This is a genomic window from Sphingobacterium sp. UBA5670, from assembly GCF_002420705.1.
Taxonomy (GTDB): domain Bacteria; phylum Bacteroidota; class Bacteroidia; order Sphingobacteriales; family Sphingobacteriaceae; genus Sphingobacterium.
Window position 1 is genome coordinate 1 of sequence record NZ_DIIM01000018.1, and the last position, 57,671, is coordinate 57,671.

Annotated in this window: 46 protein-coding genes and 5 tRNA genes (1 of these 51 running past the window's edge); 14 read left to right on the forward strand and 37 right to left on the reverse strand. The window is 38.9% G+C overall.

The features are described 5' to 3' along the window. Positions 1 to 599 precede the first annotated feature (599 nt). The 20 genes from rpoC to B3C94_RS14445 form a co-directional block, all read right to left on the reverse strand. Positions 600 to 4,877 carry a DNA-directed RNA polymerase subunit beta' gene (gene rpoC / locus B3C94_RS14355; RefSeq protein ID WP_293904825.1) on the reverse strand — a complete coding sequence of 1,426 codons (4,278 nt, stop codon included), beginning with the start codon at positions 4,875 to 4,877 and terminating at the stop codon, positions 600 to 602. Positions 4,878 to 4,948: 71 nt separating this feature from the next. Next, complete coding sequence (gene rpoB / locus B3C94_RS14360; RefSeq protein ID WP_293904827.1) at positions 4,949 to 8,758, reverse strand: DNA-directed RNA polymerase subunit beta; 3,810 nt, start codon at positions 8,756 to 8,758, stop codon at positions 4,949 to 4,951. Between the two features lie 168 nt (positions 8,759 to 8,926). After that, entirely contained in the window at positions 8,927 to 9,304 is a 378-nt protein-coding gene (gene rplL, locus B3C94_RS14365; RefSeq protein ID WP_002992785.1) for a 50S ribosomal protein L7/L12, read from the reverse strand. Positions 9,305 to 9,382: 78 nt separating this feature from the next. Then, complete coding sequence (gene rplJ / locus B3C94_RS14370) at positions 9,383 to 9,901, reverse strand: 50S ribosomal protein L10 (RefSeq protein ID WP_046672239.1); 519 nt, start codon at positions 9,899 to 9,901, stop codon at positions 9,383 to 9,385. Between the two features lie 2 nt (positions 9,902 to 9,903). Further along, complete coding sequence (gene rplA / locus B3C94_RS14375) at positions 9,904 to 10,602, reverse strand: 50S ribosomal protein L1 (protein WP_046672240.1); 699 nt, start codon at positions 10,600 to 10,602, stop codon at positions 9,904 to 9,906. 22 nt (positions 10,603 to 10,624) lie between these two features. After that, positions 10,625 to 11,068: a 50S ribosomal protein L11 gene (gene rplK / locus B3C94_RS14380; RefSeq protein ID WP_070566323.1), complete on the reverse strand. Its 444-nt coding sequence runs from the start codon at positions 11,066 to 11,068 to the stop codon at positions 10,625 to 10,627. Positions 11,069 to 11,423: 355 nt separating this feature from the next. Next, positions 11,424 to 12,350, reverse strand: coding sequence for a hypothetical protein (locus tag B3C94_RS14385; protein ID WP_293904831.1), 927 nt, complete (start codon positions 12,348 to 12,350; stop codon positions 11,424 to 11,426). A gap of 1,372 nt (positions 12,351 to 13,722) precedes the next feature. Beyond that, positions 13,723 to 14,019: a type II CAAX prenyl endopeptidase Rce1 family protein gene (locus B3C94_RS23545; protein ID WP_414712680.1), complete on the reverse strand. Its 297-nt coding sequence runs from the start codon at positions 14,017 to 14,019 to the stop codon at positions 13,723 to 13,725. A 953-nt stretch (positions 14,020 to 14,972) separates the two neighbouring features. After that, the gene (locus tag B3C94_RS14390) at positions 14,973 to 15,470 is read right to left on the reverse strand and encodes a DUF3267 domain-containing protein (RefSeq protein WP_293904833.1); all 498 of its coding nucleotides are present in this window, start codon (positions 15,468 to 15,470) and stop codon (positions 14,973 to 14,975) included. A 175-nt stretch (positions 15,471 to 15,645) separates the two neighbouring features. Further along, a complete protein-coding gene (locus B3C94_RS14395; protein ID WP_293904835.1) occupies positions 15,646 to 16,110 on the reverse strand; it encodes a hypothetical protein in 465 nt (154 codons plus the stop codon). Positions 16,111 to 16,319: 209 nt separating this feature from the next. After that, a complete protein-coding gene (locus B3C94_RS14400) occupies positions 16,320 to 16,913 on the reverse strand; it encodes a CPBP family intramembrane glutamic endopeptidase (RefSeq protein WP_293904837.1) in 594 nt (197 codons plus the stop codon). Between the two features lie 278 nt (positions 16,914 to 17,191). Beyond that, positions 17,192 to 17,329 carry a hypothetical protein gene (locus B3C94_RS14405; RefSeq protein ID WP_293904839.1) on the reverse strand — a complete coding sequence of 46 codons (138 nt, stop codon included), beginning with the start codon at positions 17,327 to 17,329 and terminating at the stop codon, positions 17,192 to 17,194. Positions 17,330 to 17,531: 202 nt separating this feature from the next. Next, entirely contained in the window at positions 17,532 to 18,200 is a 669-nt protein-coding gene (locus tag B3C94_RS14410; RefSeq protein WP_293904840.1) for a type II CAAX prenyl endopeptidase Rce1 family protein, read from the reverse strand. A gap of 136 nt (positions 18,201 to 18,336) precedes the next feature. Then, entirely contained in the window at positions 18,337 to 19,569 is a 1,233-nt protein-coding gene (locus tag B3C94_RS14415) for an IS256 family transposase (protein WP_293904842.1), read from the reverse strand. A gap of 66 nt (positions 19,570 to 19,635) precedes the next feature. After that, positions 19,636 to 19,785, reverse strand: coding sequence for a hypothetical protein (locus tag B3C94_RS14420; RefSeq protein WP_293904844.1), 150 nt, complete (start codon positions 19,783 to 19,785; stop codon positions 19,636 to 19,638). 4 nt (positions 19,786 to 19,789) lie between these two features. After that, positions 19,790 to 19,954 (reverse strand): hypothetical protein, encoded by a 165-nt coding sequence (locus tag B3C94_RS14425; protein WP_265712923.1) that lies wholly within the window; start codon positions 19,952 to 19,954, stop codon positions 19,790 to 19,792. A gap of 91 nt (positions 19,955 to 20,045) precedes the next feature. Beyond that, the gene (locus tag B3C94_RS14430) at positions 20,046 to 20,363 is read right to left on the reverse strand and encodes a hypothetical protein (protein WP_293904848.1); all 318 of its coding nucleotides are present in this window, start codon (positions 20,361 to 20,363) and stop codon (positions 20,046 to 20,048) included. Positions 20,364 to 20,370: 7 nt separating this feature from the next. Then, the gene (locus tag B3C94_RS14435) at positions 20,371 to 21,717 is read right to left on the reverse strand and encodes a TolC family protein (protein WP_293904850.1); all 1,347 of its coding nucleotides are present in this window, start codon (positions 21,715 to 21,717) and stop codon (positions 20,371 to 20,373) included. Between the two features lie 16 nt (positions 21,718 to 21,733). Further along, the gene (locus B3C94_RS14440; protein ID WP_293904852.1) at positions 21,734 to 23,896 is read right to left on the reverse strand and encodes a peptidase domain-containing ABC transporter; all 2,163 of its coding nucleotides are present in this window, start codon (positions 23,894 to 23,896) and stop codon (positions 21,734 to 21,736) included. 37 nt (positions 23,897 to 23,933) lie between these two features. Continuing rightward, positions 23,934 to 25,034 carry an HlyD family secretion protein gene (locus B3C94_RS14445; protein ID WP_293904854.1) on the reverse strand — a complete coding sequence of 367 codons (1,101 nt, stop codon included), beginning with the start codon at positions 25,032 to 25,034 and terminating at the stop codon, positions 23,934 to 23,936. Between the two features lie 112 nt (positions 25,035 to 25,146). Here B3C94_RS14445 and B3C94_RS14450 point away from each other — a divergent pair, with 112 nt between their 5' ends. After that, a complete protein-coding gene (locus tag B3C94_RS14450; RefSeq protein WP_293904856.1) occupies positions 25,147 to 25,797 on the forward strand; it encodes a rhomboid family intramembrane serine protease in 651 nt (216 codons plus the stop codon). A 2-nt stretch (positions 25,798 to 25,799) separates the two neighbouring features. Here the strand turns inward: B3C94_RS14450 and B3C94_RS14455 are convergent, their stop codons facing one another. Next, positions 25,800 to 25,940 (reverse strand): hypothetical protein, encoded by a 141-nt coding sequence (locus B3C94_RS14455; protein ID WP_293904858.1) that lies wholly within the window; start codon positions 25,938 to 25,940, stop codon positions 25,800 to 25,802. 160 nt (positions 25,941 to 26,100) lie between these two features. Between B3C94_RS14455 and B3C94_RS14460 the strand changes: the two genes are divergently transcribed. After that, on the forward strand, positions 26,101 to 26,421 hold the full coding sequence (locus tag B3C94_RS14460) for a helix-turn-helix domain-containing protein (RefSeq protein WP_293904860.1): 321 nt from the start codon (positions 26,101 to 26,103) through the stop codon (positions 26,419 to 26,421). Positions 26,422 to 26,441: 20 nt separating this feature from the next. On the opposite strand, the gene B3C94_RS14465 is transcribed toward B3C94_RS14460, so the two are convergent. The 9 genes from B3C94_RS14465 to B3C94_RS14505 all read right to left on the reverse strand — a co-directional run bounded on the left by B3C94_RS14465 (position 26,442) and on the right by B3C94_RS14505 (position 30,837). After that, a complete protein-coding gene (locus tag B3C94_RS14465; protein ID WP_293904862.1) occupies positions 26,442 to 28,022 on the reverse strand; it encodes a S41 family peptidase in 1,581 nt (526 codons plus the stop codon). 70 nt (positions 28,023 to 28,092) lie between these two features. Next, a complete protein-coding gene (nusG, locus tag B3C94_RS14470; protein ID WP_046672242.1) occupies positions 28,093 to 28,638 on the reverse strand; it encodes a transcription termination/antitermination protein NusG in 546 nt (181 codons plus the stop codon). Between the two features lie 20 nt (positions 28,639 to 28,658). Then, positions 28,659 to 28,853, reverse strand: coding sequence for a preprotein translocase subunit SecE (gene secE / locus B3C94_RS14475; protein WP_028072657.1), 195 nt, complete (start codon positions 28,851 to 28,853; stop codon positions 28,659 to 28,661). Positions 28,854 to 28,876: 23 nt separating this feature from the next. After that, a tRNA-Trp gene (locus B3C94_RS14480) sits at positions 28,877 to 28,947 on the reverse strand. A gap of 163 nt (positions 28,948 to 29,110) precedes the next feature. Beyond that, entirely contained in the window at positions 29,111 to 30,295 is a 1,185-nt protein-coding gene (gene tuf / locus B3C94_RS14485; protein ID WP_075991174.1) for an elongation factor Tu, read from the reverse strand. 72 nt (positions 30,296 to 30,367) lie between these two features. Then, positions 30,368 to 30,439: transfer RNA gene (locus tag B3C94_RS14490), tRNA-Thr, on the reverse strand. Positions 30,440 to 30,534: 95 nt separating this feature from the next. Further along, positions 30,535 to 30,607: transfer RNA gene (locus tag B3C94_RS14495), tRNA-Gly, on the reverse strand. A gap of 50 nt (positions 30,608 to 30,657) precedes the next feature. Continuing rightward, a tRNA-Tyr gene (locus B3C94_RS14500) sits at positions 30,658 to 30,738 on the reverse strand. A gap of 26 nt (positions 30,739 to 30,764) precedes the next feature. Continuing rightward, positions 30,765 to 30,837: transfer RNA gene (locus B3C94_RS14505), tRNA-Thr, on the reverse strand. 326 nt (positions 30,838 to 31,163) lie between these two features. Here B3C94_RS14505 and B3C94_RS14510 point away from each other — a divergent pair. Beyond that, on the forward strand, positions 31,164 to 32,327 hold the full coding sequence (locus tag B3C94_RS14510; protein ID WP_293904865.1) for a BamA/TamA family outer membrane protein: 1,164 nt from the start codon (positions 31,164 to 31,166) through the stop codon (positions 32,325 to 32,327). Positions 32,328 to 32,523: 196 nt separating this feature from the next. Here B3C94_RS14510 and B3C94_RS14515 read toward each other — a convergent pair whose 3' ends face one another. The 4 genes from B3C94_RS14515 to B3C94_RS14530 all read right to left on the reverse strand — a co-directional run bounded on the left by B3C94_RS14515 (position 32,524) and on the right by B3C94_RS14530 (position 37,266). Beyond that, positions 32,524 to 33,051: a hypothetical protein gene (locus tag B3C94_RS14515; RefSeq protein ID WP_293904867.1), complete on the reverse strand. Its 528-nt coding sequence runs from the start codon at positions 33,049 to 33,051 to the stop codon at positions 32,524 to 32,526. Positions 33,052 to 33,166: 115 nt separating this feature from the next. After that, a complete protein-coding gene (locus B3C94_RS14520) occupies positions 33,167 to 34,486 on the reverse strand; it encodes a sensor histidine kinase (protein WP_293904869.1) in 1,320 nt (439 codons plus the stop codon). A gap of 3 nt (positions 34,487 to 34,489) precedes the next feature. Then, on the reverse strand, positions 34,490 to 35,851 hold the full coding sequence (locus B3C94_RS14525) for a sigma-54-dependent transcriptional regulator (protein ID WP_293904871.1): 1,362 nt from the start codon (positions 35,849 to 35,851) through the stop codon (positions 34,490 to 34,492). A gap of 32 nt (positions 35,852 to 35,883) precedes the next feature. Further along, positions 35,884 to 37,266, reverse strand: coding sequence for a TolC family protein (locus B3C94_RS14530; protein ID WP_293904873.1), 1,383 nt, complete (start codon positions 37,264 to 37,266; stop codon positions 35,884 to 35,886). A gap of 446 nt (positions 37,267 to 37,712) precedes the next feature. Between B3C94_RS14530 and B3C94_RS14535 the strand changes: the two genes are divergently transcribed. Both B3C94_RS14535 and B3C94_RS14540 read left to right on the forward strand, forming a co-directional pair. Then, entirely contained in the window at positions 37,713 to 37,838 is a 126-nt protein-coding gene (locus B3C94_RS14535) for a DUF2683 family protein (RefSeq protein ID WP_293904875.1), read from the forward strand. Positions 37,839 to 37,842: 4 nt separating this feature from the next. Beyond that, the gene (locus B3C94_RS14540; protein WP_293904877.1) at positions 37,843 to 38,031 is read left to right on the forward strand and encodes a hypothetical protein; all 189 of its coding nucleotides are present in this window, start codon (positions 37,843 to 37,845) and stop codon (positions 38,029 to 38,031) included. 288 nt (positions 38,032 to 38,319) lie between these two features. On the opposite strand, the gene B3C94_RS14545 is transcribed toward B3C94_RS14540, so the two are convergent. From B3C94_RS14545 to B3C94_RS14555, 3 genes are all read right to left on the reverse strand, one after another. Continuing rightward, positions 38,320 to 38,469, reverse strand: coding sequence for a hypothetical protein (locus tag B3C94_RS14545; protein ID WP_293904879.1), 150 nt, complete (start codon positions 38,467 to 38,469; stop codon positions 38,320 to 38,322). Between the two features lie 21 nt (positions 38,470 to 38,490). Then, on the reverse strand, positions 38,491 to 38,679 hold the full coding sequence (locus B3C94_RS14550; RefSeq protein ID WP_293904881.1) for a class IIb bacteriocin, lactobin A/cerein 7B family: 189 nt from the start codon (positions 38,677 to 38,679) through the stop codon (positions 38,491 to 38,493). Between the two features lie 85 nt (positions 38,680 to 38,764). Further along, positions 38,765 to 39,085, reverse strand: a complete 321-nt coding sequence (locus tag B3C94_RS14555; protein WP_293904883.1) for an HTH domain-containing protein — start codon at positions 39,083 to 39,085, stop codon at positions 38,765 to 38,767. Between the two features lie 246 nt (positions 39,086 to 39,331). Here B3C94_RS14555 and B3C94_RS14560 point away from each other — a divergent pair, with 246 nt between their 5' ends. The 9 genes from B3C94_RS14560 to B3C94_RS14600 all read left to right on the forward strand — a co-directional run. Beyond that, the gene (locus tag B3C94_RS14560) at positions 39,332 to 40,585 is read left to right on the forward strand and encodes an efflux RND transporter periplasmic adaptor subunit (RefSeq protein ID WP_293904885.1); all 1,254 of its coding nucleotides are present in this window, start codon (positions 39,332 to 39,334) and stop codon (positions 40,583 to 40,585) included. Between the two features lie 63 nt (positions 40,586 to 40,648). Continuing rightward, on the forward strand, positions 40,649 to 43,015 hold the full coding sequence (locus tag B3C94_RS14565; protein ID WP_293904887.1) for an ABC transporter permease: 2,367 nt from the start codon (positions 40,649 to 40,651) through the stop codon (positions 43,013 to 43,015). Between the two features lie 95 nt (positions 43,016 to 43,110). Beyond that, positions 43,111 to 43,788 (forward strand): ABC transporter ATP-binding protein, encoded by a 678-nt coding sequence (locus B3C94_RS14570; RefSeq protein ID WP_046672289.1) that lies wholly within the window; start codon positions 43,111 to 43,113, stop codon positions 43,786 to 43,788. A gap of 44 nt (positions 43,789 to 43,832) precedes the next feature. Further along, positions 43,833 to 46,238, forward strand: coding sequence for an ABC transporter permease (locus B3C94_RS14575; RefSeq protein WP_293904889.1), 2,406 nt, complete (start codon positions 43,833 to 43,835; stop codon positions 46,236 to 46,238). Between the two features lie 48 nt (positions 46,239 to 46,286). Further along, on the forward strand, positions 46,287 to 48,662 hold the full coding sequence (locus tag B3C94_RS14580) for an ABC transporter permease (protein ID WP_293904891.1): 2,376 nt from the start codon (positions 46,287 to 46,289) through the stop codon (positions 48,660 to 48,662). Positions 48,663 to 48,722: 60 nt separating this feature from the next. Continuing rightward, a complete protein-coding gene (locus B3C94_RS14585) occupies positions 48,723 to 51,143 on the forward strand; it encodes an ABC transporter permease (protein ID WP_293904892.1) in 2,421 nt (806 codons plus the stop codon). A gap of 69 nt (positions 51,144 to 51,212) precedes the next feature. Then, entirely contained in the window at positions 51,213 to 53,615 is a 2,403-nt protein-coding gene (locus B3C94_RS14590; protein WP_293904894.1) for an ABC transporter permease, read from the forward strand. Positions 53,616 to 53,663: 48 nt separating this feature from the next. Further along, positions 53,664 to 56,072: an ABC transporter permease gene (locus tag B3C94_RS14595; protein ID WP_293904896.1), complete on the forward strand. Its 2,409-nt coding sequence runs from the start codon at positions 53,664 to 53,666 to the stop codon at positions 56,070 to 56,072. Between the two features lie 61 nt (positions 56,073 to 56,133). Then, positions 56,134 to 57,671 carry the 5' portion of an ABC transporter permease gene (locus B3C94_RS14600; protein ID WP_293904898.1) on the forward strand. 844 nt of this gene lie beyond the right edge of the window, so only the first 1,538 of its 2,382 coding nucleotides appear in the window; its start codon is at positions 56,134 to 56,136; its stop codon lies off the right edge, out of view.

Below are 57,671 nucleotides of genomic sequence, written 5' to 3' on the forward strand. Positions count from 1 at the left end.
TTTTTTTCTTTTCTCTTTTTTCGATTTCCGCGTTTAAAATAAACTCAGCGGGATTTTAAATCCTGTCAAGCTCTCTCAAACCCTTCTTTTTTCATGATTTCATCTTTCGAAGTAACCGTTCCTCCCTTGCGGAGTGGTGCAAAGATAGGGAGTTTAAATACAAACTTCCAAGCCTTTTGTTAAACATTTTTTAATATTTACGTTAACTTACTGTAAAATTGGGAGATTATTTCAAGAAAAGACTATTAAAGATAGCTAGATAAGAGTACTTAAAACACAAATCAGAATCAATAAATACTGCCATTTCTCATCCGTTAGAGAATAAGAATAGGAGAACTATCCTTTCGATATAATGCATAACAGACACGCTGGCGTTCATAACGACATCAAAATTTACCCAATATCCATTTCCGATCCTCACAGATTACCAGAAAATATATAGTTAGTCTAGTGTTGTCCAAAAACAACATATTCATAATTTCACAGACAGCAGCAGCAATGAAAGCGGGCTGAAGGTTCTTTTTGACCAATGACATCAGCCAATAAAAAAAGGTCCAAGCATACACTTGGACCTTCTATATGAAATAATCAATTAACGATTAATCTTCTTCTTTCGAAGCCAACAATTGATCGTACTCCTCGCGAGAACCCACGATTAAATTGCTGTATTGACGGATACCTGTACCAGAAGGGATCAAGTGACCAACGATTACGTTTTCTTTCAAACCTAATAAGTTATCACGTTTACCTGCGATAGCAGCCTCGTTCAATACTTTTGTAGTCTCTTGGAAAGAGGCTGCAGAGATGAACGATTTCGTACCCAATGAAGCTCTGGTAATACCTTGCAACAATGGACTTGAAGTCGCCGGAATTGCTTCACGAACTTCAACAAGTTTTAAGTCACGTCGCTTCAGACTAGAGTTTTCTTCTCTTAACTTACGTAAAGAAACAATTTGTCCCGGACGTAAACTATTGGAGTCTCCTGCATCAACAACAACTTTCTTGTCAAACAAGGAATCATTTTCTTCCATGAAATCCCATTTGTTAACTGCTTCTTTTTCTAAGAAACGAGTATCTCCTGGATCTTCAATATTAACTTTTTGCATCATTTGGTGAACGATCGTCTCGAAATGTTTATCGTTGATCTTCACACCTTGCAGACGGTATACCTCTTGGATACCATTCACAATGTAATGTTGCACCGCTGATGGACCTTTGATCGACAAGATATCCGCAGGAGAGATCGAACCATCTGATAATGGCATACCTGCTTTCACAAAGTCATTATCCTGAACAAGGATATGTTTAGAAAGAGGTACCAAGTATTTCTTGATTTGACCATCACGAGACTCGATAGACATCTCACGGTTACCGCGTTTCACGCCACCCAATGTTACCACACCGTCGATTTCTGTTACAACAGCTGGGTTAGAAGGGTTACGTGCTTCGAATAACTCCGTTACACGTGGTAGACCACCTGTGATATCTCGCGTTTTACCAGTAGAACGAGGGATTTTAACCAGAATACCACCTTCTTTTACTGTCACACCGTTAGCAACAGCAACGTGTGCTCCAACTGGAATGTTGTACGTACGAATTACCTCGCCCGATTTATCTAAAATCTTAATAGATGGGTTTTTCGTCTTATCACGCGTTTCAATAATTACCTTCTCTTTGTGACCAGTTTGCTCATCTGACTCCTCACGGAAGGTTACACCTTCGATGATCGCATCAAATTCAACTTTACCGGCAAATTCAGAAATAATTACTGCATTATATGGATCCCATTCAACCAATTTATCACCTTTCGATACGTTGCTGCCATCTTCAACGAACAACTGCGAACCGTAAGGGATATTTTGTTGGAATACAATTTTATTATGTGCATCGATAATCTTAACCTCACCAGAACGTCCTAAGACAACCTGATGTGTGCCATTATCGTTTGTTTGCGAAACTGTACGTACGTTTTCAAATTCGATTTTACCATCGTATTTCGAAATGATACTTGAATCAGCAGCAATGTTCGATGCCGTACCACCCACGTGGAATGTACGAAGTGTCAACTGTGTACCTGGCTCACCAATTGATTGAGCAGCGATAACACCCACAGCCTCACCCAGCTGAACACGTTTACCTGACGCCAAGTTGCGTCCGTAACAACATGCACAAACACCACGCTTAGACTCACAAGTTAATACCGTACGAATCTCAATTCCTTCGATACCTGCTTTTTCAATAGTTTCAGCAATTTCTTCCGTGATATCTTCGTTTGCAGAAACGATCAATTCCTCTGTATCTGGGTGGAATACATCATGCAATGGTGTACGACCTAAAATACGATCGAATAATGGTTCAACAACATCATCATTATCTTTCAATGCTGTCGTATAAATACCACGTAAACCACCACAATCTTGTTCCACAACAATCATATCTTGCGCTACGTCATGTAAACGACGAGTCAAGTAACCCGCATCCGCCGTTTTCAATGCCGTATCGGCAAGACCTTTACGCGCACCGTGGGTAGAGATAAAGTACTCCAATACCGACAAACCTTCTTTAAAGTTTGACAAGATCGGGTTTTCGATAATCTCACCACCAGAAGTACCTGATTTTTGAGGTTTCGCCATCAAACCACGCATACCACATAACTGACGGATCTGCTCTTTCGAACCACGGGCTCCAGAATCCAACATCATGTAAACTGAGTTGAAACCTTGATTATCATTCGAAAGAATATCCATAACGTGCGCCGTCAATCTGTTATTGATACGCGTCCAGATATCGATGATTTGGTTGTAACGTTCGTTGTTTGTAATGAAACCCATGTTATAGTTATTCATTACTTCTTCAACCTCGTTAGTTGCTTGTTGAATCAATTCAGCTTTCGCAGCAGGAATGTTCAAATCTTCCAAGTTGAAAGAAAGACCACCTTTGAAGGCCGTTTGATATCCCAATTCTTTCATATCATCCAAGAACTGTGCTGCACGGGCCATACCCGTAGTCTTCACAATTTCACCAATGATATTACGCAAAGATTTTTTCGTAAGCAATTCATTGACAAATCCCATTTCGTCAGGAACAACTTGGTTGAAGATCACACGACCTACAGTTGTTTCTAATAAGGTATCAACGATGCTACCATCTTTTTGTCTAACTTTTGTTTTTACTTTAATCCAAGCGTGAAGGTCAATTTGCTTCTCATTTAAAGCGATTATAACCTCTTCAGCCGAATAGAAAGTCATATCTTGACCTCTTACGATGTGATCGCCAGCAGTTCTACGGCCTTTAGTAATATAGTAAAGACCCAATACCATGTCTTGAGATGGTACTGTGATTGGAGAACCATTCGCAGGGTTTAAGATATTGTGCGCGCCTAACATTAAGATTTGGGCTTCCAAAACTGCAGCATTACCAAGCGGTAAGTGGACTGCCATCTGGTCACCGTCAAAATCGGCGTTGAACGCTGTACACACTAATGGGTGTAATTGAATAGCTTTACCTTCTACTAATGTAGGTTGGAAAGCCTGAATACCCAAACGGTGAAGCGTAGGTGCACGGTTTAACAATACAGGGTGACCTTTCAATACATTTTCAAGGATATCCCATACCACAGGATCTTTACGATCAACGATTTTCTTAGCTGATTTTACAGTTTTTACAATACCACGCTCGATCATCTTACGGATGATAAACGGTTTGTAAAGTTCTGCAGCCATATCTTTAGGAAGACCACACTCGTGTAATTTCAAGTGAGGACCTACAACAATTACCGAACGAGCCGAATAATCCACACGCTTACCTAACAAGTTTTGACGGAAACGACCTTGTTTACCTTTCAAAATATCAGATAAAGACTTCAATGCACGGTTACCTTCTGTCTTAACAGCGTTCACTTTACGTGAGTTGTCAAACAAAGAGTCTACCGCTTCTTGAAGCATACGTTTTTCGTTACGTAAGATTACTTCAGGAGCCTTGATTTCGATCAAACGTTTTAGACGGTTGTTACGGATAATCACACGACGGTATAAGTCATTCAAATCCGAAGTCGCAAAACGACCACCATCCAAAGGCACTAAAGGACGTAATTCAGGTGGAATGATTGGAACGATTTTCACAATCATCCATTCTGGACGATTCTCGATATTTTCACGTGAACTACGGAAAGCTTCAACCACATGAAGACGTTTTAAGGCCTCATTTTTACGTTGTTGCGATGTCTCATTAGCAGCTTGGTGACGTAAATCGTATGACAATTGATCCAAATCAATACGTTTCAACAAATCTTCCAACGCCTCAGCACCCATTTTAGCAACGAATTTTTGAGGGTCATTATCGTCTAAATATTGATTTTCTTTTGGTAGAGTATCTAAAATATCTAAATATTCTTCTTCAGTCAAGAAGTCCATGAAGTTGATACCATCTTCTTCTTTAATACCAGCTTGGATAACCACATAACGTTCGTAGTAAATGATCATATCCAATTTCTTGGTAGGAAGTCCCAATAAATAACCAATTTTATTAGGAAGAGAACGGAAATACCAAATGTGCGCGACAGGAACCACCAAGTTGATATGTCCCATACGCTCACGACGTACCTTTTTCTCTGTTACTTCAACACCACAACGGTCACATACAATACCTTTATAACGGATACGTTTGTATTTACCACAGTGACATTCATAATCCTTTACAGGACCAAAAATGCGCTCACAGAATAAACCGTCACGTTCTGGTTTGTAGGTACGATAGTTAATCGTTTCCGGTTTTGTAACTTCACCACTTGAGCGTTCCAAAATAGTTTCTGGAGAAGCCAAGCTGATCGTAATCGAAGTGAAGTTGCTTTTAATTTTATTATCTTTTTTGTAAGACATACTTATTCAAAAGTTAAAGCTTTATAAAGAAGCTTTGAAGGACTGAGCCCTTCAAAGCCCTATTTGCTTAATTAATCCAATGTGATATCTAGACCCAATCCACGTAGCTCGTGTACCAATACGTTGAACGATTCTGGTACCGATGGTGTCGGAAGATTGTTACCTTTTACGATTGCTTCGTAAGTTTTGGCACGACCAACCACGTCATCGGATTTCACAGTCAAGATTTCTTGAAGGATGTTAGACGCACCGAATGCTTCCAATGCCCAAACCTCCATCTCACCGAAACGTTGACCACCGAATTGCGCTTTACCACCCAGAGGTTGTTGTGTGATCAATGAGTACGGACCGATTGAACGTGCGTGCATTTTATCATCAACCATGTGACCTAATTTCAACATGTAGATAACACCCACTGTCGTTGGTTGATCGAAACGGTCACCTGTCAATCCGTTGTACAAATAAGTACGTCCAGATTTTGGTAGGCCAGCTTTCGCAACCCAATCCTGTACCTGATCCATTTCAGCACCATCAAAGATAGGTGTAGCAAATTTCACACCTAACTTTTGACCAGCCCAACCCAATACGGTTTCGTAGATCTGTCCCAAGTTCATCCTTGAAGGTACCCCTAGTGGGTTCAACACGATATCAACTGGCGTACCATCTTCTAAGAATGGCATATCCTCATCACGTACGATACGTGCAACGATACCTTTGTTACCGTGACGACCGGCCATCTTATCCCCTACTTTCAACTTACGTTTCTTAGCAACATAAACTTTAGCCATCTGTACAATTCCGGATGGAAGTTCATCACCGACAGACACTGCAAATTTATCACGTTTGAACGAACCCAACTCTTCATTAATTTTAATATTATAATTATGAAGGGCCATTTTGATCAACTCGTTTTTATCTTCGTCAGTTGTCCATCCCATTGGGTTGATGTTGTTGTAATCTAATTCAGCTAGGATTTTTTGTGTGAACTTAGCTCCCTTAGCAACCAACAACTCTTTATATACATTGTATACCCCTTGGCTTGTTTTACCATTCACTACTGTGAATAACTTTTCAACCAAACGATCTTTCAATGATTTAACAGCTCTATCATGAGCAACCTCAAGTTTTTCTAAAGTTTTGCGTTCAACTTCTTTAGACATTTTCTTCGCACGCGAGAACAACTTCGTATCGATAACAACACCTTTCAATGAAGGCGGAGTTTTCAATGAAGCATCTTTCACGTCACCAGCTTTGTCACCGAAGATTGCACGTAACAATTTCTCTTCTGGAGAAGGATCAGACTCACCTTTAGGTGTGATTTTACCAATTAATATATCACCGCCACCAACTTCAGCACCGATACGGATAATACCATTTTCATCCAAGTCTTTTGTCGCTTCTTCAGATACGTTAGGAATATCAGCTGTTAACTCTTCCTCACCACGTTTCGTATCACGAACTTCAAGTTCGAATTCCTCAATATGAAGAGAAGTAAACCAGTCTTCTTTCGCTACACGCTCAGAGATTACGATCGCATCCTCAAAGTTATATCCTTGCCAAGGCATGAACGCTACTTTCAAGTTACGACCTAATGCTAATTCACCATTTTCAGTCGCATAACCTTCACATAATACTTGTCCTGGTTCAACTCGTTGACCTTTCTTAATGATAGGCTTCAAGTTCATACATGTATTTTGGTTGGTTTTCTTGAATTTGATCAATTTATATGTTTTAACATCATCATCAAATGATACAAGACGATCATCGTCGTTTCTGTCGTAACGGATTTTGATTTCATCAGCATCTACATATTCTACTACACCATGACCTTCCGCATTGATCAATGTACGTGAATCTTTCGCTACACGACCTTCAAGACCAGTACCTACAATAGGAGCTTGTGGACGCAATACAGGCACAGCCTGACGTTGCATGTTCGATCCCATCAATGCACGGTTGGCATCATCGTGTTCCAAGAAAGGAATTAATGAAGCCGCAATAGATGTAATTTGGTTTGGAGCAACGTCCATATAATCAAGCATATTAGGCTCGATAATTGGGAAGTCACCCTCATATCTGGCTTTCACTTTCGCATCTTCGAAATTACCTTTGTCATCATACAAAGCATTCGCTTGTGCGATTGTTTTACCATCTTCATCCTCAGCAGATAAATATACGACCGGCTCGTCAACCACAACAACCCCATCTTTTACCTTACGGTAAGGAGTCTCGATAAATCCTAAGTGGTTAATTTTCGCATGTACAGCCAAGGAAGAGATCAAACCGATGTTTGGACCCTCAGGAGTTTCAATTGTACAAAGACGACCGTAGTGTGTATAGTGAACGTCACGAACCTCGAAACCTGCACGCTCACGAGAAAGACCACCTGGACCTAAAGCTGACAAACGACGCTTGTGCGTAATTTCAGCAAGAGGGTTAGTTTGGTCCATGAACTGAGACAACTGGTTTGTACCAAAGAACGAATTGATTACTGACGAAAGTGTACGCGCATTAATCAAATCTGTTGGTGTAAACACCTCATTGTCGCGAATGTTCATACGCTCACGGATTGTACGGGCCATACGAGATAGACCTACACCAAATTGAGCATATAATTGCTCGCCTACAGTACGTACACGACGGTTTGACAAGTGGTCAATATCATCCACCTCTGCTTTAGAGTTGATCAAATTGATCAAATACTTCACAATAGCAATGATATCCTCGCGGGTCAAGACTTTCGTATCGTCCGGAGTATCCAACTTCAACTTACGGTTGATACGGTAACGACCTACATCGCCCAAATCATAACGTTTGTCAGAGAAGAATAAACGATCGATGATACCACGAGCAGTTTCCTCATCTGGTGGTTCAGCGTTACGTAATTGACGATAAATATGTTCTACCGCTTCTTTCTCCGAGTTGGACGTATCTTTTTGTAAAGTGTTATATATAATAGAATAGTCTGCATTGTTCGACTCATCGTCTTTCGCTAAGATAATAGACTTAACGCCAGCTTCGATGATCAAATCGATGTGATCTTCTTCTAGAACAGTTTCACGCTCAAGGATAATTTCGTTACGGTCGATAGATACTACTTCACCAGTATCCTCATCCACGAAATCTTCTACCCATTTTTTCAATACCCTAGCCGCAAGACGACGACCAACATATTTTTTAAGACCAGATTTACTAACTTTTACTTCATCCGCTAAATCGAACAATTCCAAGATATCTTTATCCGAATCGTAACCGATAGCACGCAATAAGGTAGTAACTGGGAATTTCTTTTTACGGTCGATATATGCATACATGACGTTGTTTACGTCAGTTGCAAACTCGATCCAAGATCCTTTGAAAGGAATTACCCTTGCAGAATAAAGTTTAGTACCATTTGTGTGTCTACTTTGACCAAAGAAAACGCCTGGTGAACGGTGTAATTGCGATACGATGACACGCTCTGCACCATTTACCACGAAAGTACCTTTAGGAGTCATATAAGGGATAGTCCCTAAATATACATCCTGAACAATAGTTTCGAAATCTTCGTGTTCTTCATCATTACAAGATAACTTTAACTTAGCCTTTAAAGGAACGCTATAAGTCAAGCCTCGCTCGATACACTCTTGGATATCATAACGTGGTGGATCAATGAAATAATCCAAAAACTCTAGCACAAAAATGTTTCTTGAATCAGAAATAGGGAAGTTTTCCGAGAATACCTTGAACAGCCCTTCCTGATGGCGGTTGTCAGAAGTAGTTTCTAATTGAAAAAACTCCTTGAAAGATTCCAATTGCACATCTAAGAAATCTGGATATTCCAATACTTTCTTACTTGTTGCAAAGTTTATTCTTTCTTGTTGAATATTATTGTTTGCCAAGGGAATATGAATTTTAGTTTTAAAAAAACTGCGCTTACATTTATGCTGTAAACCACGTGTCCACTGTGCCCAGCATATACACAGCATAGTGGCGTATTGATATAAATAGGAATAGACTCTGACGAAAAATCGTCAGAGTCTAAACCTTTTCGGGCTAATTAGTTGAGATTATTTAATCTCAACAACAGCACCAGCTTCTTCTAATTGTTTTTTCAAAGCTTCTGCTTCGTCTTTAGATACACCAGCTTTTAATTCTTTAGGTGCTCCGTCAACTAAATCTTTAGCTTCTTTCAAGCCTAATCCAGCTAAATCTTTAACCAATTTAACTACAGCTAATTTTTGACCACCAGCTTCTTTCAAGATAACGTCAAATGAAGTTTTCTCTTCAGCAGCAGCAGCACCACCTTCAGCTGGAGCAGCAGCTACAGCAACAGCAGCAGCAGCAGGCTCGATGCCATACTCGTCTTTTAAGATATCAGCTAATTCTTTAACTTCTTTTACTGTTAAGTTAACTAACTGTTCAGCAAGTTGTTTTAAATCTGCCATTTTATTTTGAATTTTTGAATGTACTTTATAAAAATTGTTAATTAAATTGTAACGAATGTTTCTGTTCGAGAGGATTCGTTAACCTCTTTCTTCTAAAGCTTTTACTAAACCTGCAACAGTATTTCCTCCTGATTGAAGAGCTGAAATAACATTTTTCGCAGGAGATTCCAAGGCTGCGATAACGTCCGCAATAAGTTCGTTTTTAGATTTAAGATTAACTAATGCAGTTAATTGATTATCTCCAACGAATGCAGTTGCTTCAATGAAAGCCGCTTTTAACAACGGTTTTTCACCTGATTTACGCAATTCTTTGATTAATTTCGCAGGTGCATTAGCGACTTCTGAAAACATCATTGTAGACGCTCCTTTAAGCGTTCCAAAGATTTCTTCTTCATCAACACCAGCTTCGATTAATGCTTTCTTGATTAAAGTGTTTTTTACAGCTTTAATCTCGATGCCTTGTTCAAAACATTTACGACGAATGTTATTCACTTTTTCAACTGACAACTCAGCAGTATCGGTAATGTAGAAGTTACCGTAAGATTTAATCTGTTCGGCCAAAGCTAGAACAATTTCTTGTTTTTCTTCTTTTCTCATGATTAAATACCTGCTACTGATTTAGTCTCAATATGAATACCAGGACTCATAGTTGAGGAAATGTGAATACTTTTAAAGTAAGTTCCTTTAGCTGCAGATGGTTTCAAACGAGCTAGAGTTTGTAATACCTCTAGTGCGTTATCATATATCTTATCTGCATCGAACGACGCTTTACCAATAGAAGTATGGATGATACCGGTTTTGTCAACTTTGAAATCGATCTTACCACCTTTTACATCTGTTACAGCTTTACCAACTTCTGTTGTAACTGTACCAGTTTTAGGGTTAGGCATCAAGTTTCTTGGACCTAAAATACGACCCAATTTACCAACTTTAGCCATAACACTAGGCATAGTAATAATGATATCAACGTCAGTCCAACCACCTTCAATTTTGCTGATGTAATCATCTAAACCTACGTAGTCTGCACCCGCCGCTTTAGCTTCTTCTTCCTTATCAGGAGTACATAAAACTAAAACACGAACAGTTTTACCAGTACCGTGAGGTAATGTTGCAATACCACGAACCATTTGATTTGCTTTACGAGGATCTACGCCCAAACGAACGTCGATATCCACAGAAGCATCAAATTTGGTCAATGAGATTTCTTTAACTAAAGCCGAAGCTTCTTTCAAAGAGTATGCTTTACCAGCTTCAATTTTGGATAGTGCCGCTTTTTGATTTTTTGTTAATCTAGCCACTTTTCTTAAATTGATTTCTTAATTAATTGTTCCAAGGAGCATTACCTGATACAGTAATACCCATACTACGTGCTGTACCAGCCACCATTTTCATAGCAGCCTCTACAGTAAATGCATTTAAATCAGGCATTTTATCTTTAGCGATTGTCTCAACTTGTTCCCAAGTGATAGCCGCAACTTTTTTACGGTTAGGCTCGCCAGATCCACTTTTTAATTTAGCAGCGTCTTTCAACTGAACTGCTACCGGTGGAGTCTTGATGATAAAATCGAATGATTTATCAGCGTAAACTGTAATGACAACAGGCAATACTTGACCTGGTTTGTCTTGCGTACGAGCGTTAAACTGCTTACAGAAATCCATGATATTCACACCTTTAGCACCTAATGCAGGTCCTACTGGAGGTGAAGGATTCGCAGCTCCGCCCTTAACTTGTAATTTTACTAACGCACTGACTTCTTTTGCCATTTTGTTTTGAATTTAATTTTGTTAAATGTCTGTTAGTAAGTTGGAAGCAAATAACGTAACATTCATCGGCCAGGACGTAACACCCCAACCGAGGTGCAAAGTTAATAAGAAGATTTGAATCCTGCAAGTATCTAACTTTTAATTTTTCAGGAATTTATACTTTTTTTAAAAAGCTGGCATCCATTCGTTTATTTTTCAAATATATTACCGACCGTCCTACTCACCCCGAGCATAAAAGCCATCAAAATTATTTACCAATACAATAAAAAAAACGAAAGTAACCAGAGCATATAGCATGTATTTCATCGGGTTCGGATTCAAATTTCTCCTAATTCAACGGTAAGAACCGAGAAAGCTACTCTCTAATTTTTAAAATTTTCCCCAATTGATCTTTAATTCCTTTAGGCAAAGCGGGGATTCCGTACCTATTGAGATCATTCCAATAAGTGCTCCGATAATCACTGCTTCCTTTCAGAAATATACTTTTTGCAAATTGCTTTTTGTATTCCGTAAATTGATCTGTGGAGATATACTCCTTTTCAAGCACATAAAATTCATCATATGACTCTATCGGAGTATATTCAGCTTGGCTCTTTTTCTTAACGCTAGCGACAGCTGACCTCACGACACTGACTAAATGATCCATTGTTAAATTATCCAAATTTACATTCGCATACGTTTCTATCGTTACGCCACTATGCTGCCGCCCCTGTATTTTAAATATCCTCTGGTCTATTACAGTCCCCGGCGCTACCCGATTAAGATACACCTGCCCTTTTCCCTCGTTTGAAACTTGTACAAAACCCATGTTTGTACTCCCTTGTTTTATAAATCGTCGACCATTATCCACCTCCAACCGAAATCCTTTCGGCAACTGATAGGCGATCGAAGTGTTTTTAAGATTGATCACGCTTGGATTATAGGAAAAAAAAATTCCCATCTTGTCAGCGAGGTCTTGTGTAGCAACTTTATTTTCAAAAATCCGGTACTCCTTCAAAATAAACCGGACTTTTTCTTTCTTATTCTTTAGTGGAATATAATACGCTATTATGCCATCGACAAAATACCCCATCTTACTATTAAGTAAAGCAAGGTTCCGAAAATACCCTTTTAAGACAACATAGTCAGCCTTGGTCCGATCGCCTATCGCTACTTCATCAATCTTAATTGATCGGGGAACCATTTTGATCTTGCCCATCGTCTTTACTTCCGAAAAAGGCACCATCAAACTACTATAGGCAACATGCTGAAAAGTTAAATTAGACGTACTTTCCTGTTTCAATGAATCCAATACAACTTCTCCCGCTATATTTGTTGCACCAAGTAAGCTACCGTTATCCGCATACAGATTGAAACCACTTATAGGTTCCTGTGTTAGACTATCAATGACTTTAATTGTGCATTCGTCAAAAAAGAAATCATCGTTAATATCCAGATAATATATCCTATTCTTATTTCATTTCAGTCCTTTTATTTTACCGTTTGTCAATTAAGTAGGGATTAACATTATCTGACAGTCTTCTATAATCCCGTTTATTTATTTCTGGTCCTATTATACCCCTCATTGAATGCTTCAATTAAGGCACTACTATTCATGATGGTGTAAACGATGAAAGCGAGCACCGCCACTATTGCTACAAATTTTAAAAGTTTCTTAATTTCCATAATTATTTAGATCTAATTCCTGTCCCAAAAATAGACATTATGATATAGTTGCACCACAACCTGTGGTTATCTAGCGACAAATTACCGCTAGGTATCAATTAATCAATTGAAGTTTTCACCAAGTTGTTTTGCTAAGCCGTCACTAAATCTGAGCCTTGCATAGTAGACCGACAAACAAACAGATCAGAATAAATGTAAATTTTAGTTTCATATATGTTAACATTTCCTTAATCCCACCTCTTTAAAAACAGCGATATTGATCACGCCGTGTAGTGCAACTCATTATTTTTATGCCTATAATTTCATGAGAACAGCTATAAAGCATAGATAAAACCATGTTTTAACCTTAGAAAAACTATTAAATACTCCAAAACTACCTGAGGAAGCACGTATATTGGATAGAGAAACCAAATATTCATATTAATAGGCGCAAAGTTTGTAATATGTACAAGCCCAAATGAAATAGCACTTATTGACCCCACGACTCTAATGGAGATAAATTTGCCAAGATACTGTTCCGTATGCTTATCTCTTAGAACACGAAAAATGACTAGACAGATAACTATAAAAGATAAGATGATCGCTAAAGCCTTCAAGTTTACGTTAAATAAATCCTTGAGGCCAAAAATCATATAGGTTAAAATTGCAGAAAAAGATATTGCAATATGCCTTGGGTCAAAAGACAGCCAAAGGCGAAACATTGTTTCTTCAACGATTGGAACAAAAAAAGCTGCTAAAAACACTATACAGAAGCTATTATTAGTCAACACCCTAATAGACTTTAGTACATCATGATTTAATAGGCTCGGGATCTTATAATAATTGACGACTAGAAATGTATCAATAGATCTAATAATCATCGTAAGCACAAGTCCAATTCCGATAAATAGAAGATACGAATACCCAATGGCCTTTATTTTATCCTTTATTAACATACCTTAAAATAAATACAACTCGTATAATCGGCTACCACTGTTTAAAAACAAACATTAGGTGTAGTTACTTAAAAAGGACACAACATTTACTAAGGCGTGTAATGCAATTATCAATAAAATTTTGTTCCATCTACCTTGCGATCTCAATGCCATATAATAATAGGCAAATACAAATCCTGAAATAATAGTTGCCAGGAAATACCAAATATTATAACAACGAAATAAGCCCAAAATAATAGCAGCAATCAAGACACTCATCGAAGCCGAAATCCTCAGCTTGAGTAGCAGCTCTAGAACTAGAACTTGGACGAATAGCGTTTCCAAAATTGGTGCTATCACTACCAATGACACAAAAGCAAATCCCAGTCCCTGCTGCTGATATTTTTAAATATCAGCAAACCCCAGTGACAGGCAACCAAAAATATAATATGCAACCCAATTTATTATTCCTTCGATCAAAAAAAATATAAATAGGAAGTATAAATTTCTACTCCTCGGTATTTCTATTATTTTAAAAATATCTCTCATTTTATACAACGAATTTCCTCTCCGTATTTTTCTTGATATCATCTGGCAATGTCTAAAATCTACCTAGTCGATGACCATCATACGATCCTCTTTTATCAAAAAGTGCCTATTAACCCCATATAATTGCAAAGATTCCCAGATATCACAACAATAAAGCAGCTCTACCCCTCAATCAAATTCAGAACAATTATTATCCAATTTGCATTTCTACCGCATTGTAGAGCTTTTTGCTTGTGCTTGGCGATTAAAGTGACAAGAAATAAAGAACTTAACGATCTAATGAGATATATAATACACAAATCTACCAAGTATATTACCAAATAATACACCAATAAATGTTATCAAAAGTAAAATACTTAAAATAAACTCAACTTTCTTTTCACCATTTATAGCTTTCTTCATACTCTTTCTTTAGGTAAGCTTCCTAAATATAGAAAATATTTACTTTAGGAAGACCTTATTCACAATCTTTTATTTTTGCAGTAAGTACCCCAACAATTAGACTTGCAATCACCCTTCTATCCTATATTAGCGGGGGATACTTATCCAACTAAAATAAATTAAAACGTCTTCTATTACAATAGTTAAGCTGGAGGCAGTAGAAGGAAGTCAAAAACTAGTTATATTGGTATTGAGATTTGTCACTCAGATCAAATATCATTTTGTAATCACAAATCAATTAAATTACGTAACCTTTTTCAAAATAAAGCATCCCCCCTCTGTAGGATGATCAAGTACCAGGTTATCTTTATTCTCTTTATAAATTAAATTTAAAATCATGAAATCACCTGCCGCCCCTCCTGAGAAAAAATTGAAAAGAGTAAAAGCGGTAAATTTCCACTAAAAATAGCATAAATACCAGGTAGAAGTCCTAAGAGTATAAAAGGCATGATTACCCCAAGTATATAAGCTCTAACAGGTAAGGGTTCCTTACAATGGGCATAAGGTGTAAGCATCTTCCATACTACACCAAACTTGATGGATTTGAAGCCATTTTTTGCAAAAATTGCAAAAACAACACCATGTATCAATTCATGAACTGCTGCGCCAGCTACAATAGCAATCCCATATATCCATCGCACATTAGAATCCTTATCATGAATATTATTTTTCATCACAGTGATCGCCTCATCCAAATCCCACAATAAATAGAAGGGCACTCCATATAAAACGATGAAAACAGCGAAAAACAACAAACCAATCACGTTAGCTTTAGAAATACTAATCAATCTCGGTTCTACGACAAACCCTGGATAATCTATTATTTCATTCATAATTTATTCTTTTATAATTGTAGATTTTCGAGCTTTGATAGACTATCTTCTGATTATTATTTAGATTAAGGTCGAATTTTGGTAGCCTTACCTTTGGGCCACTAAGGAGAGCATTTTCTCGCGCTTGCTTTCTGATAAATTCATGTAAACAAAGGTAGGGGCTGTAGAAAATTATTTAAATATGTACTTGGTAGGGCGGATACTCTAAAATAATTCCTTTAAAAATTATTTCTTCGCATATTGGAGCCAACAATATTGCACCTATGCCAATTCCTATATTCTCCAAAGGATTGGAAATATTATGACGCTGTCCCATGTGATATGTCAAATATTTCGATATCGGCATATTAATACCCAATTGAAATAACAATAGAAAACATAATAATAAGAACCATATTTTTGCAGCAAGTCTAACCGGTGTGTTCCAAAATTGGTTAAAGGAGACTTGTTGCTTGTTTTTCTTAAAATAAACTAAGGATACTACTAAAAACAGAACTAAAAACAGGAGGTTATTATAAATATCGCCTGAAATATTCAGATTCAAAGCCTCCATAAATGCAATTATAGGTACCACAGCCATAAAGCCAATAAATAACAAGAGAATAGCTTGGATAATATTTTTAGGATACTGTTTCTTCATGATTTATGTGAAAAATCTGCTAGAAATATAATAATCAATTTACGACTTCTCACTAACAACATAATTTCAATATCTTAATTAAAAGCCCAATCCAATGGAATAATTCTTATATCCACAAGCTTTTAATAATTTCAATATCATGTTACTCTCCGCTTTATTACTTATTTTGGGCCATATATAAAATGCTAATATTAATAGAGAACCGAAACCTAATAATGCACGTGTGCATTTCTTTCATATCTGGAAACTGTAAATAAAATAACGCCAAACAAGATACTCCTAATCAGAAGACTTGCAAACCCTCCTTCTATCCCATAACTTCCTCCCAACCAATACTCATTGGTTGGCAAAATAAGACTATATAAACCACTTTTTGTTGTTCCACTCATTGGAAGTGAAAATAACCATTGGATATAATTCCAACCAAAGTGTAATCCAACGGGATAATATATAGATTTTGTATGAATATAAGCATATGCATAAATTATACCACCTAGAAAATGGGAAACAAATGCTGTAATCGTAAAATGAGAATTTCCTATATGACATGCAGCAAATAACGCAGCGGAAATTATCACTGATTTTTTCTTATTAAAAAATCTACTCAACCCGCGAATCAAATAATACCGAAAGATAATCTCTTCAAAAAAAGCTGTACAGATACATATTAGAAAGATATTAAATTGATCAGACATGGTAATAGTATTGGAGGCTATATCCAAGCCAAGCAATAGAAAAAATTCGATCAAAATAATACTTGATTGTAAAGTACCAAGGATTAAAAGTTCTATTTTCTGTCTCAATAAATCAAAATTAGGAACAACCTAAGCATTAAGTAACTTTGCAACTCCATTATCAATTTAAATCATCTTCCAAACGAACTCCATGTATTAATGGGCTTCATCCGGATAATGCATGTAGTCTTTGGCAAGTGATAGAAACTTTTTATACATGAAAAGCTATCCTAATACTAGTTCCTTCAACCAACTTCATCAATGGGTTATATTGTAAGCGAATTCACCAATAGCATAGCCAGCTCCATAAAAACAAAAATTCCAAACTCTAGGGATTTAATAATTGTTTAATATGCCGCATTAAAACCATCAATAATGCCTCTAAAAAAATCACCAAAAAAGTTATCAGTATTTAAAAGGAGATAACTGCAAACTATTACAAAGGCCACTAAAAACCCAAATTTCAACCATTTTTTCTTTTCCATATTTCTATTTTATCCTTTAAAATATAGCCTTACAATATCTCTTTAGTATCTTAATTTCTCTTCTTATAGAAGTGGGTTAAAAGTAAGAATGATACTATGAAAAACTATCCATAATTTCTTACCCGATTGATCATAAACAATGAACATTATTATCGAAAAGAAAATTTAGATTACAAATCCTCTATCTTATAAATCATTTTCACTAAATCTTCATAAGAACAGCGATAAAATTTACCAACACATGCAGTCCCACTGCATATATAAAACCATGCTTTAGTCGAAGATATACTGTCAAATACCCAAGTACAATCTGAGGAAGAACATAAATGGGATAAATAAACCAAATATTTGCATTAATAGGAGCAAAATTGGTAATATGTATAAGTCCAAAAGCAATCGCACTTATAGAACCTAAGAATTTAATAGAAATAAATCTAGTAAGATATCCTTCTATATCCTTACCTTTCAAAAACCGATAAATTACTAAGCCAATCATGATAAAAGATAAAATGATAGCTAGAGTCATTAAGTTTGCCTTAAACAAATCCTTAATCCCTAAAAGGAAATATGTTAAAATAGCTGAAAAGGATATGGCTATATGTCGTGCATCTAATGATAACCAAAGCCGAAACATTGTTTCTTCAACAATTGGGACAAAAAATGCGGCTAAAAGTACAATAAGGAAGCTGTTATTATTGGTAAGTGCCCTAACAGATTTTAGTACGTCGTGATGTAACAAACTTGGTAATTTATAATAATCGACCACTAGGAAAGTATCTACAGATCTAATAATCATCATAAGTATAAATCCAATACAGATAAATAGAAGATACAAGTATCCAATAGACTTTATTTTATCTTTTGTTAACATTCTTTGAAATAAGACATATAAACGAGGAGTCTCGCAATAAAAACATCCTCGCTTAAAAAATTATACAAAAAGTAGGTAGATACCTATTATTGCGGGAGTGTAAACTGAACTGTGTCATTGGATAATTAACCAAAATCTAAAAGCCTCTATCAAGTTTGAGCCTATCCCCAAATTTAATGTAAAGTTGGGATATGGTCAATCCCCAGTTATGCACTGGCATTGTCCACTTTTTAGAGATGTCCTTTATTATCAGAAACATCAGCTTCATAAGAGCCTGCTCAGAACTGAATGCACCTTTAGACTTCGTTATTTTACGGATCTGTCGGTGCATTCCTTCAATAGGATTAGTAGTATAGATAGTCTTACGCACCTGCTCATCATACTCAAAAAAAGTAGAGAGGTTGATCCAGTTATCGAGCCATGACTTAGCGGCTATGGGATATTTCTTGCCCCATTTCTCTTCAAAGACCAGTAGTTTTTCATATCCCATTTCTTCGTTTACAGCTTTATAAACGGGCTTTAAATCTTCAATAACAGCCTTTTTGTCCTTTTCTGTAACGTAGCGCATGCTTGATCTAATCTGATGGACAATGCATAACTGAACTTTTGTTTTTGGAAAAATAGCTTCTATAGCTTCAGGAAAGCCCTTCAGTCCATCAATACAGGCTATCAGGATGTCCTCTACACCGCGTTGCTTTAGATCGGTGAGTACGGATAGCCAGAATTTTGCTCCTTCATTTTCCGAACTATAAAGCCCTATCAGGTCTTTGCGACCATCCATTCCTATGCCCAGGATATTATAAATGGCCCGGGACTCAACCGTACCGTTCTGACGGACTTTATAATGCATGCAGTCTAGGAAAACAAAGGGATAGACGGCTTCTAGCGGACGACTTCGCCACTCGTTAACAGCGGGCATGACGCTTTCTGTAATACGGGATATTTCAGTTGCAGAAATCTCCATAGCATACATCTCGCGGATAAAATCACTTATTGCACGTGTGCTCATACCTTTGGCATACATGCTCAACACGTGTCCCTCAAGCTGTTCGGTGATGATTAATTGTCTCTTAGGTACTACTTTAGGGTCGAACGTTCCCGATCTATCCCGGCCTGTCTCCAGCTCAAAAGTTCCGGTATTGAGACCGCGGACTGTCTTTTTTGTCTTGCCATTTCGACGGTTGCTATTGCCCGAAGCTTTCTCTTCGTTCAAGTGGTTTTCCAGTTCTCCATCCATCATTGATTCCAACAGATGCTTCATTAACGGCGCTAAGACGCCATCATTGGGAGACAAACTTTTACCTTCGTAAAGACCTTGCATGGCTTCTGCCTTGAAGCGTTCAAAGTCGAATGGGTCTTTTTCTTTCATGACCGTGTCGTTTGAATAATTGAATATAAATAATCTTATTGAATTATTCCATTGACACAGTTCATGTTACAGTCTCATTATTGCTAAACCTCTCCTCAATCCATCCCCTATATCCTTTCCAGCTTGGTAGGCTTCAGGATATCTAACACCACCTTCAAGATCAACTAATTCTAAGTTAGTTAATTCTTCTATATTTAAATCATTAATATTTTTCATAATCTTAACCTAAAAGTCCATCAATAAGACCGCTAAAAAAATCCCCCCAAAAGTAGGCTGTATTTGGAGATATCATACCATCACTTTGATTCCACCCTCCATCAATTACTTCCATTTCTTTCGCATCCATTTCCTGAACACCGAAACCTTTTAAATCTAATGTATTCATTTTTTTGATTTATAAAAAATTAGTTCCTACTCTATTATCAGCCTTTTCAGATTCCTGCTTTCGTTGATCAACACAACTAAATTACATTTGCTTACTCCACAAAAACAGTAGTGAATAAAATAGTTGAAAAAAATTTTTCACCGCCCGAGATATAGCGGAGCTTATCATCACCCAGCGCTTCCATCTTCAACGAAATCGAAATCATAAACTCATAGGTATAATAATACGTATAGTCCTGACGAGAATACTCAATCGGTGCACCTCGCCCCCTGAGCTCATCCATCATCGCATACAATCGGGAAACGGATATCCCCAATCGCTTAGATAATTCAATAGGTGTCCCCGTCCTTCTCTGCCGGATCAACTTGTCCAACAAATTAATCCGATCTATATATTGGAATAGCTTCATAATGATTTTAATTTATCGATCCATAAATCTGATAGCGCAGCATGAGCTGATTGAACACCACATTATATTTGCTGCGGATCGTTTCCGACTCCGCCTTGATCAAATTACTTTTACTGGTATTGACATCATAGATGGACGCTTTGCCCGCTTCAAAACTGCGTAAAGTGTAATCCAGAGATTGCGCTGTTGCCGTGTTCGCTTCTACCGCAATACCATATTGCTTTCTGTTCTCCTCCAGTTCAAACAATAGCTTGTCTAGGATCTGCCGTTGAGCAAGCCTTTCATTGTTGGCCGACAGTTGGATATTTTGCTTGTTAAATTCGATCTGCTTCAACTGCCGTTTTGTTTTCCCTTTGTTAAATATGGGTACCGAAATTGTTACGGCGAGCTGCTGGGCAAAATTATCTTTGCTCTGCGCAAAAAAAGGCCGTGTATTCTCTGCTTTAAATGCATTGAAATAGGTACTTCCTAAACCAGCAGATCCCTTTACCGTCGGAAATAGCGCTGCTTTAACCAGTTTGGACTCGACTTCAAGTCCATCCTCCTGACTTCGAAGCTTAGCAAATACCGGATTATGTAAATACGCTTCCTCCCACAGGCTGGATGGATCGGAAAAAGCATGCTCTTGCAGGAGATCATTCTCTGCTATTGGGACAGCCAGGCTTAAGTTATTATAGTCCGGGTAGTTCATCAGCTGGGCTAACTTAAGCAAGGACTGTCGTCGATCTTTGTGATACTGTTGGTATTGCTGTTTCTCCCGTGCCAGATTGGCCTTTGCTTCGGCAACTACCGACACAGCGGTTGCCCCCACCTCCGTGCTTTTCTCGGCTTTATCCAATAACTGCTGTGAAAACTGCATGGCCGAATCCTGGGACACCAACAGTGCCTGAGCCAGCAAGGTCTGCAGATAGGCTTCCATCAGCTGAACGGTAAGATTCCTTTTCAATATCTCTTTTTCGATACGTTCCTGTTCCACCTCGGAAGCGGCTTTCTTGGCTTGGTTTCGAAAATAGTTATATTGGTATAGGGTCAGTTCTGCATTGATTCCCATGTTGCTATTCAGATTATCATTACGCCGGATCGTACCAAATACATCCTGCGATGATCCAAAAGTCGTATAACCATTTGCATAGCCGTTCACACTTGGCAAGCGTTCCCGCAATGCCATTTGCTGATCCAGCACTTTTATCTCAGCCTTGATATCCTGCTGTTTGATCGGTAGATTATGAACCAGGGCATAATCGATACAATCCTGTAAAGTCCAGGCTCGCTGCGCCAGTACATTCGTAGATAACAGTACCGCTAAAAAAATAAAACAGCACTTTATCCTGCTTCTTTGATAATTGTTCATCATTGAATAAAAACAACAGTTAGTTTAACACGATCGATTGCTTTTTCCACATATCCCTATAAGCAGACTCTTGGGTTAATAATTCCTCATGTTCGCCCTGTTCGATAAGTACACCATCTTTAAGCACCATAATGGTATCGGCCTCGGCAATGGTACTCAGCCGATGTGCAATCACAATCATCGTCTTACCAGAATCTTTGAAGCGGCGAAACGCCTGCTGAATCACCTGTTCTGTTGAAGTATCCAAAGCTGAAGTCGCTTCGTCTAAAATCAAAATATCTGGATTGCGGTATAATGCTCGTGCTATGGCAATGCGCTGCCGCTGTCCACCGGATAGCATGGATCCATTTTCACCCAGTTGAGTTTCAAAACCGGCTGGCAACTTTTCAATAAAAGACATCATGTCCAATTCATTGACCACCCGCAAGAGACGCTGAAAATTAGGGATATCCTCACCAACAGCAATATTGCTGACAACATTACCCGAAAAAAGATCGATCTGTTGGGGCACGATGGCAATGCGTTCCCGAAGGGAGCTCTTCGAAATATAGTTCAGATCGTATTGCCCAATAGAAATCTTCCCCTCCTGTAATGGATACAGCTGTTGAATAAGCGCTCCCAGCGTAGTCTTACCGCTTCCACTCTCTCCGATCACAGCCGTCATCTTGCCCTGCTGTATCCGGCAGCTAAAATTTCGGAATACCTCTACCCGTGATCCGTAAGAAAAACGAACATTATCAAAGACGATATCCCCAACCAGATCCGAATTAAGCTGTAATTTTTCTTCTGATTCTTCGCGCTCCAGATCCATAATTTCAAACAGGCGATCTGCTGCAATCAATGCATTCTGCAGTGTCTTGTTCATGCCGATCAATTGTGTCACCGGCCCGGTAAAATAGCCGATCAATGCGTAAAATGAGAGTAGTTCTCCCGGTGTGATCGTACGTTCAATCACATAATATGAACCAGCCCATAAGAGGATAATAGTAAATAACCGCGACAACAATTCACCAGAGGTACTGGAAAACAAGCCATTCATCACCGAAGCATAAATGGTTTTCAATAAATGCGAAAACCGATCGTCTGTACCACTATTAAAATAAGTTTCAATGCCAAACTGCTTGATAGTCTTGACCGAATTGAGCGATTCGACCAAATGAGATTCCAGTTCGGCCCCTTCTTCCATCATCCGGCGCTCTACTTTTTTGTTCAGTTTATTCGAAAGCCAATAGACCCCTAGATAAAAAGGGATAACGAGCAGCATGATCAAGGCCAGCTTCCAAAAATAGGTAAACATAAGCGCGAAGGAAAAGACCACGATCAACACATTGACGACAGCTTGTATCGCCACATCATTGATAAAAGCACGAATTTTGACTGCATCGTTAACCCGCGATATAATCTCGCCCACTTTCATTGTATCAAAGAAACGTTGCGGAAGGCTCAGCAAGTGTTTATAGTAACCTAAAATCAGATATTTATCGATCCTTTGCCCCGTCTGCAAGACCATAACACTTTTCAATGTACCAATAAGTAACTGCAACACCAGAATAACCAACATGCCAATAGAGAGCAGGTTCAGTAAGCGCACATTGCCATCGACAAGTACATAATCGGTAATTTTCTCGATGTAAAACGATGTTGAAAGCCCCAGCAGCGTATACACGGCAGCGCCCACCAGTGCCTGAACGATCACCGAGCGATGCGGCCGAATCAGATTCCAGAATCGCTTGAAAACAGCCGTCTTCTCATTTTTCTGCTCAAAGTATTCATTGGGCTCCATTAAGATCAGTACCCCGGTCCAGATCTTCTGAAAGGCCTCAAATGTGTATTTTTCCACTTTTCCCAGTCCGGGATCCATCACCGTAATTTTATCTTTTTCAACCTGATAGATCACCACATAATGCTGGAGCTGCTCTTTAAGCACCACATGAGCAATTGCCGGAAGCGGGATCTGCGGAATAGCATCCATTGCGCCCTTGACACCTTTGGCATTAAAACCCATCTGTTGCAGTCCTTGCACCATCCCCAACACATTGGTACCACGTGTATCGGTATGACAAAATTGTCTGATCTTGGCGATGGGAATATGTGTGCCATAATAGCCTGCAATAGAAGCCAGACAAGCCGCTCCACAGTCACGGATATCGTGCTGTTTGATGCAAACAGGTGATTTTTTCATTCGTACAAATTATTATTGTCAGATAATAGAGAAGTTCTTATAATACGCTCGTTTTAGCGCCAAGGTTTGGATTGAACAGGTCATCAGCCCGATCAAACAGGAGCTGCCATAAGGTACGGTCCAAGAGATAAAATCGGGCATTGAATGTATTCCCCTTTCCTACAAAGACCTTATTGCCATTGGGTAAGCTCAGGAAATTTTGATCCATGCGGCACCTGACCCTAAAAAAAGATCCCTGCTGCTGATCCGTCACCAAATTGTAGTCGATATCATGCACTGTACCTGACAGAAATCCCCATTGGTTATAATTATACGTATCCATCTGAAACTTGACCGATTGATCCTTTTTGATATAACCAATGGATTTGGCAGGCACCATACATTCAGCGATAAGTTGATCCTCTGGTGAGATTTCCAGAATATCCTGTCCCTGCACGAGCTGTCCTCCTTTTTGATATCCTTTAAAATTAACCACTGTTCCCGTTATAGGCGCCCGAACAATATAGTTTTGACCATCAATTAAGATTGACTTCTTCTCGGATGACAATGATTGAGCCTTCTGTTGCAGTTCGACCAATTTGGCACTCCATTGCGCCATCTGCTGCTTGCGTATTGTCAAAAACTGATTTTCAAGTTGTTCAAGAGAATACTGTGTCTTATCAAGTTCAGCTTGGGACACTACACCTTGGCTATACAGTTGGTTATTACGATCTAGTTCACGGCGGGCTAAGGTAAGCTGAGACTGTATTTCCGACATCCGCTGTTCCATCGACAAATATTCCAGTTGATATTGTCCACCCTGCAGGCTTTTTGCCTTATCATCAAGAATAAGTTTTAGATCAGCAATTTGTCTTGCATAGTCAGCCGTTAAATCCTTGTTTAGAGACAATTTATTTTTCAGATCTTCAGAAACAACGATCAGTAAAGTATCCCCCTGTTTTACTTGCTGATTGTTGCCCACAATACGGTTGTCAATAATACGGCCACTGACCAAGGATAGCATCTTTGTATTCTCCATTGTAGGCCTAACAATTCCCTGTGCAGAAATCGAGATCGGCACTTTGATAAACGGTAATAATATCAGCCCTATCACTATAGCCACTATCAGCAGTAAGTATATGATATTTGTTCTTTTCATCTTGGTTTTTAATCAATACCCAAAAATGTAAATTGCATTTTAGATCCACCACAACCTGAGGTTGTATTTTAAAATTTATTAATTAACTTACAGAGCAAATTAATAGTGGTTAATGAAATTTTTTGATATTTTTCCAACATTCGCCGAAGCCCCCTATTCCTATATTGTCGTACCGATTATATTCGTATGCAGCATCATTGGATTTTGTAACAAATCGTTTTTCCACGCGCTGATCCTGCACCCATACGAAATAGCAAAAGGTAAGCGTATTCATACCTTACTTACCTCTGCGTTAATTCATCGCAACTGGATTCACCTATTGTTTAATTGTATTGTAATTTTTGGATTAGGGTATGATATGTTTGGTAATCTCCATCAAGAGTATGGTACTACAGTGGCATATATAGGTACAATATCTATTTTTTTTCTTTTAATCATTCTCCCCAATATCATTCAGACATTTTTCAAAAAGAACGATTTTACATTTACTGCCGTTGGCGCATCGGGCCTCTCATTTGGACTATTCGGTTTTTCAGCGTTATTTTTTCCTTTACAAAAAACAAGTAGCCATCTCTTTTCTTTTGTACAAAACACTTCTCAAAGATGGATAGTAGGACTGGGGATACTTATACTATTGACTTTTGTAGGAAAATTAAAGAAAACAAATAAACAGTTACACCTAGTGGCATATCTAATAGGTTCTATCGTTGCATTAATGGTTAGACATACCTCAATAATAGAAATGTACCAAGCACTCTTTTAGGGTTATGAAGTTAACAGATCCCATATTGATTCAAGCCAGCTTCCCCTCTTCTCATCTTTCCTTTCCGATCCACCTCCTCCGATTTCAACTTTTTCATTTTCTTCAAGTTCTCTTACATTAATTTCTTTTAATTTTTTTTCCATGATATCTCAATATTTTTTTATCAAAATTCATGGAAAAGAGGCTTAGCCACCACAACCTAGGGTTATAGACTATAACTAGAAGTTTTAACATCGAAATACTTTACAACTTCAAGTTATATTTATTAAATTAGGCTTTTCGATAATTTGGGTATTTAAAAGAATGGCAAAAGAAGAAATCGGAACAATTATTAGACAAAAAAGAGAAAGTCTTAAGATATCGCAAGAAGCCGTTGCATTCGTTTTAGAGATATCACAGGCTGCCTATTCAAAAATCGAACGCAATGAGACGAAGTTAAAGGTAGAGCAGGTTTACAAGATTGCCGAATATTTTGGTATTACGATCTATGAGCTTTTACCACCAGCACTGGCCAGTGACATAACAGGAGAGAATATATTTGGCTTAGTCTATCACTATAGCAAACTTGTTGTAAAGAAAATAATTGCCTTATTTCAAGGGAAACAATCTAAAAGTAAAGCCTAATCCCCCACTTACACTTCGCCTTACCTTTTAATAGACTTCAACACCTTATCCAATACCGGATCTTTGCCCTGGATAGCATCATCAACACTGCGTACGACAGGAACATCCGGCATGACACCGCGCCCCGCTTCGTTCACTTGATAATAAGGCTTGACATCCATTAGGCCAAAACGCCAACGTAGATGGGAGTTCGGAAGTTTCAGTACAGGAAGAACTCCCGCAACCGTGCCACTAGCAGCCCCACCAGTTTCCTCTCCCACAAAAACAGCCCTCTTTCCAACTTTTAGATTTGTAGCAATCAAACTCGCAGCAGAAAAAGTCCCGCCATCAATCAATACAAATAAATCACCGCGATATCTGCCCACTTTCGACTTTTCAATTTTGCTTCCCGTAAGATGGGTATAATGCAGACCATCTTTGGAAAAAGTCTTTGTCCAGGATACAATGGCACCGGTTAAGATAAATGGCGATAAGACGGGATAAGACCAGCCCGGCAATCCTTTTACCTGATAAAACGGCAAGTTGAATTTTGAGGTAATGACTGCTGGTTGAACAAATTGGAATTTATCCTCTTCCACTAAGTAACTGTATAGCTCACGGACATCGGACAAACGTCCACCCAAATTGCCACGAAGATCCAATATCAGGTATTGGACCGAATTAAGCTCCAGCCGATCAAAAATCCTTCTATAGGCTTCTTTTGGACGCCCATATGAAAAGTCGACCACCTTCAACAGAGCAATGTTACTATCTCCTTTTACTGGAAATGAAAGCTGCTTGCTCATCCGCTTAAGGTTGGCATTATACCCAAAGATTTTACGATGCTTTTTTAGATCACTTTTCTTCTGATCAGGTTGGCTCACTTTTTTCACAGCCTTGGTCGTTATCTCTGATTTAACCTTTGTATCGACACTATCAAACCTTCTTACAACAATCCGCTGGTACGTGCTATCGGCATCGGAAAACAAGATCGCAATAGAATCCCGATAGCCCAATTCCAATTGGTAATACCGCGGTAATAAACGCTCAAAAGCCTGATCTAAAAATGTCGTATTATAGCCGTCCGACGTAAAGGTTGGACGATATTTTGTGTAGAGATTTTGTGGTTGTATCCCCTCAATAGAAAGAATTTTAGAGCCTGCTACCAAACTTGAATCTAAGGTTCCATTTTTTGAGAGATAGAGTGTATTTTCCTGCCAATGAAATCCCAGTTGTGAAAAGGGACCCTTGCTCTTTTGATAACGGACTTTATCCTTACCTTTCGGATCAAATTTGGAAATAAGAGGACTCAGCGTCATATGCCCCTGCCGAACTTGAGCCAGTACAGATGCTAATGCCAACTGAAACTGATTGGGCAATAATGGCTGGCGGATCGTTCTACGAAGGCTGTCGAACTTAATCTTTAACTCATCTTCCCGCACATATAGAAACAAGTCTGGATGCATCTTCCACAGGTTATGCTCAACATAGTTGATATCTTGCTGCATAGCTTCCACCGCCAGGGGAGTTTCAATAAATCGATTATACTTTTCGACATTTGCGCAACGCACAAATGTCAGTAAACATCCCAATAAGAATAGATAAATCCCTGGCCTTTTCATTGATATTAAGATACAAAAAAAAGCCTTCCAATTTTCATGAAAAGCTTTTCTCTATCGTTAATTACTAATCTTACTCTTTTTCTACTTGCATGTAGTTTAGTTCAAGTGGCGTCTTACGACCGAAGACTTTCACCATCACGATTAATTTCTTTTTATCTTCGTGGACCTCTTCGATTTCTCCCGTAAATCCGTTGAAAGGACCATCGTTTACTTTCACTGTTTCACCCACATAGTAAGGAACGTTAATGGTTTCACCTTGCTCGGCCATTTCATCCACTTTACCTAGGATACGATTTACCTCTGCTTGGCGCAAAGGGACTGCATTACCAGCTTTATCTCCCAAGAAACCAATTACACTGTTGATATTTTTGATGATGTGTTCTAACTCACCGTCAAGAGCTGCTTCTAATAAAACATAACCAGGATAGTAGTTACGCTCTTTAGCAACTTTCTTACCATCGCGCATCAAGTAGTATTTTTCCATTGGAATCAACACTTGAGGAATCAAGTGTTCAATACCTAAACGGCTAACTTCGGCATCAATATATTGCTTTACTTTCTTTTCTTTACCACTTACAGCACGAACTACGTACCACTTTAAACCTTGATCTGCCATAAATAAATACGATTGAAAAATTAAGAAGCAATACCGTACAAGAATTCTAACCCTACACTTGAAGCTTTATCCATTACAAAGACAACCAATGCAATAAGAAGAGAAGCAACAAGTACAATAACAGCTGAACTTTGTAACTGAGACCATGTAGGCCAAGTCACTTTCTCAGTGATCTCTACATAAGAGTCTTTAAAAAAATCAAGTACTTTTGCCATTTTAGTTTATCTGTTTTTATAAGCACGGGCACCAGGACTCGAACCCAGACCAAAGGTTTTGGAGACCTTCGTTCTACCTTTAAACTATGCCCGTGTATTTCTTATTTTGTGATGCAAATATAGTGTTTTAAACCACTTTCTGCAAATCTTTTTTTACTTTTTTTTATTTTAATCCGATAAATCGCTTATCGAAAAAATAAGCTAATCAACTTCAGTCGATTAGCTTATTCTATGTGATTCTAAATCTTTATTAAAGACTAGATAATTTCAGTTACCTGACCAGCACCTACTGTACGACCACCCTCACGGATAGCGAAACGTAGACCTTTTTCCATTGCAATAGCAGAAATTAATTTCACGCTGATTGTAACGTTATCACCTGGCATAACCATTTCAGTACCTTCTGGTAAAGAGATTTCTCCAGTTACGTCAGTTGTACGGAAATAGAATTGAGGACGGTATTTGTTGAAGAATGGAGTGTGACGACCACCTTCAGCTTTTGACAATACGTAAACCTCAGCTTTGAAATGATCGTGAGGAGTTACTGAACCTGGTTTACAGATAACCATACCACGTTTGATATCAGTTTTCTCAATACCACGTAACAATAAACCTACGTTATCACCAGCCTCACCGTAATCTAAGATTTTACGGAACATCTCAACACCTGTTACTGTAGATTTCAAGTTCTCAGCACCCATACCTAAGATCTCAACTGGATCACCAGAGTTGATTACACCTCTTTCGATACGACCTGTAGCAACTGTACCACGACCTGTGATCGAGAATACGTCTTCTACTGGCATCAAGAAAGGTAAGTCAGTCAAACGTGGAGGAATTGGAATGTAGTTATCTACAGCATCCATTAATTCCATGATTTTCTCAACCCACTCAGGCTCACCGTTCAATGCACCTAAAGCAGAACCTTTGATTACAGGGATATCATCACCAGGGAATTCGTAGAATGATAATAACTCACGAACTTCCATTTCAACTAAGTCTAACAACTCAGGGTCATCAACTAAGTCAGTTTTGTTCATGAATACTACTAACGCAGGAACACCTACTTGGCGAGCCAACAAGATGTGCTCACGAGTTTGAGGCATAGGACCATCAGTCGCAGCAACTACGATGATAGCACCGTCCATTTGAGCAGCACCAGTTACCATGTTCTTAACGTAGTCAGCGTGACCTGGACAGTCAACGTGTGCATAGTGACGGTTAGCTGTAGAATATTCTACGTGTGCAGTATTGATTGTGATACCACGCTCTTTTTCTTCAGGAGCAGAGTCAATTGAATCAAATGAACGAGCTTCTGACAAACCTTTATCAGCCAATACTTTAGTGATAGCAGCTGTAGTTGTAGTTTTACCGTGGTCAACGTGACCGATAGTACCAATGTTTAAGTGTGGTTTACTACGGTCAAATTTCTCTTTTGCCATGTTTATGCGAATTAGTAATTATAAATTATTTCTATTTGTTATATACTCTTGCTTAATTTTTACACAAGTACGAGCCAAAGATGGGATTTGAACCCACGACCTCTTCCTTACCAAGGAAGTGCTCTACCCCTGAGCTACTTCGGCTTACTAAAAAACCTTATTTACGTATTAATGCCCCCACCTTTAGATACATTATTATCAAAGAAGATAGAGACTAAATTTAATACTTGAAAAATTTGAGCGGAAGACGAGGTTCGAACTCGCGACCTATAGCTTGGAAGGCTATCGCTCTACCAACTGAGCTACTTCCGCTTAATAATTAGAAACTAGAGTAAATCTAACACCCTAATTAAAATAAAGTGTGGAGGGAGAAGGATTCGAACCTTCGAAGCCGAAGCAACGGATTTACAGTCCGTCCCATTTGACCGCTCTGGAACCCCTCCAGACCTGTAACTCTCGTTACATTTTGAGCCTCTTATCGGAATCGAACCAATGACCTACTGATTACAAGTCAGTTGCTCTACCAGCTGAGCTAAAGAGGCTTCTAATATCTTTATTTAAACTTACATTCTATCAACGTCTGACCAAGTATTTCTACCTTTTCAGCGAGTGCAAATATCGAATTTACTTTTGATTTCTGCAAGTTTATTTTTTATTTTTTTTCATTTAAAGAACTAAGCAAACTTTCGTTTTTTCGAACCGTTGTTCCCTTGTTTGCTGATGCAAAGATAGACACAAAACTCACTTTACAAAAATATTTGTCAAAAAAAAAAGACAGTTTTTGGCAATTATACTGATATGCAGCACAATAATTTTTGATTGCATATTTACCTGTTTTGGTTATTTGGCTAATATACTATCTTTGGGCATGCAAATTTTACCGCAATCACTTTCAAAACTTACCCGATACTCCGTACTATTTACGGTACTTTTAATGGGATCGGCCGAATTGAAAGCTCAAAATATTATTCAAAAATTGAGTAAAAAATTTCTTTCGGCTGAAAGAGATTCCACACGTTCCGGAAGTTTTATGGTATTACCGGCCGTTGGTTATGCGCAGGAAACGGGTGTCGAATACGGCCTGGCCAGTGCTTATAATTTTTATCTGGATAAATCTGACTCCAAAATCCGCACTTCCACCGTCATGGCGATGGGAACCTTTACGTCCAACAGTCAGTCAAACTTCAAACTGCAGACGGACCTTTGGACCAAAAACAACGACTATCATCTGATCAGTGAAATACGCTACCGTAATTGGCCCTTTAACTATTATGGCGTCGGTATGGACACCTGGAAAGCAGATGAAGAACGCATCGATCAAAAATTATTTCGCGTCAAACTCGAAGCTGAGAAAAAAATTAGCAACAGTCTTTATTCTGGAATAAACATTCAATACGATAACTTCAAAATTCGTAGCGACAGCGCCGATCGCACTTTCAATCATTCCGATCTTATCGGAAAGGATGGCGGGCAACAACTCCTAATCGGTGTATCGCAATTGTTTGACAATAGGGATAACGTTTCTTATACGACAAAAGGTTATTATGCCAAATTACGGTTGGCATATGCTCCCAAATTATGGACAAGTACTGATTTTACAGGGGCAAACCTCGATGTAGATCTCCGTGGCTTTATTCCCCTGTACAACAAGGTCACTTTGGCCCTGCAGGGAATCTTTCGTTCCACATTTGGGAAAACAGTCCCATTCTACAATTACCGTGAACTTGGTGGCGATATGATGATGCGCGGTTATTACCTCGGACGTTACCGAGACAAGAATTACCTGGCCTCACAGGCTGAACTGCGTTATCGCTTTCATCCACGCTTTGGCATCGTTGGATTTTCGGGCCTCGGATCGACCTTTTCCAAGGAAAATAGTAGTCGATATGTAGCCAGCTATGGTGGCGGTTTACGCTATTTCTTTAGCCTCGAACATAACAGCAGTATACGCTTTGATTATTCCTTTGGCGAACAAAGACCCGGAGAAAAACGTCAATCGGGTTTCTACCTTTCCTTAAGTGAAGCTTTTTAATAAAAAACATATCATAAAGAACAGCATCCATAATATCTATTGATGGATGCTGTTCTTATTTAGTAACAAACGAAATCGACCTTTCTATCCCCACTCCTTCTCAATTCCTACAAGTTTTAAAGTAAATATCTTATGTCCAACGGAATGCTGTTGATGACTACCCCACCATCAATCAGGAAATGGTAGTAACAGCAGCTTAAAATCGAATCAGAAAATTCTCCTTTCGCTGTTCTTTCCTAAAGTAAACCAAACCAATTCGGTACAAATCTATCGTTACCACAATACGGTTATGCTGTTTAAGCTTGTTCCAGTACGCTTCCCTTTTCTCCGACAAATGGGGCTCGTTTATAATTAATAGATCTCGATCGCCAACATGTTCCAAAAAATTTAGGTCAAGATCGTCCAGATCGATATAATAAACATGTCGGTACGCATAGCTTCCACATTGGTTTTGTAAAAGACTCCGATAACTTTCGAGCGGACGGTCGGCCCAATAGCTAAAATCATCGTAAACAAATGTCTTTAATAGTCGATCGATTAATGCATACTTTTTCTGTTCTACCTTACTTTCGTTTTGAATAAATTGGGGTAATTCGGAAACACGCGCTTTGGATGCCTTTTGATAGATCACTTCGTCAACCAATTTATAGACAAAAGGAGAATGGGTCCCATGGCGACTATGGGATACAAAATAATGTCGCCAATACTTAAGCGTGTAGTTCATTTCGCTGCAAACATCGCTAAATTTTATGATTTTTCACATGGAACATTAGGTTTTTAATACCACGGAATACATGCTAATAAATTGGAAAAGTAACACACGAGAAGGAATACGATCGCTAAAACTGAAGGACAAAAACACTTCCCTCTCCCTCCGTACTATTGAGGAAAATAGTACCCTTGTGCAATAACATGATCTGTTTGCTTAGGGTCAAGCCGACACCTGTACCCGTTTTCTTTGTCGTAAAAAATGGCGTAAAAATCTGCTCCTGGAGATCGGCAGGAATTCCGGCCCCATTATCTTCAATCCGGATCTGAACCTTACCGTCGACTTCGAGAGCAGATAAACTGATATAAGCCTCTTCCCTATTTTTTACTGCATCAATTGCATTCAGCATCAGATTAATAATAACCTGCTCGATCAAATTGACATCTGCAGATAAAATTAACCGTGTATTTTTAAGGATAATATCTACGTCAATATTTTTCTGGATCAAGGTTGGTTCAAGCAATTGATAGATATGTTCAAACAACTGTGAAATCTGAATCGGCGCCAGCTGAGGCTGATCGACTTTATTGATCATGCGATAACTCTTAGCAAAATGCAAGAGTCCTTCGCTCCGGCGTTTGATGGTCGATATACCTGTTTTTAGATCATCGATATCTTCATGTCCTTTAAAATGGTCCAAACGGCCATTCAACGTTTCAGCTAACGAACTGATCGGAGCAATGGAATTCATAATTTCATGGGTCAGTACACGCAATAATTTGTGCCAGGCTTTTGTCTCAGTTTCATCAATTGCTTCATTGATATTTTGGTACACTACAATACGAAACAAAGCATCCTGTGTCTCAAAACTTGAACTCTGAATCAATAATTTAATTTTCCCTTTACTTGACTGAACGGACTCCATTTGTTGCTGCCCATTTTCAAGTAACATGGTTTTTTCATAGAGGTCGCTATTTTTTTTCTTTAGCCCGGCAATGTTTCCGAGATGCGGCAAGTGAAATAGCTGTTTAAATGCTTCATTTACCCACATGACCTTGCCACTATCCATCTCATAAAAGATGATAGCCGAATTCAGCATATTGATCACGCGGTCCAAGTATTGATGCTGAATTTCCTGCTTAATGCTGATCTCTTTATAAGTCTCGTTGATTTGATTAAAGGCAAGGAAAAGCTTTCCCTCCACTGATTTTGTGTTTTTCACCAAAAAACGCCTGGTAAAATCACGATATTTTACAGCTTCGGAAAATTCAATCAACTGCCTGGCTAAAAAATTATATTGTGCATATAAATTAAAACCCAGATAAAGCATAATACAAAAGATCAAAGCCGCCTGCACGTATTCATGTTTTAGTAGCAAATAGGCACTCACAAGAGCGGCTACCAGCAGCAGTATAATCTTGATCGCATTTAAGATTTTTACGTGCTTCATTGACTAAATATCATATTTCTCCAAACGTCTATAAAGTGCTGCCCGTGTAAGTCCTAACTCTTTTGCTGCCTTACTGATATTTCCATTGAAACGCTCAATCGCAGATTTGATTGCTTTACGTTCCAATTCTTCTAGATTTTGACTGCTGGGACTAGATTCGAAAACGGGACTATCTACTTGTTGCTCGATAGGCGAGAAAAAGAGGTCATTTCCGGCAATGCTGAGCTGGTCTGCCATAATAACAGCGCGCTCGATACTGTATTGGAGTTCCCGGACGTTACCCGGAAAATGATAGGCACACATTTTCTTAACCGCATCCGATTCAAACCCTTCAATCCGCTTATTGTATTTCTTCGAATAGATATCGAGAAAATGATCAGCCAATAGCTTGATATCCTCCCCCCGTTCACGCAATGGGGGCACCTGAATTTCCACGGTATTGATTCGATAAATTAAGTCTTTTCGAAAACGACTTTCATCTGCGAGTTGTTTCAGCGGCACATTTGTTGCTGAAATTAAGCGTATATCCACCGGAATTGGCTGATAAGACCCTAAAGGAGTTACCTGTCTATTCTGCAATACGGTTAACAATTTAGCTTGTTGCTGTAAAGAGATATTGCCAATTTCATCGAGAAACAATGTCCCTCCATTTGCCGCTTCGAATCGCCCTTGACGATCTTCACGTGCATCCGTAAATGCACCCTTCTTATAACCAAAAAGTTCGCTTTCAAATAATGTTTCTGTCAGCGACCCCACGTCAACCTTAACATACGTCCGATCTGAACGTAGTGATCTTCGTTGAATAGCTTGAGCAATCAGGTCTTTACCTGTTCCATTTTCCCCTAATATTAATATATTGGCATCTGTAGGCGCTATTTTCTCCAACTTGTATTGCAGTTCGTCCATAACAATGGAGTTACCGATCAAATCAGGACTGTTTGCACTGCTGAGCAAGGAACTTTTACTTTTCTTTTCCTTATTTTTTGATTCAGCAAGCGCACTTTCGATCGTTGCCAACAATTGTTCATTTTCCCAAGGTTTCACGACAAAATCAGATGCACCTTGTTTCAGCGACTTCACCGCGAGATCAACAGCTCCATAAGCTGTAATCATAATCACATGTACCTGTGGAAATTTCTCTTTGATTCGTGATAACCAATATAGCCCCTCATTGCCTGTATTAATCGTGCTTTTAAAATTCATATCTAAAAGTACCAGATCATAAGGTGTTTTCTCCAGATGTGCAATTAGATTCTCCGGATTAGGTTCAACTTGAATATGACTAACTTTAGGTTTAAGCAAGATTCTTGCCGCAGTTAATAAATCCTGGTCATCATCCACGACTAAAATAGATGCTTTTTTCATACTTCCTGACTTCATTGAAGATACTAAGATAACTATAAATTCAACGAGCCAGCGTAATAATCATTGATATATTTTTGTAGCAGCCACTCATACTGCTTCACGACCAATTGAATCTGGCTGTTGTCGAATTTGTTTTTTGCTGTCAAAAAAATCACTGAATTGCTATTTCCCAATTCGAAAACCACCTTGGCAATACGAAAAGATTCCGCGTAATTTTCATTTTGACTACGCAATTGTGCAATCATATTACTTGCATTCTGCAGATTAAAAACGGCATTGGACGTCGCTGATCGTAAAATATTTTTCTGTATCTCTTTTTGAAATTTAGCCGTCTCTAAGTCTAACTTTGTCAAACGGACGTTGTTGTATACCTGTAAGTGATTAAAAATAGGAATAGATAGATTTAAGGAAATAGACTTTCCGACGTTATTACGCATTTGTGACCAATACGTGCCTTGAATCCCCAATTTAGAATAATTTGATCCTAAACCAGCGCTCAGACTCAAGGACGGATAATAGTATGATTTCGCGATCTTAATATCCCGCTCTGCCACTTTGATCCGATAATCCAAAGCCTTAATATCAGGCAATTGGTCGACAGCCATATCATACAATTGCTTCTCATCCAAACGCTGTCCAGTCTCATTTATTCCGATATTATCCAATTCCCCCAATTGATTTTCAGCCATATTCAGTAAAGCGGCGAGTTTGACCCGACTGCTGTACAGCAATTGACGGTTATTTTCAATTGTATTGATATCATTTGCCAGTTGCCCTTTCAAGTCAAAATAGTCTCCTGGGTTGATTGCGCCTTCCTTATGCATCGTCTCTGCACGGCGCACCTGTTCCCGGGTCACCTCCGTCTGCATTTCCGACTGTCGCAATATATCCTGGGCGGTCAAGCTTTGAATATAAGTGGTAATAACATCCAGTTTCAAGGCATTAACCTGCGTATCGAAGGTCAATTTACCTGCAGTCTTTGCATCGGCACGCATACGAATTTCGTTAAATAGACGAAAGCCCCTAAATAACGGGAGGCTCGCTCCCAAAGAGAAATTCCCTGTCGAGTTGTTGGATGAAATATATTGAAGGGTAGAATTATCCTGCGATCTTCCAGATGTCAGACTATGCTGTAGACTTGCATTTACATCGGGAAGTCTATTCGCTTTAGCTTGTGCCAAATTCACCTCTGCACGCCTCACATCCAGTTCATTCTGCAATAAGGTCGGATTGGCTTTTACAGCTAATTGTATACATTCAGCTAAAGTTCGTTTGGTCATTTGTTTGTTGTCACCCGTTGTAACTATCGATGTCCCGGTCTCTCTTTCGGATAGTCCCTGCTCAGCCTGTTGCGCTTTTGCGTTGGCATAAGTCAATAAAAAACATAACGTAGTATATATATAGACTCTCTTCATATCCATTTTTTTATTTTCTTGCTGACCATCGCCATGCCAAACATATAAAACATTAAATATCAAATTAATACAAAAAATGAATTTTGAAAAATGTTCATTAATGGACAGTCGGTGTGCGTAGTTGGACAATTGAAATCCGTAAGAGTATAAATAGGAGAACAACGGGGATCAAGTCCGCCATTTATTCGTTTTTTTACCGGATATACAACGGAGTTTCTTCGGTTTTTATTCGGTTACAACCGAAGAAGCACCGAACAAGTACCGAAGAAGCACCGACTAAAGTCAGAATATAGTATTATTTAAATTTGGAATTGAAAACAGAATAAATCATTGGAGATATCGTATCTCTCGCAAAAAGTAAACGGTAACACATTCGGATGAAAAGCTACCGAATCAAAATTATTTCATAATTTTGTATTTAAACGGATACGTTAAAAAAGACGATTATGAAAGCAGTCGTTATCACAGCATACACGGATAATGCCGCGCAAATCGAAGCGCTAAAAGCTTTTATGAAAGCGCTAAAGATAAAATTTGAGCTTGCCAAAGAAAAACAGCCCGTGCAATCCTGAGTTTATGGAAAAAGTTATAGAAAGCAGACAACAAGCCAAAGTTTGTAATATGGCCTATCATTTAGACTTTACGGATAAGGCACTTGATGACATCGATTTCCACAGGAAACCGGGAACCAAACCTATACTCAAAAAACTGCAGATCCTTTTAGAAGAATTGGCAGAGCATCTGCTTGAGGGAACAGGGATCTGATAACAAAGAGACAACGTGACTCATCCCTAACGTCAAAGCTGTTGTAAAATAACAATCTTAAAAGATCGATAGTATACTGCGAATAAGATCAGGTAAATACCGAATAAGGATAATCGTCACTAGCATGATGGCGAGGAACTTTAAGAAGTTCATCAAATAGGAATTTGTTTTCATTTGTTTATTAGCTTTTACATGTTAAATATAAAATAAAAATAGCTAGTGCTAAAAACATATCTTTAGCACTAACTATTCGCAATAAGCTATTATCAATCATGTTCAAAATAAAGGTTAGCCTGCAGAATGCATTCTACCACCTTTACCTTCTTCATTTAGATATTCTATCCCAACTCTGAGACCGTAAACAAGCCAGTACCACCCTGATTCGCCTCCATTAATTAGAATCTGCTCATCTTTGGTTATTTCTACTAAGTTATTCATAATTTTGCTCTTAAATTTAGTTTAATATCTAGGTTTTCCTTTTCCACCGTCTGACCATCCATCTCTAATATCACCGACATTTTCCCAAGCTGACCATGCCACAGCGACTAAAAAAGCTGCAAGTACAGGCGAAATACCTCCATTTATATTTTTCATTTCTTTAGAATCCATTTCAACCAATCCTAAATTATTGATTTCTACGTTAAACATTTTTTTAGTTTTTATTTTTAATTCCTACTCTTGTTAGGTTTTTCGGATTTCACCTTTGATGTTGATCAACAACACTAAATTAATTCTAGTCACTATATAAAAACAATAGGGATGAAAAAATATTGAATCTTTTTTCACCGCCATAAATATTTCGAGATTTAACCTCTCCTAATTCCTCAATCTGAACTTTTATCGTTATAGAAAAATAATACTCATAAAAATAAGTACATAGTTGCCTAGAATATACAATAGGAGCACCTTCATCTTTAAGTTGATCGATGATAACATACAGCCTTGCCACGGATACCCCTAGACGTTTAGCTAGTTCTGCAGGTGTCCCAGTTCTTCGTTCCTTCATTAATTTATCTAATAAATTAATTCTCTCAATATATCTTAAAAACTTCATAACTAAATTATTACTTTGCGCAAAGTATTAAAACCTTTTAAACCTTACCACAACCTGTGGTTGTATTTGTTCAAAGCGTTTCAGTTACCGCAATGGATAGCAAAAAAAGACAGTTGTACGTCTTCGTACAAGAAGTGTCCGCTATCGAACACCAAGCTTAACACTAAACAATATAAAAACCTAACAATCAACAAACTACATTCTTGGCACAGCTTTCATAGTTACATACAAAATTGATATTAAAATATGGACAGACCTTTAGAAAAGAAGAAGTGGAATAGCAAACGTATCATGACTATTTTGGGGGTTGCTGGCTTAGTTGGCTTAATCAGTGCCAGTTTCTATTTTACCTCCGGCAAAAGCAAACTGAATGTTGAAGCTGACCGCATCTCTATTGTCGAAATAAAAAATGGAAACTTTCAAGAATTTATCCCAATAAATGGCACCGTGCTTCCTATTAGTAGTATATACCTCGATGCTTCTGTTGGTGGACGCGTCGAAGAAAAATTTGTTGAAGACGGGGCTATCTTAAAAAAAGGGGATGCCATCATGCGTCTTTCCAATACCGATCAGGAGCTTACCCTGGTACAACAAGAAACGCAAGTTTTGAATTTATTGACACAGTCCCAGATTGCCCAAACTAATGCCCAACAAGCTTCTATTAACAACCGCAACCAAATGGCTGATGTGGAACAAGCCTACAGAGAAGCAGAACGTGTGTACAACCTCAATAAAAAATTGCTTGCTGAAAAAGCGATTGGTACACAAGAATTCGAAAAATCAAAGAACGATTATAACTATCAAAAAGAGCGTGTCAGCTTGACCAAACAGATCCTGAAACAAGACGAAATCTCCAATGCGCAAAAAACCAATCAGGACAAACAAACTTATCAACGTACACAAAGTGCTTTGGAACTGATGAAAAGGAAAATTGGGGACTTAATCGTTAGAGCACCTGTTGACGGACAATTGACAGCCTTCGATGCAGAAATCGGACAAAACAAAAATGCAGGGGAACGGTTGGGACAAATCGACGTCTTAACAGGATTCAAAGTGCGCGCTGATATTGACGAACACTATATCAACCGTATTTTCCCAGATCTACAAGGTGAATTTTCTATCGGTGAAAAAACCTACAAACTCCGTATCAAGAAAGTCTACACACAAGTCACCAATGGCCGATTCCAGGTTGACATGGAGTTTATCAATGATGTTCCCAAAGGAATCCGCCGTGGACAGACTTTACAAATACGTTTGGCATTAAGCGATGAAACCAAAGCGTTATTGCTGGCAAAAGGCGGTTTTTATCAACAAACCGGTGGTAACTGGATCTTCAAATTGGATAAAAATGGAAGTACAGCATATCGTGTCGATATCCAATTAGGAAGGCAAAATCCGGAATATTATGAGGTTATCAAAGGTCTACAACCAGGCGATAAGGTTATCGTATCGAGCTATGAGACCTACGATAAGGTGCAAGAGCTAAATATTAAAAAGTAACATCCTAGCGGTTATCGAGCACATCAGATCTCTCAATAACCACTTTTATCATACGACTTAATTATGATTAAAAACTTTATTAAAACTGCGCTACGTAACCTTTGGAAAACCAAAGGCTACAGCTTTCTCAATATTTTTGGACTGGCGGTCGGGATCGCTGCGGCATCGTTGATTTTTTTATGGGTTGAAAATCAGTTGAGTTTCAACGATAATTTCGCCAACAAAAAGGATATCTACATTGTCAAATCAAAACAGACATACGATGGAGCCACCTATGTATTTGAATCTACCCCAGGACCGTTTGCCCAAAGCATAGCGAAAGAAATCCCAGGCATCAAGCATGCAGTACGCATAAGCTGGAATTCACCAATGCTGTTTTCTGTCGGAGACAATAATATATTTCAAAATGGTGTATATGCCGATGGAAGCATCGCTGATGTGCTATCCCTTGCATTTCTTGAAGGGGATCGAAAGACTGCCTTTGATCAAGTCAATAACATTGTATTATCAGAAACTGCAGCGAAGAAATTATTTGGCAACCGTCCTGCCTTGGGAAAAACTGTCAAAACAAACAATAGTGAGCCATTTATTATTGCAGGGGTAATCAAGGATCTACCCAAAAATAGCAGCTATGATTTTCAATGGCTCATCCCTTTCAAAAAATTTGAAGCAGGTCAGGATTTTCTAAAAAATTGGGGGAACAATAGCGTTCAAACGCTAGTCCAGGTCGAAGATAATGCCAATGTCGATCAGATTAACAAGCAGATGATGGATTTCGTCAAACACAAGACCAATGGTGAAGTCACCTTCTCACAGAATTTCCTCTATCCAATGGAACGTTGGATTACCTACAATCAGTTTGATAACAGTGGTATTGAAAAAGAAGGTGGTATTAAAAATATTCGTCTATTTACCTTTATCGCTTGGGTTGTCCTATTAATTGCCTGTATCAATTTCATGAATCTTGCAACTGCACGGTCTGAAAAAAGAGCAAAAGAAGTTGGAATGCGCAAAGTGGTTGGAGCGAGTCGCAAATCGCTCATTATGCAATTCTTAGGAGAATCCCTTGTTTTGGCAATTATTTCCTCTCTTGTTGCTATATTACTAATCTATATCTTCATCAGGCCGTTCAACACCATGATAGGCCAGGATCTTCAGGTTAATCTTTTAGCCCCCTCACACCTGCTATTTTTAACGACAATAACATTAGCATGTGGATTATTTGCAGGTAGCTATCCCGCGTTTTTCCTTTCGGCATTCAAGCCACTTTCAACGATCAAAGGAACGAAACAGAAGGCCGGTAGTGGAAGTCTCGTCCGTAAAGGGTTGGTCATCTTGCAATATACAGCCTCAGTTGTGTTAATTATCTGTACCATTATCATCTACCAACAGATTCAGCACAACAAGAACAGAGATCTCGGTTTTGATAAGAGTCAGGTGTTGACTACAGCGCTACAAGGTGATATGGCCAAACATCTGCCGCTCATTAAAAATCAATTATTGGCAACAGGGGTTGTTCAAGAAGTCGGTGTCAGTGACATGAGTATCCTCAATATCAACTCCAATACGTCCGGTTTTAGCTGGGATGGAAAAGATCCAAATGCCAGTATTTTGATTGGTATGTTACGTTCTGATGAGGGCCTTATCCCAGCTTTAGACTTAAAGCTTTTTGATGGTAGAAACTTTCATCAAAATTTTGTAGGCGACAGCACCTCGGTTATCATCAACGAAGCATTTGCAAAACTGATCAAAAAAGATGGCCTTGTGGCCGGTAATATCATCAGTTACGGTGAGGAAAAGTTCACCATCGCCGGTGTCGTCAAGAACTTCGTTTATAACAATGTGTATGCCGATCCTGAGCCGATGCTATTTCTACCGATGAATAGAGATAATGGCATCATGACCATCAAGACAAAGGCTGGAGTAGATTTACCAGATGCCATTCAACAAATCGAGAAGGTCATCGTCAAAAATAACCCGGGCTTCCCTTTTGACTATAAATTTTTAGATGATAGTTTCAATAATAAGTTTAAAGCTGAGCTTTTTGTACAGCAACTATCCAGTGTATTTGCACTGATGTCTATCATTATATCCTGCCTAGGCCTGTTTGGTTTAGCCGCCTTTGCAACAGAGCAACGCGCAAAAGAAATCAGTATTCGTAAAGTCCTGGGGGCCTCTGTTTCGGGACTTATCCAAATGCTCAACCGTGAATTTGTTATGCTTATAGCGATCTCCTGTATCATTGCCTTTCCTATTGCATGGATGATTATGAGCAAATGGTTAACCAACTATGCACATCATGTAGAGATTTCCTGGACCATCTTTGTCATCAGTGCTGTAGCAGCAATTGTAATTGCCCTACTGACGATCAGTTCACAGGCATTTAAAGCAGCGATAGCCAATCCGACGAAGACTTTAAGAGATCAATAAACAATTAAATAAACAGAATTTAATAACAGAAATAATAACTGTCCAAGGCAATATCGCCAAGGATCCAAAACATAAAAACCATGAGCACAAAAAATATGATCAAGATCACAAATCTTCAAAAGTATTACCGCACTGAAGAAGTTGAAACCGTCGCATTAAACAACCTAAACATTCATGTCAAAGAGGGCGAGTTTGTTGCTGTAATGGGCCCTTCCGGCTGTGGAAAATCGACTTTACTCAATATTATCGGATTGCTGGATGATTTGGATGAAGGAAGCTATCTGTTCAACGAGATTGAAGTTGCCAAATTCAAAGAACGCGGTCGCTCAGATCTTCGCAAACATAACATTGGTTTTGTGTTCCAGAGCTTTAATTTGATCGATGAGCTGACCGTATTTGAAAACGTGGAACTTCCACTGGTTTATACCAATGTTCCAGCAGCAGAACGCAAAAAACGTGTAGAAGAAGTTTTGGAAAAAGTGCAGATCATGCACCGTCGCAATCACTTCCCACAACAGCTTTCCGGCGGTCAACAGCAACGTGTGGCTGTCGCTCGTGCGGTTGTCAATAATCCCAAACTGATCCTTGCCGATGAGCCTACGGGTAACCTCGATTCCAATAACGGTAACGAAGTTATGCAACTCCTGACTGAATTGAACGAGGCCGGCACAACCATCGTCATGGTAACACACAGTGAGCACGATGCAAAATTCTCTGACCGTGTAATCCGCATGCTAGACGGACAAGTGATTATGGAAACAACCTCGGTATAAAACAACTCATATATAACCAAGATATTAATCCTAATAACCTATAGATGATGAGCACGATTAAATTAATTTTCAGACAATTATGGCGCAACCGTCTTTTCACATTTTTAAATGTATTTGGGCTTGCCATCGGAATAAGTGCCTGTTGGCTTATTTTCCGCATCGTCAATTATGAATTTAGTTTTGACCAGCATCATCCAGAAAGTGAGCAGATTTACAAGGTCCATACCTCCTATGAAGAAAAGGATAAATTAGATCATTTCGATGGTGTTCCCGCACCATTACCGGCATATATCAAGGAAAACTTTGTCAATGTTGAACTGACAGTACCCATCTTTAAACAATACTTCGAGCGTGTCAGTAATAATGGCGGCGCGCAGAAAATAGAGTTTGAAGATCAGCCCGAAATCATCGGTACCACGGGCGACTATTTCAAAATGACACCTTATGTTTGGTTAGCTGGCGACCAAAGGAATATACTAAAAAATAGCCATGAAGTCATCCTAACAGAATCGCGGGCTAAATTGTATTTCCCAAACACGTCAATAGACCAAATCATAGGACAGACCTTGTCCTATGATAGTACATTGTACAATGTCGCCGGAATTGTAAAAGATCTAGCACATCCAAGCAGCTTTTTGGGTAAAGAATTTATCCGGATTCCAGAGCAGGAATGGAATAGCACAAACTGGAACAATTCAAATTCAAATTGGCAGCTCTTTATTAAGGTAAAATCATCGGCTTCCCTTCCTAACCTTATAAAGACAGCCGACAAAAAGGCTTATGAGATGACGCATGCCGAATTTGACAAGTTTGGGTTTAAAATGCATGTAAATACAGTTCCTTTAAAAGACTTACATTTTACTTCTTACGCGCAAAATAATGTTGATCAGAAAATAATGTACGGTCTTATCGGCATAGGTATATTTTTGCTCTTACTCGCCTGTGTCAATTACATCAATCTCGCTACCGCCCAGATCCCACAACGCGCCAAGGAAATTGGTATCAGAAAGACATTGGGAGAAAGCCAGAAAAGAATTACAAAGTCCTTTCTGCTAGAAACATTTTGCATCACGGCTTTTTCGGTACTTTTATCTTGGCCTTTACTTATTCTTATTCAATCCGTTTTAGCCGCCTATATTCCCGATCAGCTCAAGCTATATCCCGATCCCTGGGGTGTATCGATCTTTTTAGCAACACTTACCATTACGATTACCTTAATTTCCGCAGGTTATCCGATCTTATTGACAAACAAAGTCAAGATTGTTGAAGTCATTAAAATCTCGAATGCACAAAGTCTCAAATTTGGCAATCTTTCTTTTCGAAAAATGCTCATTGTTTTTCAATTCTTGATTGCCCAACTATTTGTTATTTCAACTTGCATCATTGGTCTACAGTTGAAACATGCGCTACAGAATAACCCCGGCTTCGATAAGGATGCGATCATTACCCTAGGTTTCCCGAGTAAAAGCTACCAGGACAGTAAGGCTGATCCTTTTGTTTTTAAGCAAGCGATTAAGCACATCACAGGTGTAGAGCAGGCTTCCTTGGGGCATCTGCCCATGAGTAACGACCATTGGGGAAATGCCTTGTTTGCGAAAAGTGATACGGGACAGGTACAAGCAGATGTACAAATGAAATTTGTCGACCAAGATAACTTTAAGCTCTATAATTTTAAAATGCTTGCTGGCCGCCCGCTGCAGTTGGCCGATACGAGCACTGGCATCGTGTTAAACTTAGCCACCGTTCAAAAGTTAGGCTTTAAATCTGCTGAAAATGCTGTAGGTAGCTTTGTCACGTATACAGACAAACAGCGGCAGATTGTGGGTGTAACCGACAATTTTCACACAAAAAATCTCCATGCTGCCATTCAACCTGTTGTCATGCTGAGTTCCATTAAAAAATGGGAATTAAACAGACTAAGTGTCAAACTCAACAATAATTCAACTACCTGGCCGGAAACTTTAAAACAGATTGAGAAAGAATGGAAAAAATATTATCCAAAAGCCCCATTCAAATATGATTTCTATGATCAGCAAATCAAAGAACTCTATAGCAGTGATCTAAAATTCTCGAAGATTATCAATCTATTTACATCAACAACAATTCTCATCAGCTGCCTGGGATTGATCGGTCTGGTTACCATCACCACGGTACAACGTACCAAAGAAATTGGTATTCGAAAAGTGTTGGGAAGCACGGTATTGGGGATTATTGAATTATTATCAAAAGATTATATCAAACTTATACTCATTTCTATTTTGATTGCTACCCCAATTTCTTGGTGGGCGATGCACAAATGGTTGGATGATTTTGCGTATAAAATAGAGCTATCCTGGTGGATGTTTATTATTCCGGCTGCCGCAACCTTACTTATTGCATTTTTTACGATGAGCTACCAATCCATAAAAGCGGCACGTGCAAACCCAGTACATAGTTTAAGAGATGAATAAGATGATAAAGAAGCTCATTAATGAACAATACAACTAACACCTGTCCCTATGATAAAGAATTATTTAATAACCGCAATAAGAGAATTAAGGAAAAGAAAATTCTATACTGCTATCAATATATTAGGTCTGTCGGTCAGTCTTACTGCAGCGATATTAATTATTTTTTGGGTACAGGATGAACAGAGCTTTGATAAATTTCACCCAAACTATGAGGCAATATATACCGTAAATTCCCATTTGGATCCAGAACATAACGGCGCAATTTGGGGCATAACTCCCGGCCCTATAGGCAACTATGCCAAAAATGCACCCGACGTAGAATTTGCAACGCGCGTTTCACAGGATTATAATGTTACCTTGGTCAATGATAAGCTGAAACGCCCTGTAACGGATATGAGTATCTATTATGTTGATGGCAGTTTTTTTAATATGTTTCATTTTCCCTTACAAGAGGGCTCGCTTGTAGGTTTTCAGGAAAATTATAAACAGGCACTGGTCACAGCATCAACAGCAGAAAAGCTCTTTAGCAGCCAGCAGGCCATTGGAAAGACCTTCCGTTACGGTGCAGATCTGTTCACCGTAGCCGGTATCTTAAAAGATGTTCCACAAAATTCCTCGATGCAATTCAATGTGATCATCCCATTAGGTTATCATGCACAACGGTTTACAAATTGGGGCGGTAATGGAAAATGGAAAACAATCGATGAAGACTTAGGCAATTACAGCTTCGCTACCTACGTCAAAGTAAAACCAACGGCTTCTCCTACCCGCATTGGAAAATTTATCTCGGAGAATTATACCAAAGCCCGCGATGGTGAAAATTCAACCATCTTTGTTTTAGATCCTTTAAAAACCATGCACTTAATCGCCCCGGACGGCAATAAATCGACACTTCGCATGGTGCAAATTTTTGGGATCATTGCAATCTTATTATTGGTTATTGGTGCGGTAAATTATGTCAATCTGAGTACTGCACGGGCATTGGACCGGGCCAAAGATGTTGGCATCCGAAAGATAATCGGTGCTAATCGTCTCCATCTATTCTTACAGTTTATCACCGAAACGGTTGTTGTATTCCTTTGCTCGCTCGTAATAGCTTTCATTCTTATCCTTGTACTTCATACTGGATACAATCAAATTGCACAAAAATCAATCAGCTACTCCTTCCAAAACAGTACAATATGGTTATATATAGGTGTTGCGATTATCGGCACACTAGGCTTATCCAGTATATATCCTGCGATACAACTTTCCTCATTCAATCCCATTCATTCGTTAAAAGGAAAATCAGTTAAAGGAGTTTCCTCAACGACCATGCGTAAAATATTGGTGGTTTTTCAATTTACACTTTCTGTAACACTGATTGTATGCACCTTGGTTATCCGCAATCAACTGGATTTTATCCAAAAGATTAACCTAGGATATGACCGAGATCATGTCATTACGCTTGGTCTTCCTGAGGAGGCCTACAAACATATGGACGCCATACAGACCGAACTCAAAAATAACGACGCAATACAAGGAGTCTCTCTTTCAAGTGTTTACAACATGACGGATTTCGGAAATGCCACGGGCGATATAGATTGGCCTGGCAAATCCAAAGACAACAAGCTAATCGTAGCGCAAGCCAAAATTGACAAGGATTTTATTCCGTTAATGAATATACAGTTCGTTGAGGGGAAAAATTTCACAGGTCTACCAGCGGATTCTTCCGGATATATTATCAACGAGACCTTAGCAAAACAAATGGGGTTAAAGCCGCCATATGTGGGATCCAATATGAGTTTCCACGATTTCCCTGGACAAATTATCGGTGTGGTGAAAGATTTTCACTTCAAATCCATCAAAGATAAAATAGGTCCAATGGTCTTCTGGACGCGCTGGGGAGCGGGCACGCTTTATGTGAAAACAAGTACCACAAAAGCCGCTGAGGCCATCAAAGCCTTAGAGAAGGTTTATAACCGCTATCCATCAGACTCTCCTTTCAAATATACTTTCATTGATCAGCAATTTGATAGTCTATACAAATCCGAACAGCGTACAGGTTTGTTGTTCAATGTTTTTGCAGGTATCGCCATTTTTATATCTGCTTTAGGTCTGTTTGCATTGGCAACTCACGAAGCGCAAATGCGTATAAAAGAAATCGGCATCCGTAAAGTTCTTGGAGCGAGCACCTTTGGTGTCGTACGTCTGTTGGGAAGGAATTTCGTAATACTTGTGGCTATAGCCATTATGATTGCTTGTCCTATTGCAGTTTACCTGATGAAACAATGGTTGAGCAACTTTGCCTATAAAACAGATCTAGAGCTGCAAACATTTGTCTTTGGTGGTATTCTGGCCTTGCTGATCGCCATTGTTACCGTCAGCTACCAGGCTGTTCGGGCAGCTTTATCCAATCCCGTAGATAGTTTAAGGGACGAATAAAAACGAATATAAGAAAGTGGATGATTGGCATGTATACACTGGCACTTAAGAAATAAAGCTATGATCAAGAATTATATAAAAATAGCCTGGCGCAATATCCAGAAAAACAGAGGATACTCGACCATCAACATCATTGGCCTTGCAATAGGTTTGGCCTGTTGCCTATTGATCGCAATTTATGTTCAGAACGAACTTTCCTACGATAAATATCACGTAAACAAAGAGCGGATTTACCGCATCGTACACGACTATAAAGATGTAAGCAGTACCGATCAGCATCAAATCTGGGGCAATGGTCCAATCGGTGAAGCCATCAAAGCAGATTTCCCTGAAATCGAAAAGGTCGTTCAATTTTCCGGTCAGACTTCTATCCTGCTCAAACAAGGCGATAAAAGATTCCAGGAAGAAAATGTGTTTTTTATGGATTCCACGGCATTTGACGTGTTCAGCTGGAAAATTTTAGCAGGTGATCCTCACACTGCCTTAAAAGATGCCTATTCTGTTGTATTGACAGCAACTACAGCTAAGAAATATTTCGGAGATCAAAATCCCATTGGAAAAACTCTTGAAGGCGGTTTAGCTGCGGGACGAGCCGATGCAGGCTTATATACCGTAACAGCAGTAATGGCCGATGTGCCAGCAAATTCACACTTTACGTTTGATGCACTGCTCTCCATGAGCACATTTCGAAAAGCTAGGCCGAGTGTGTTTGAAAAAGAAGGCTGGGACTATGTAGACTTCTATACCTACTTCCTGGCCTCAAAAGATTTCGACCCTGCAAAATTCAACCAAAAAATACCTGCGTTTTTAAAACGGCATCTCCCAACAAATGAAAACTCAAATGCAAGATATAATTTTCACATCGAGCCTCTTCTTCAAGCTTATATGCACTCAGCAGCAGATCGGCAGCCGGGTGCTAACGGCAGCTATCAAAATTTATATATATTCAGTATCATTGGTGGATTTATCTTACTCATTGCCTGCGTGAATTTTATGAATCTTGCCACTTCCAGGTCTATGGAAAGAGCGAAAGAAGTGGGTGTCCGAAAAACCATTGGTGCCAGCAAACGTAATCTCGTTTTTCAATTTATGTCTGAATCATTGGTTCTAGTATTCGTCAGTAGTATTTTGGCTATACTGCTCGTTATGGCCTTTCTTCCCTTTTTGGAAGCATTCTCGGGTAAACACCTCAATTATTCGTCCCTGAAAAATGGGACGACCTGGGCAATATTCATCATAACGACCATTTTTACCGGCCTGTTGGCAGCAAGCTATCCGGCCTTGATCTTAGCCAATTTTAAACCAATTACGGTACTCAAAGGAACTTATAGTACCAGCAAAGGCGGGACGCTATTACGTCGCATATTAGTTGTTTTTCAATTCTGCCTTTCCATTGCTTTAATTGCAGGTACTGTTGTGGTCGTTTCTCAACTCAATCAATTGCAACACCAGGATCTGGGATTCCAAAAAGACCAAAGGCTTGTGATAGATTATAATTTTGATGATAAGGTAAACAATAACCTTGAAGCAATAAAATCCACACTTGCAAAAGACAAAGATGTATTGTCTGTCACCGCATCACGCACGGTACCGGGAACATTTTTTCCAAATGCGGGAACCGAAATCATGGCAGCAAACGGAACCATGACACCATTTGCTCCTTTCCTATACGAAGTCGATGTAGACTTTATTCCTAATATTGGTCTGCAAATGGCCGCAGGGCGTGCCTATTCCAGAGATTTCCCAGCGGATACGGCCCATTCACTTGTTATCAATGAATCTGCTGCAAAACAATGGGGCTATTCAAATCCACAAGATATTATTGGCAAACAATTTCGTCAATGGGGAAGAGAAGGAACGGTTATCGGTGTGGTGAAAGATTTTAACTACCTCTCCTTACACCGCAAAATTGAACCCTTAGCGTTACGACTAGAACCAAGCAGCAGCCGGTATTTAACCTTGAATATCCAACATGTAAACCAGCCTGAGACCGTTGCCAGAATCGGAATGCTGTGGAATGAACTTGTACCAAACCGTCCATTTTTATATAGCTTTCTTGACGACAATTTCAATCGACAATATGAAGCAGATTTTAATTTTAGAAGACTTTTTACAGCCTTCTCCGGACTGGCACTTTTTATTGCCTGTTTAGGTTTATTGGGACTTGTTACGTATACAGCACAACAACGTACCAAAGAAATCGGTGTACGTAAAGTACTCGGTGCATCCCAATACAATTTAATCTTACTACTTTCTTCTGACTTCATCAAATTACTGGCTGTAGCTCTCTTCATTGCAACACCGCTATCCTGGATAGCAATGAAAAAATGGCTGGATAACTTCGCTTACCACATCGAGCCACAATGGTGGATGTTTGCCTTTGCCGGTTTCGCGGCTATTTTGATTGCATTATTTACAGTCAGCTATCAGACGTTTAAGGCAGCCAGAACGAACCCTGTAGATAGTTTACGAGATGAATAAATAGAATCAATAAGACAGACTTAGTAGAGCACCAATAAATATATAAGCAAGAAACAAATACATACGATCATGATAAAGAACTATATAAAGACAGCTTGGCGAACGATCAGAGCAAACCGATTTTTCAGTATCCTTAATATTAGTGGACTGGCTATAGGTATCTGTGTATCGCTGTTGTTATTCGCCTTTATCCGTCAGGAACTAAGTTTTGATACTAAGTATCCAAAAGCTGACAATATCTACCGGGTCTACATGAAACTATCTGCAGAATACGATCAGAAAAAAATGGTTGCGTTACCCAATGCGGTAGGTCCAGCATTAAAATCAGACATTACGCAGGTGGATAATATGGTGCGTCTTGTAAAAGACGGGTACGGTGCGACGGCTTCTCTCCGCACAGAAAATGATAATTTCTCCGAAAAACAATTATACCTAGCAGATTCTTCCCTGTTTTCCATATTCGATTTTCAATTTATTGAAGGCAATGCACATACCGCTTTTTTAAATAAAAAGAGCATTGTTCTGTCTCAATCATCAAAAGAAAGATTATTTGGTAAACAGGAAGCATTAGGCAAATTAATTAGCATCAACCAGCGTGATACCGTACAGGTAACCGGAGTTTTTAAAGATCTTCCAGCAAATAGCACAGTAGATTGCAACATGGTCATCAATATTATGGATTCATGGATGGGGCAAAATGTCCACTGGAGCAATGCGAGTTACGAAACTTATATTCTATTGAAAAAAGGTGCCGATCCAGCAAACATTGCTCAAGAAGCTACCAAATTAATTGATAGATACATCGAAAAAGACCATCAGTATTATACGCAATTTTTTCTCCAGCCATTATCAAAGGTACATCTCTATTCATCAGATCTAATAAGTGGAGTTACGACACGTACCGGAAATATAAACATCATTAGGACACTATCAGTTCTTGCCTTTCTAGTCATTATGATCGCATGCATCAATTACATGAATCTAGCAACAGCCAAATCGCAGAAAAATGCAAAACAGGTGGGCGTTAATAAGGTACTTGGCGCTACCCGTAGCCAGCTCATTATTCGTTTTTTTGTAGAAACCGCAACAATCAGTTTTTCGGCTATGCTCATTGGAATTGTCCTCGCCATTATACTCATTCCTGCGTTCAATTTGGTCGGTAAGACTGATATGACAATTCAACATCTTCTTAATTGGGATATGCTTGGAATATTGGCATTGGCATGGCTGATCATTACACTTGTTGCAGGCAGCTATCCTGCGCTATTCCTTTCAAATATAAAATCGATATCCTTAATGAACAAAGGATATAACAAACAAGGAAAAACAATCCTAATCAGACAAATATTAGTTGTATGCCAGTTTTCTATTTCGATCGTATTGATTATAGGCATCAGTATTATGCTCACTCAAATGAGCTTTATCCGCAATAAGGATTTAGGTTATCAGCCCGAAAATGTGATATCTATTTCGATCCGTTCTTTGAAAAATCAAGAAAAGCTAAATACCCTAGGCCAACAAGTTCAAAACTTGGCCAACACGGTATCCACTACGTTTGCACAATCTATACCAGGATTCAATGAAAGCGGAAAAACAACTTATAAATTAACGACAGACAAGCAGGGCCTACCAACCTCAACCTGCGTCACCTATGGCAAGACAATCAATACTTTAGGACTAAAATTGCTTGCGGGGACAGATTTACCGGATGTTATCGGTCGTACTGACTCAACATGTTATGTATTGATCAACGAAAAAGTAATGAAATTTTTAGGTTACAAAACACCCGAAGAAGCGATAGGGAAGCATATCGTTACAGAGATGAGTGCGACAAATTCCATTATATCCGGTATTGTTAGAGATTTTAACTATACCAACCTAAAATCTGAGATTGGTGGATATACCTATTATACCATGAATGATCCTTCTGAATCTCCCCGGAATTTATTGATCCGCTATAAAACAGCAGATCTCCAAACTTATATGGAGGAGATAAAAAAGATTTATACAGCTATTGCCCCCGATGCCGCTTTTGACTTCTCTTTTTTAGATCAACATGTACAGGATCAATATGAAAATGAAATCCGTTCATCCAATGTTATGTCCCTGTTTTCATTCCTGACCTTATTTATTGCCTGCCTGGGTTTATTGGGACTAGCTGCCTATACAGCCGAATCAAGAAGTAAAGAGATCGGTATCCGTAAAGTTCTAGGTGCAAGTATCAGCAGCATTATTCATTTACTGTCCGCCAACTACATCAAATTGATCTGTATAGCGTTTCTGATTGCAGCACCTGTTGCATATTACTTATTTAATAGTTGGCTAAATAATTTTGTATACCATATCGAGATGCCCTGGTGGGCATATGCGGTTGCTGTCCTAATAGTGACAATTATCGCATTTATTACAATTGGATTCCAAACTTTCAAAACTGCGATCCTAAAGCCGATAAACAGTTTGCGGGATGAATAGCGATACAGATCACAGTAAAATGTAGGATGAACAAAAAACGAAATAACTATGATTGTAAATTCTCTTAAAACAGCCTATCGTTTTTTAAAAAAACATAAGTTGATCACTTTCATCAATATCACCAGTCTCGCGATTGGCATTACCGCTACGCTGGTGATTTTCTTAATGATCCAATACGACTATAGTTTTGATAAGCATGTTCCCAATAGAGAACAGGTTTTTCGTGTTGTTAACAACGGTGAATTTAAAAATGCAGGTGTCTACGTGCCATTAGTTCGTACCATGGAATCGGAACTATCAAACATAGAAGCCGTGGCTCCCATTTATCGAAGCCATGTTCAGAAACTAAAAGTTTCCTTGACTACAGATAAATTCCAAACTTTTCCAAAAGAGCAGAAGATAGTTTTCACCAACAGTCAATATTTCGACATTTTCCCTTCGAAATGGTTGGCTGGCAATGTTAAGGCCTTGAATTCTTCCGGAAATATTATCCTTACGCAGCAATCATTGGAAAAGTTTTATGGAAAAGAACTACCGACAAATGTCATCGGCAAAACCATTATCTATGCAGATAGTATCCCACTTCAAGTCGCAGGCGTAATTGAAAATGCGCAACATAATTCGGATTTCAGTTTTGATAGTTTCATTTCTGAGTCGACTATCCCGCAGGACAATAACTTAAAGAACATGTATACCTGGGATGCTTGGAATAGCATATCTGATTCTCATCAGGTGCTCATCAAGACAAAAGCACAAAGCGACCCACATCTTCTGGAACGTAATATTGCAAGCCTCCTTAAAAAATATAAAATCAAAGATGGTGAAAAAATCACCGACAAGCTCGAATTGCAACCACTGGCTGAGGTTCATTTTGATACTAAATTTAACTACGATGCTACCCATCCCGATGCACTCCGTAATCTAATTTTGCTAGCTTTGTTTCTTTTAGCGTTAGGTGCAGTAAATTTTATCAATCTATCCACTGCACAATCCATCGAACGAGCTAAAGAAGTTGGTATCCGCAAGACATTGGGTAGTTCTAAGGTAACTTTAATCAAACAATTCTTGCTGGAAACATTTCTTATTACCTTATCAGCCACTATACTCGCTGTACTATTACTTCCTTTGTTTTTACATGTTTTTGAAGGATTTATTCCCAAAAACTTAAGTTTAGACCGTTTAGACAAAACCGTTATTATTTTATTCTTAATTGGGCAGCTTATTGTGGTCACCATTCTTGCCGGCTTTTATCCTGCATGGGTATTGACGGGTTACGCTCCTGTACTGGCACTCAAAAACCAATTAGGAAAAAACACCAACCTTTCCCGAAGTACATGGGTACGCAAAGCATTAACTATTTTTCAGTTTGTCATGGCACAGGCTTTTCTCATTTGTGTGCTCGTTGTTGTTCGACAGATCAACTATGTCACCCATAAGGACATGGGATTCCAAAAGGATGCTATTGTCAATGTCTACATTCCGGGAGCTTTCCAAAATTCCGCAAAAGGTGTGGTCCTTAAAAATGAACTCAAAAAGCTAACAGATATTAAGGCCGTCAGTTTCGGGAACATTGCACCCGCGATGAACGGCTGGATGACCACCGCAATTACTTACGATCAATCAGCAGACAAAGAATCCTTGACTTTTGACAGCCGATCGGGTGATGAAAACTATTTAGATGTCTATCAAATTCCACTTCTAGCAGGAAGAAATGTCCGTTTATTGGATTCAACGAGTGAAATGTTGATCAATAGAAAAGGCCTGGAACTGCTGCATATCAAAAACCCTCAGGATGCCATTGGTAAAACCTTCGAAAATGGACAGAATATCATCGTTGGGGTAATGGAGGATTTTGATCTGGCCTCTGCCCGGCAGGCGGTTAAACCAGTGCTCTATACAGGTAGCAAACAAGGATACGTGCTCCATATTGCATTGGATCAATCACATCCCGAAAACTGGAAAAATACCATTGATAAAATAACGTCAAGCTACAAATTTGTTTTCCCTGATGATGAATTGGACCTGCGGTTTGTGGATGAGGTAATCCAGAACTTCTATACGCAAGAGAAGCAGCTGTCTAAGCTCTTATCCTGGGCCGTAGGACTTTCTGTGCTCATCGCTGGACTGGGTTTATTTGGATTAGCAATATTTACAGCAAATCAACGCACAAAAGAGATAGGCATTCGTAAAGTACTGGGTGCATCTGTTTTTCAGATCACATTTCTACTTCTTAAAAATTTGCTTTCGCTGGTTGCCATAGCCTGTCTGGTCGCCTTTCCCATTGCTTATTATTGTATGCATAGCTGGCTCAATGACTTTGTTTACCGAGCGACAATAAGTCCCTGGATTTTTGGACTGTCTGCCCTTGGATTGATTGCATTTGCGAGTCTTGTACTTTCAACCAAAAGTGTGTTTGCCGCAAAAGCAAATCCAATAAATAGTTTAAGGGACGAATAGAACAGTTCTTAAAGCAGTCGGTTTATTCATAACACGTATTAATCACTTAAAACCCATAATAATGATAAAGAACTTCATCAAAACCGCATGGCGAAGTATTTTTTCTAATAAATTCTATAGTGCCATTAATATTTTAGGATTGACAGCAGGATTGGTTGTGGGGATATTCCTATTGCTCTGGATTCAGGATGAGCTGTCCTTTGACCGATTCCATAAAAAACAGCGATCCATTTACAAAATTGGTATAGAAGGAGGAACAGGGATATCAAAACGCATCTTTGGATCCATCATTGCTCCCGTAGGAAGTTTTGCAAAAAAGGAGATTCCTGAGGTCCAAGATGCAGTACGTATTTTTAAGATTGGAGATGCTGCACTTAAATATAAGGAAAAGAGATTTAATGAAAAGAATTTTGCATTTGTAGACCCCAGTTATTTTAGTATTTTCGATTTTCCGTTACTACAGGGCAATCCAAAACAGCCTTTTCCTGACAACAATTCCATTGTAATTACACAGCGTACGGCACACAGATATTTTGGCGATGAAAATCCCATAGGAAAGACCGTGACACTGGGTATCGAGGACCTATGTGTTGTCTCAGGTGTCATTGCCGACTATCCAGAAAACTCTACTTTTCAATTTCAGGTTCTGCTCCCCATTTCGAGATTTAACGAACAAGCCTATATTAAAAATAAAACGACCTATGATAATAAGACCTTTTTATCGTCCATGGATGAAGATTGGTCCAGTTTTTCGTTTGAAACCTATCTGTTGCTAAGGCCTGATGCAAATCTTGCTGCGGTCTCCAAAAAGCTACAGGCGATACATGAAAGGAATAAACCTGAGGACGCCCCTGTTCCCTATGTTACACAAGCACTCGCAAAAGTGCATCTCTATCAAATGGACGGCAGCGACGGTGGCATTGGAAGTGTTCGGATTTTTATAGGTGTAGCAATTATGATTATTGTCATCGCAAGTATCAATTATATCAATCTTTCCACAGCACGCTCTTTATCCCGAGCAAAAGAAGTAGGAATTCGCAAAATAATTGGTGCGGGCAAAAAAGAACTTTTTTTTCAATTTATATTGGAAACGGCCATGTTATTTGCCCTTGCATCATTACTAGCACTGGCGCTCGTATTTATCGGCCTTCCCTGGTTTAATAATTTCTCGGGGAAACAGATTTCTTTACAGCTCTTTAATTCCACGCTATGGCTAAGTGTGCTGATCATGCTTATAGGGACATTAGCACTTACAAGTGTATACCCGGCCCTGCTTTTATCAAAATTTGATCCGATTAAAGTGCTCAAAGGCCGATTTGTCCTAAAAAATTCCAGTGCAAGAAAGATATTAGTAGTTCTACAGTTTACCGTTTCTATCATCCTGATCACCCTAACAATCGTTATTGGTCGTCAATTGGATTATATCCGGCATAAAAACCTTGGTTATGAAAAAGATCATATTATTTCCGTTACCATGGCCCCCAAAATGTCCAGTCATTTTGATGCAGTCAAAACTGAATTATTAAAAAATAAGGATATTAATGCGGTAATCCGCTTAGGACGAGATATAGTTTACGGCGGCGGTTCAACAGGAGATAA

Excerpts from the sequence above, each read along its gene's own strand:
- B3C94_RS14565 (WP_293904887.1), top strand. The coding sequence starts at position 40,649 with ATGATTAAAAACTTTATTAAAACTGCGCTACGTAACCTTTGGAAAACC.
- rplJ (WP_046672239.1), bottom strand. The coding sequence starts at position 9,901 with ATGAGAAAAGAAGAAAAACAAGAAATTGTTCTAGCTTTGGCCGAACAG.
- B3C94_RS14550 (WP_293904881.1), bottom strand. The coding sequence starts at position 38,679 with ATGTTTAACGTAGAAATCAATAATTTAGGATTGGTTGAAATGGATTCT.
- B3C94_RS14530 (WP_293904873.1), bottom strand. The coding sequence starts at position 37,266 with ATGAAGAGAGTCTATATATATACTACGTTATGTTTTTTATTGACTTAT.
- B3C94_RS14390 (WP_293904833.1), bottom strand. The coding sequence starts at position 15,470 with ATGAATGAAATAATAGATTATCCAGGGTTTGTCGTAGAACCGAGATTG.
- rplL (WP_002992785.1), bottom strand. The coding sequence starts at position 9,304 with ATGGCAGATTTAAAACAACTTGCTGAACAGTTAGTTAACTTAACAGTA.
- B3C94_RS14435 (WP_293904850.1), bottom strand. The coding sequence starts at position 21,717 with ATGATGAACAATTATCAAAGAAGCAGGATAAAGTGCTGTTTTATTTTT.
- B3C94_RS14570 (WP_046672289.1), top strand. The coding sequence starts at position 43,111 with ATGATCAAGATCACAAATCTTCAAAAGTATTACCGCACTGAAGAAGTT.
- B3C94_RS14415 (WP_293904842.1), bottom strand. The coding sequence starts at position 19,569 with ATGAAAGAAAAAGACCCATTCGACTTTGAACGCTTCAAGGCAGAAGCC.
- B3C94_RS14405 (WP_293904839.1), bottom strand. The coding sequence starts at position 17,329 with ATGGAAAAGAAAAAATGGTTGAAATTTGGGTTTTTAGTGGCCTTTGTA.
- nusG (WP_046672242.1), bottom strand. The coding sequence starts at position 28,638 with ATGGCAGATCAAGGTTTAAAGTGGTACGTAGTTCGTGCTGTAAGTGGT.
- B3C94_RS14515 (WP_293904867.1), bottom strand. The coding sequence starts at position 33,051 with ATGAACTACACGCTTAAGTATTGGCGACATTATTTTGTATCCCATAGT.
- B3C94_RS14585 (WP_293904892.1), top strand. The coding sequence starts at position 48,723 with ATGATCAAGAATTATATAAAAATAGCCTGGCGCAATATCCAGAAAAAC.
- B3C94_RS14595 (WP_293904896.1), top strand. The coding sequence starts at position 53,664 with ATGATTGTAAATTCTCTTAAAACAGCCTATCGTTTTTTAAAAAAACAT.
- B3C94_RS14450 (WP_293904856.1), top strand. The coding sequence starts at position 25,147 with ATGAAATTTTTTGATATTTTTCCAACATTCGCCGAAGCCCCCTATTCC.
- B3C94_RS14575 (WP_293904889.1), top strand. The coding sequence starts at position 43,833 with ATGATGAGCACGATTAAATTAATTTTCAGACAATTATGGCGCAACCGT.
- rpoC (WP_293904825.1), bottom strand. The coding sequence starts at position 4,877 with ATGTCTTACAAAAAAGATAATAAAATTAAAAGCAACTTCACTTCGATT.
- rplK (WP_070566323.1), bottom strand. The coding sequence starts at position 11,068 with ATGGCAAAAGAAGTCAGTGCGTTAGTAAAATTACAAGTTAAGGGCGGA.
- tuf (WP_075991174.1), bottom strand. The coding sequence starts at position 30,295 with ATGGCAAAAGAGAAATTTGACCGTAGTAAACCACACTTAAACATTGGT.
- B3C94_RS14425 (WP_265712923.1), bottom strand. The coding sequence starts at position 19,954 with ATGAATACATTAGATTTAAAAGGTTTCGGTGTTCAGGAAATGGATGCG.
- B3C94_RS14545 (WP_293904879.1), bottom strand. The coding sequence starts at position 38,469 with ATGAATAACTTAGTAGAAATAACCAAAGATGAGCAGATTCTAATTAAT.
- B3C94_RS14465 (WP_293904862.1), bottom strand. The coding sequence starts at position 28,022 with ATGAAAAGGCCAGGGATTTATCTATTCTTATTGGGATGTTTACTGACA.
- B3C94_RS14460 (WP_293904860.1), top strand. The coding sequence starts at position 26,101 with ATGGCAAAAGAAGAAATCGGAACAATTATTAGACAAAAAAGAGAAAGT.
- B3C94_RS14430 (WP_293904848.1), bottom strand. The coding sequence starts at position 20,363 with ATGAAGCTATTCCAATATATAGATCGGATTAATTTGTTGGACAAGTTG.
- B3C94_RS14455 (WP_293904858.1), bottom strand. The coding sequence starts at position 25,940 with ATGGAAAAAAAATTAAAAGAAATTAATGTAAGAGAACTTGAAGAAAAT.
- B3C94_RS14540 (WP_293904877.1), top strand. The coding sequence starts at position 37,843 with ATGGAAAAAGTTATAGAAAGCAGACAACAAGCCAAAGTTTGTAATATG.
- B3C94_RS14440 (WP_293904852.1), bottom strand. The coding sequence starts at position 23,896 with ATGAAAAAATCACCTGTTTGCATCAAACAGCACGATATCCGTGACTGT.
- B3C94_RS14580 (WP_293904891.1), top strand. The coding sequence starts at position 46,287 with ATGATAAAGAATTATTTAATAACCGCAATAAGAGAATTAAGGAAAAGA.
- B3C94_RS14520 (WP_293904869.1), bottom strand. The coding sequence starts at position 34,486 with ATGAAGCACGTAAAAATCTTAAATGCGATCAAGATTATACTGCTGCTG.
- B3C94_RS14555 (WP_293904883.1), bottom strand. The coding sequence starts at position 39,085 with ATGAAGTTTTTAAGATATATTGAGAGAATTAATTTATTAGATAAATTA.
- B3C94_RS14395 (WP_293904835.1), bottom strand. The coding sequence starts at position 16,110 with ATGAAGAAACAGTATCCTAAAAATATTATCCAAGCTATTCTCTTGTTA.
- B3C94_RS14445 (WP_293904854.1), bottom strand. The coding sequence starts at position 25,034 with ATGAAAAGAACAAATATCATATACTTACTGCTGATAGTGGCTATAGTG.
- B3C94_RS14410 (WP_293904840.1), bottom strand. The coding sequence starts at position 18,200 with ATGTTAACAAAAGATAAAATAAAGTCTATTGGATACTTGTATCTTCTA.
- B3C94_RS14420 (WP_293904844.1), bottom strand. The coding sequence starts at position 19,785 with ATGAAAAATATTAATGATTTAAATATAGAAGAATTAACTAACTTAGAA.
- secE (WP_028072657.1), bottom strand. The coding sequence starts at position 28,853 with ATGGCAAAAGTACTTGATTTTTTTAAAGACTCTTATGTAGAGATCACT.
- B3C94_RS14535 (WP_293904875.1), top strand. The coding sequence starts at position 37,713 with ATGAAAGCAGTCGTTATCACAGCATACACGGATAATGCCGCGCAAATC.
- B3C94_RS14560 (WP_293904885.1), top strand. The coding sequence starts at position 39,332 with ATGGACAGACCTTTAGAAAAGAAGAAGTGGAATAGCAAACGTATCATG.
- B3C94_RS14590 (WP_293904894.1), top strand. The coding sequence starts at position 51,213 with ATGATAAAGAACTATATAAAGACAGCTTGGCGAACGATCAGAGCAAAC.
- B3C94_RS14525 (WP_293904871.1), bottom strand. The coding sequence starts at position 35,851 with ATGAAAAAAGCATCTATTTTAGTCGTGGATGATGACCAGGATTTATTA.
- B3C94_RS14510 (WP_293904865.1), top strand. The coding sequence starts at position 31,164 with ATGCAAATTTTACCGCAATCACTTTCAAAACTTACCCGATACTCCGTA.